Genomic DNA, 51,482 nt, shown 5'->3' with positions numbered 1-51,482 from the left:
TAGCAGCAAAACGTTCTCCCCAGGCCTCCATCTTTTCGGCCCACTCCTTACCAAACTTTTCGCCAAACTCCTCTCCCCATTTTTCCATATCCTTGGCATATTCTTCACCAAACTTTTCGCCCCAAGCTTCCATTTCTTTGGCCCATTTACCCTCAAAACGCTTACCATACTCTTCTCCCCATTTTTCCATTTTTTCTTGGTAGCCAGACTCAGCAAATTTCCTTGCCCAGGCTTTCATACTTTCCCGTAATTCCTCACCTCCTTCTTTCTCATAACGTTTGCTCCACTCCGTAAGATACTTTTCACCGTCTTTTTGATATCTGTCGTAATCAAAATTTATGGTCCTGATACCATCTGGTAATTCTGGTAACTCAGGAAATTCCGGCATTTCTGGCATCTCAGGCATTACTGGCATTTCTGGAAATTCTGCCATCTCTGGCATTTCTGGCATCTCAGGCATTTCTGGCATCTCTGGCAAGCCTGCTAATTCAAATTCCAAATCTCGTAATAATGAAGCATAATCGCCTTCGTTAAAGCTACTAATGGCTTTACCTCCTCTAGATGAAATGATAACACGATCATCAGAACCTTCAACTTTAAGATTCCACGCTTTAAGGGCTCGCTTCAATTCTTCTTCCGATAACTCATCACTCTCCAGGTACGCTTCAACCTCTACGATATCCTTATTCCAAGTACTGATTTCAATTTCCGCATAACTGGTATTTAAATCGACTACAACATCCGCATTAACCTTTATAGATTGTGACGTTTTACTTAACTTCTTTTGTGCATAACCAAAGGTAGTTAGGAGGCACAACACTAAAATTCTAATTGTGTTCATAATTTTTCTAATTTTAACTGTTCGTTTTTTGACTTTATTCGCCGTAGCCTAGGCAAAGGCGAATTGATTATTATAATTATTTTGTTTTATTTAAACATTCTCTGCTATAAAGGAATCGTCATTAAACTCCTCTAATTTATCCTTAAGATGTGTCACCAAATTCAATCGCAGCTTTAAATTATTGATTAATGCATCTAGGGTGATAGAGTTAGGTCCGTTTTCATTGAGCTCTATGGTCAGCTTTTCGTACTCGTCATTTAACTCCTTAAGTCTTTGGATATAGCCATCAACCAAATCCTTATTCTCTGGCGTTAACTGCACTTTGGACAATTCTAGGTTAATACTAGCTAGATAGTAATCTTCTACTTTTTTCAACTCTGGTGAAAATTCTCCCATAGATTTGATATTATTTTCCACAACCTTTTTCTCATCGGGAACAATTTCTCCTCCTGACCCTTTAAAAAACTGATAGGCTCCAAAGCTTAAGCCCAACAATACAACTACACTTGCCGCAATATTCAAGAAGTTAAAACCACTCGACTTTTTCTCTACCGGTAGTTCCTTTTCAAGCTTTTCTAAAAAGCGTGCTTCGTGACCTGCCGACATCTTTGCACTCTGTACTTCTGAATCCTTTTCGAATAAATTTCTAAGATCTTGTGCCATTTTTCTTTGTTTTTAATGCTGACTGCAGTTTTTGTTTCCCTCGAGACAACTGTGTCCTTGATGCGACTTCTGAGATATTCAATATTTCAGAAATCTCTTGGTGGTCGTAACCCTCAACCAAATAAAGCATCACAACATATTTATATTTTTCTGGCAATTCTTCAATTGCACTTTTAACTTCGTCTATCGTAATTTCATCATCAACAAGCCACTCACTCTCATAATCGGCATCGACCAAATTCAAATGATGTTCCTCTAATTCTATTAAACGTTGTCGTTTTGATTTTAAAACATCTATACATCTATTAACCACAATACGCTTTAACCATGCACCAAAACTCACTTCAGCTCTATATTGATCTAGTTTAGAAAATGCCTTTATAAAAGCTTCTTGGACAATATCCTCGGCTTCCATAGTATCTTTCACAAAACGAAGGGCAACTATAAGCATACCATTGCAATACTGATTGTACAATTGCATTTGCGCTTGCCGATCGTTCCTTTTGCATTTTTCAACAATATGGATTTGAAACGTGCTAATGATTAATTGGTTTTGGTTGATTTCACTCTAAAGACGACACAAAAATTTAAGTGTGGCAAAAAAGCTTAAATTTTATAAGATTTACATAAAATTAAACGTTCTGCTCTATAAATTTAATGAATTGAGTTATCTTTAAAATTTAAACTAAATTCGCTGATTAGAACTGTCTAAGATTGATAATTATGCTAAAACGCTTACTCATTCTATTATCTATAATAGCTATAGGATTACTAGTATATTGTGTATTTGTAGAAAATATATTTTCGCCTCGATTGAGTCCGAAGGATAAGGCTAAGATTACCTTAAATGATTTAAAGCTTGAAGTAGAATACAATAGGCCTTCTAAACGTGACCGTAATATTTTTGGTGCCCTCGTTCCTTACAACAAAGTATGGAGAACTGGCGCCAATGAGGCTACAACTTTTGAGACCAATAAGGACCTAATGATTGACGGTATGGTTTTAAAGAAAGGCAAGTATACACTATGGACCGTCCCTATGGAAGACACGTGGAAAGTAATGTTCAATACCAGACAGTACCAATGGGGAGTCAATGAAAAGATGGAACCCATGTGGGACCCAAATTTTGATGCTATCGAATTAGAAGTGCCTGTACAAGATATAGAGGAGATTGTAGAAAAGTTCACCATTGCTTTTGACAATAAAACCGGTAATCTAAAACTCACTCTAGCATGGGATCAGACGCTGATAGAAATCCCTTTGAACACCTATCCATCAAAACCTTAAATCTATTCTAGGTGCCGGAAAACAAAAAAACAAACAAATCCGCTTTGCATGAACATGAGGGTATTGAGCCACCAAAAACCCTTAGCAGCGATTCTGCAGAATCCATAAAAGCCAAGCGCAAAAAGCAACCTTCAGTTGATGATTTAGTAAATGGCATTACCTCTGGAAATATTACGGATTTAAGTAGAGCGATTACTTTAATAGAGAGTACCAATCAGGCACACACTGCAAAAGCACATGAAATCATTACAGCCTGCTTGCCGCATGCCAACAAATCCACAAGGATTGGCATTACAGGTGTTCCTGGTGTTGGCAAGAGTACATTTATTGAAGCCTTTGGAAGTTACCTTACCAGCATAGACAAAAAAGTTGCAGTCTTAGCCGTTGACCCAAGTAGTACATTGAGTAAAGGAAGTATTCTTGGTGACAAAACCCGAATGGAAGATTTAGTCAAAGACAAAAATGCATTTATAAGACCTTCCCCTTCTGGCGATTCGCTTGGCGGTGTAGCCAGGAAGACCAGAGAAACCATTATTCTATGTGAAGCGGCTGGGTTTGACACCATTATTATTGAAACCGTTGGAGTAGGACAAAGTGAAACTGCCGTACATAGTATGGTCGATTTCTTTTTGTTACTGAAACTCGCTGGAGCAGGCGATGAATTACAAGGTATTAAGCGCGGTATTATAGAAATGGCAGATGCTATAGTCATCAATAAAGCTGACGGAGATAATCTTAAGGCTGCAAAATCCGCAAAAGTTGAGTTTAATAGGGCGTTACATCTCTATCCTGAAAAAGACTCTGGCTGGTCTCCTAAAGTATCACTATGCAGTGCATTGAAACAAGAAGGTATTTCTGATATATGGGAATTAATACAAGACTACTTAAAAACGACATCTTCAAATAATTACTTTGAGCGAAATAGAAACAACCAGAATAAATTTTGGTTACTGCAAACCATTGAAGAACGCTTAAAGTCTGATTTCTACAAATCAGAAAAAATTAAGATCGAATTAAAAAAGCAAATCAAATTGGTTGAGGAGGGTAAAACGACACCCTTTGCTGCTGCGGAATATTTGTTGTCACTTTAACCTTACTTGTCTTCCTGTGAAGGCAGGAATCTATCTTACGATTATGAGATTCCGCATCATACTCCAAAAAGCTCAGCACTAGAGTGTGGAATGACAAACTTCAGGGTTTTACACACAATTTGCCTTAAACCATTCTACCTGAGAATGTACACTCTCTAAAAGTGTGGTTTGCGGATCGTAGTTCAACAAGCGTCTAGCTTTATCTATATTGGCTTTGGTACGCAACTGATCACCAGCGCGTTTTGGTTTTATCTCGATTTTGATTTCTTTTCCTAAAACTTTACCCACAGCATCGATACCATCTTGTGTTGTGTGCTCTACTTCGGTACCAAGATTAAAAATTTCACCATCAACGTTATCCTCATTACCTATTACACTTACAATTCCATCAACAATATCACCAACATAAGTAAAACTTCTTAAGTGCTTATCACTACCCTCGTAAAGTGGAAACGGTTCGTCCTTTAATCCTAAATCAATGAGTTTGGTATACATTTTTTCAGGACGCTCTCTTGGGCCAATCACAGAATATAAACGTAAGCTACAGGCTTGCATTTGAAATTCCCTACTCTTCTGAAGCACCAATTGTTCAGCGGCCAATTTAGTAACACCATAGTGCGATGCAGGTTTTGCCATAACATCTTCGGGATAAGTCGCTTCTAAACCATATATTGAGGATGTCCCAATATTAACGAATAACTTTAAGTCTTTACATTCCAAAGCAAAATCAATAAGATACTTTGTAGCAATAATATTATTGGTAAAATAATCCTCAAACGTAGAGGTCTGAGAAATACCTGGCTGAGCTGCAAAATGGAAAATATAATGAAAGTCTTTGGATAATAGGTTATATTCTTCAGGATGTCGCAAATCCATCTTAATGATTTCTGCGCCTTTTTCCTCAACAGCTTTGGCGTTCATTTCCTTGAGTTTTAAGCTGTAATAATCACAAAAGTTATCGACACCAACAACATTATGACCCAAGCTTAATAAACGTTCTGCGGTATGAGAACCAATAAAACCTGCTATTCCTGTGACTAAAATATTCATGGTTAAGTTTATAAACGATTTAAGGCAAAGTAAAGCGATTTTTAGGTTTAAAGCAATATGCATTCGCTGTAATACTAAAAAAGCATACTTTTGTGCCAGAAATTCCATTAACGACATGAAATACAAGTTAACCATCATTGTTCCTGTATATAATGAAGCGGATAACCTTGAACGTGTAGAGACTGAACTTTCTAATTATCTGAAAATTGCCTCGGTTCCAGCATCGGTTTTATTTGTTAATGATGGCTCTAAGGATAATAGTCAAGCTTTAATTAAAGGCATTTGCCAACGAAATGAAGCTTTTGAATATGTGCTTTTTAAAGACAATAGAGGGCTAAGCGCAGCAATAAAAGCTGGTTTTGATTATGCTGACACAGAGTTGGTTGGTTATATTGATTCTGATTTACAAACATCTCCAGAAGACTTCAATATGCTTTTAGAGCACATTGATTCACACGAATTAGTGACTGGCGTACGTGCAGACCGTAAAGATTCGTTCGTGAAAAATATGTCATCAAAAATAGCCAATGGTATCAGGCGTGCTTTTACCAAAGATGGCATGGATGATACTGGTTGCCCACTAAAAATTATAAAGACCGATTATGCGAAACGGATCCCTATGTTTAGAGGTTTACATCGTTTTTTACCTGCTATGATTATGCTGCAAAATGGTAGAGTTATTCAAGTTCCTGTGCGTCATTTCCCTAGAATTGCAGGTACGGCAAAATTTGGACTTTGGAACCGTCTTCTTGGCCCATTGATGGACTGCTTTGCGTATTTATGGATGAAGAAAAAATACATCAACTACGATGTGGCTAAAACCAGTAAATAATTGTCAGTTTGAGCGCAGTCGAAAACCTTAGTATCTTTATGTCTTTCTGCATTTCGACTGCGCTCAATGTGACAGAAAAACTATTAATCAAAATTTCAATTTGAAAGACTGGATTATATACAGCATTGGTTTTTTGGCGCAGATATTATTCTCGTCTCGACTCATTATCCAATGGATAACATCTGAAAAACAGCGCAAAGTCATTACGCCAACGACATTTTGGACGTTAAGCTTATTCGCTTCTTTTCTCTTGTTTATTTATGGTTATCTACGATTAGATTTCGCCATTATGCTTGGGCAAAGTTTAACCTATTTCGTTTACATAAGAAATTTACAACTACAAGGACAATGGCAGAAGTATCCTGTATTTATGCGATATTTTCTCTTTATAGTCCCTATTTTAATTGTTATTTTTTATTACAACAATAACAAAATCGATATCGATCTACTCTTTAAGAATGAGGCTATACCCTATTGGTTATTAATCCTTGGAATCATTGCCCAAGTTATTTTCACCTTACGCTTCGTATATCAATGGATACATGCCGAAAGACACAAAGAATCCACTTTGCCCATGGGATTTTGGGTTTTGAGCCTAACAGGAGCTGCCTTAATTTTAACCTACGCTATTATCAGAGAAGATCCCGTTTTATTTGTTGGTCATTTATTCGGAATGGTTATCTATGCACGTAATGCTTATTTAATACGACGTAATTAATGATTAAGCTTATTGAAAAATATCCTATTCCAAGTCTTGTACTTTTCGTCATAGTGATGTTGGGTTTCACTATTGATGCCATTCCCGTTACCATTATGGAAGCTCGCAATTTTATATCAGCCAGAGAAATGCTTACTGATGATAATTGGATTTTGACCACCATGAATGGTGAAGCGCGTTACCAAAAACCACCATTACCAACTTGGATTACAGCTTTTTTTGGAATGCTTTTCGGTATTAAATCGGTATTAGCCTTACGTTGGCCAGCACTACTTTTTTTAGCCAGTATTGGTATTTTTACCTATTTACTATCAAAGAAATTAGAACTCAACAAATCGCACAGTTTAGTCAATGGATTTGTCGTTTTAAGTTCATTTTATGTCATTGGTATCATCATAGAAGCTCCTTGGGATATTTACACGCATAGCTTTATGTTAATGGCATTGTATCAGCTTTACATAATGCTTAAAAATGAAAAAACAAGCATTGTACAAAGCTTGTTATTTGTGCTATTTATAGCAGGTTCTGTATTGTCCAAAGGTCCTGTGTCGCTTTACGTATTGTTCTTATCATTTGTTATTGCTTATGCTTTTGCTTATAAGTTAAGAGGTACCCTTTTACACTTTTTAAAGCTTATAAGTCTTTTGATTTTCGGCATTGTTTTGGGAGGTTGGTGGTATTTTCATGTTCGTGTGGCCGACCCAGAGACGTTTACGGCTATTGCTTCAAAGGAAACGTCTAATTGGAGCAGTTATAATGTAAGGCCATTTTACTATTATTGGAGTTTCTTTGTACAGAGTGGACTTTGGACGATTCTTGCATTTATAAGTTTGCTTTATCCTTATATGAAATCTAGGGTTTCAGATTTAAAGGCTTACAGATTTAGCTTTTTCTGGACGATTATTGCCGTTGTGCTTTTATCTATAATTCCTGAAAAGAAATCGCGATACTTAATGCCCGTTTTAATCCCTCTTGCCATCAATATTGGCTTTTATATTGATTATTTAATTAGGGAATTCAAAAATCTTAAAGACAAACGCGAAACGATTCCTGTTTACTTTCAGTTTGGGCTAATTGCAACCATAGCACTTCTATTTGGTATCATCGGATTTTATATAGCCCCTTTTAGCAACTCTCTAGTGTTAATCAATTTTATTGCTGCCCAAGTTGTTTTAGCAATCATAGGTTTTCTTATGCTGTGGCATTTGAAACAAAAGAGTATCAAGGTCGTTTTCTATCTGTGCCTTGGATTACTTATGAGTTTAGGTGCCTTAGGACTTCCGTTAGCAAAATTGAACATTCAAAAAGACTTTAAACCTGTTTCAGAATTGCGCAATACGTCTATACCCTTATATAGTTTAGGAGATGTTTCGCCTGAAGCGATTTACGATTATGGTGATAAAATTCCGAAATTAAACACTTCTGAAGGCTTGGTATTACCATCCGAAAAAGAGTTTAATTTATTAACAGGTAAGGAAAACCCAAAGGATATCCCAGAACTGTCCAAAGTATATCGTATTATATTCATTGATACTTACGACTTAAATACAGCCAAAAAAGGAACAAGAGGGCATCGGTCGCGCTTGGTGAATCAGATGTATCATTTATCTCGAAAACAGTAATTTCAGGTACTGGTAAATCGTTTCAGAGCATACGTATTCAATCTATAAAATCCAAAACCTGCTAAGGCTCCAAAAGTCATTCCACATAAAATATCAATAGGAAAATGAACACCTACATAAATACGGCTATAGGCGACTAAAAATGCCCAAAACAGCAATATGAAAATTAGATTTTTAAAATAAGGGCGTAATACCAAACCACCAAACACAGCAGCTGCCATAGAATTAGAGGCGTGACCAGAGAAAAAACTACGGTTGGTACTACATCGGTCTGCAATAAAACGAATGGTATCCTTAATTTCATCACATGCGCACGGTCTAAAACGCAATACCGAACGCTTTACCAAATTAGTGGTTTGATCCGTGAATAAAATCATCAATGTAATACTCACCATAATGAGCAACAAGGCTTTCCATCCCAATTTTCTATAGATAAGAAACAGCAATAAGGCATAAAGCGGTACAAAGGTCAATTTGTTGGTAATAGCCAACCACAACCCATCCCAAGATGAAGACCCAAGTCCATTGAGAAATACAAAAAGTTCGGTATCTAAGTCTAAAAGCTTATCGAGCATTAATCGTCGTAACGTGCTACTTCCCTATCATAGAACTCAGTAGCTTGTCTGATATAATTTTCGGTTTCGGTTTCCAGTTCCTGTTGGTCGTGCTGGTCAAATTCTTCAAACCATTCTACCTCATCATTTTCAAGGTTAATGATAAATCTCGGAAATTCGGTATGAACGATATAAATCGCATCGGGATAATCCGTGTTATCTCCTAGTATGAATTTGGGTAGTGTCATTTCTTTAGTTTGAAGTTTGAAGCACCTTGCTTGAAGCATGTTTGTTATAGCACAAAAATACAAATTTAGTTAGTAGTTAAAAGCACTATTAAAATCTAGATGTCAGTTCGAGTATCCCGACTGTGGTCACTGAGCGAAGTCGAAGTGTAAACGTCGGGATGTATCTAGAACCATTTGAGTTAAAAATACCTCTCGATAGTTCAGCTGAGCTTAGTCGGAGTACAATCACGCTACAGCGTAACCACTCGAAGTGACGACTCGGCACTTATTGCGCCTCTTGGGAAATTAACTTTTTAGTTAAATAGTTAAACCGAATATATAACAAAATTGCGGCAGTACTTAATCCAGCTATTAAGCCTAACCATATTCCTAGGCTGCCATAAGCATCTTCTTTACCTAGGAAATAACTTATTGGAAATCCGACGACCCAATACGAAATAAATGTAATTAGGGTTGGAATTTTAACATCCTGTAAGCCGCGTAAAGCTCCAAGCGCAATGACTTGTAAACTATCACTGATTTGAAATACTGCAGACGCCAACAATAAGGTCGCTGCAATTTTTACCACCTCAGCGGTATCCATGGCATTGGTAGGGTCATCTAAATCAACATATAAATCCGGTAAGGCTTTGTGAAACACAACAAAGATGATAGCAAATACTACAGCAAACATAAAACCGACTAAAAATATAGATTCCGCTATGCGTTTTAAATTCTTATAATCTTTAAGCCCTTTCTGATTACCGACACGAACCATAGCGGCCACACTTAATCCCATGGCCACCATAAAGGTCATTGAGGACAAGTTTAAAGCAATCTGATTGGCGGCTTGAGCATTTTTACCCAAAAGCCCACTGAGCCAAATCGCTGCCGTAAAAATGGCGACTTCAAAAAACATTTGCATGGAGCTAGGAAAACCCAAATTAATGATTTTGTTGAGCGATGTTTTACTGAGTTTAAAGAACTTAATATTGGTCACATAGGCTCTGGATTTGTTTCGTTTTGCCAATAACCACCATAGGAAAAATAACATTACAAAACGCGATACTAAGGTCCCTACCGCAGCACCTACAATACCCATTTGTGGAAACCCCAACTTTCCAAAAATCAACACATAATTGATAGCTACATTTAAAATATTGGCGACAATGGTGGCAAACATAGGATACTTAGTTAACGATAAGCCATCACTAAACTGCTTAAAGGCCTGAAACATAATAAGCGGCACCAATGAAAAGGCCACCAATTCTAAATAAGGAATGGCTAAAATGACCACTTCTTCGGGTTGGTCCATCACATACATCAAAGGCTTAGCGATCAGTTCCATTAGAAATAATAGAATGCCTAAAACGGTACAGAGAAAAAAACCATGTTTAAACACCGACTTCCCCTTGACAAAATTTTGCTCAGAATCAGCTTCTGCCACTAAAGGGGTAATAGCCGTAGAAAAACCAATTCCCAAAGACATGGCAATAAAAATAAAACTGTTCCCCAAAGAGACCGCTGCCAATTCTGCTGAGCCCAATTGCCCCACCATCACATTATCCACAAAGCTGACAAAGGTATGCCCCAGCATCCCCAACATTACGGGAGAAGCCAATCTAAGATTATAACGAAACTCTTTGGTGTAGAGACTTAAAACCATGCCGCGAAGGTAGCATTTAGGTTTTAGTTAAGCGAATTAAATTTAAAGGTGAATTTTGGTTATTGCGCTTAACGTTTTGCCATAGTTATTTTTCTAAATAATTCCAATCAACATGAAAATCAACTAGCAATGATTCGTCCTTTTTCAAATTGTACTTAGCCAAATGGTATACACCTTCAGATATTTTTTCAAGTCCTAAGAGTTTTGTTTTGCCCCCATCCAGTTCAAACTTGTATGCATCTGGTTCTTTTGTAAATAGCTTTTTTAAGCCGATTATCGAAGAAAAATCAACAATTATTCTGGCCTCTAGTGTATCCATTTCCATTTTCATACCTATATCCTCATTACCTTCTGTGAACCCATTATAATAAGTTGTCGCTGAGAAATAGCAATCACTATCATCAACATTTTGAGAAATAAATCCTTTGAGATTCTTACTTGGCAAGTCAGTAAAGGTCAATTTTTTCCAAGGATACAAAATATTTTGGTCAACTATTCCACTTGACCTATCGGTCAGTTTAATTGAGTTATTTTTTATGTTGTATTTGTTAAAGCGATAGTAATGGTATTCACTAAATACATCAATCTCTTCTTCAAGTCTATCATTATACCTAGAGTAAACAGGTCCATCTTTTGGATTTTTAATATGTAGATATTTAACGTAAACAGTTTTTGATTCTTGAATTAAAGGAACATTTTTCTTTTTATCCAATTCGAGCTCAAGATTTTCTTTTTCCTTTTCAATAGAACTTTCCCAATCTTTTTTGTCTTTTTCTTGCTCTGTTTTTAATTTAAATAATTCATCTCTATGCTCATTTTCTAACTTTAAGAGCTTTTGCTCGTTGTTACTTTTGTAATGACGAGCTATAACAATCCAACCAAATGCAAGCAAGGTTCCAATTGCAGATAATATTACCATTAAGGTTTCAATGTTATAGTATCCCTCCATATTATTCAATGTATATTTTATTAAACAATGACTTATCTTTCAAATAATCTTTTAAATAGGTATCAATGGTGTTTGCATTTGGTCTATAAATGAATGCTCTTCTAGGATATATTCTGTCATTTGCCCAAAACTGATTCCAATATTCTGTTGATTCTATAAACATTTTTGTAAAGCCTATCTCTTTAGCTTTATCAAATTTTGTTTCGATTTCTAAACATCCATTGATGCACATATCAACATAAGATTGAACAATAGGAAACTCTTTGTTAGGGAAGTTTTTTTTTAGCGCTTCAAAGTTGACAAATTCGTTCAAATATGTCCAAACCTTCATATTATTGTCTTTGATATCAAATAGAAAATCAATAGCTTCTGATTCTATCAGTTCTCTAGAATATCCTTTCTCTCGGCTATCCAAACCCTCTATTTCTTTCTCACTTACTTTATAAATTACTCCATTGACTGTTGATTTAGAGTCTCTTATACAACCTAAAAATGTAGTTGACAAACTATTTCCTCCTGTTCTTGCGAACCATCCTCGCTTTAATCCCTTAACTATAATAGGATAAACATTCTTCGCATTGGGTGTAGTTCGCAATCTAGATTCACTTTCAATAAGTGAACCATATCCAAATATGTAGTTTTGTTCAGTCATAATTATTGCCAACAATTAGATAAAGTCAGTTTTAATACTTCGGCTATGCTCAATACAGGTTGACTTTATCATCTGTTAAGCGAAGTTAGCTTTTCCATTCGAAGAAATCAATACTTAGAACTACGTAATTTTAATCAAAGTGAAGCTATATTTTTCTTAGCCTCCTCAAACTCAGCCACCATATCCTTTACGATCTCAGCTACCGGTTTTATATCGTGAATAAGTCCAGAAATTTGACCAATCTCCAATTCGCCATCATCCAAGTCGCCTTCAAACATACCACGTTTGGCTCTTGCTCTACCCAATAAGTTTTTCAATTCTTCTGCGCTTGGCCCTGTTTTATAGAGCTCTTGGACGTCGTTGAAAAATTTATTTTTAATAAGCCTTACTGGTGCCAATTCTTTTAAAGTCAATTGGGTAGCTCCTTCTTTAGCATCGACCACCACTTGTTTAAAATCTGGATGTCCTGAGGATTCTTCACTCGCTACAAATCGGCTACCCACTTGTACCCCATCAGCTCCCAACACCATACAAGCCAACATAGCGCTTCCAGTAGCAATACCTCCAGCCGCTATCAAGGGAATTTCTAGCTGCTCTTTTACCATGGGAATCAAAGTTAAGGTTGTGGTCTCATCACGTCCATTATGACCACCTGCTTCAAAGCCTTCAGCTACAACAGCATCCACACCTGCGGCTTGGGCTTTAAGGGCAAACTTTACGCTACTCACTACATGTACCACGATAATCCCCTTATCTTGCAACCAAGAGGTCCATGTTTTTGGATTTCCTGCAGAAGTGAACACAATTTTTACACCTTCGGCAACTATAATCTCCATAATCTCTTCAATATTTGGATAGAGCATTGGGACGTTTACACCAAAGGGTTGGTCGGTCGCGGCTTTACATTTCTGGATATGCTCGCGTAAGACATCGGGATACATTGAACCTGCACCTATTAGCCCTAGAATACCAGAGTTACTTGCTGCAGAGGCCAAGCGCCAGCCGCTATTCCAAATCATGCCTGCTTGGATGATTGGATATGTGATGTTAAACAATGAGGTGATTCTGTTTTTCATGATAGAATTGTTGTTTAGATGCTTCGACTGCGCTCAGCATGACACTAAAGATTGATAAAATTCGTCAATTCGATTGACTTTAGCGAATGTGAATGAGAGAAATTTGTATCGAGAATGAGAATTTCAATATTTGACTAGTTCTCGATACCTGTTTATCAAAAAGGTAGATAATTTTTTTGACTTCGACTACACTCAGTCTGACAAATACCATTAATTCTTAAGCTTAAAAAAGTACAGCGTTTATTGCTTAATAATCTTTAAGGTTCGCGATTGTGACACTGATAAAAGTTTCATAATATAAACACCAGAAGACAGTTGTTCAAAATTTATAGAATTTGATGTTACACTTACTTTAGTACTTAAAACTTCTTGACCTAGATAATTGAATAAAGAAACTTTAAATTCTGTATCAGAAGTCAAATCAAAATTTAGTTGATTCTCTACTGGATTCGGATAAAAATCGAAGCTTTCTATAGTTTCGTCTTCTGTCCCTAAGGTCCGTACCAAAGCTAAATCTGGTATACCGTAACCCAAAAAGTCGTCTGGCATGGTATATTGCGAAGCAGATTGCCTTACAAATTCCATCACTTCTACAGGTGATACATCAGGAATGGATTGCCATAACGACGCGATACCACCGCACAGAATTGGCGCGCTAAATGAGGTACCATTATTCTGGGTAATGTTGTTGTTTTCATCTATCACGTATGCTAGTCCTGCTCTTGCGACAACATCCGGTTTCTGATAACCTACCTGCGCTGCCCCACCTTGAGAACTAAATGCCACATAATTACCATTAGCATCAACACCACCAACAGAAAGCACATTAGGGGAATCTGCTGGTGCCCCAACAGTCTGCCATGAGCTAGCCCCAGAATTTCCAGCACTCACCACTACTAAAATTCCTTTTTCGGCTGCGATAGATGCTCCTTTGGTTATAAAGGCCGTTTGGCCATTCATTTCTGCTGGTGTATAATTGTAATTAGCATTGTCATACTCTGTATAGCCCAGTGAAGTATTAATCATATCCACACCCAAACTATCAGCCCGCTCTGCAGCCTCTACCCAATAACTTTCTTCTACAGGATTTTCACTTCCAACATCTTCCGTAAGAAATAAATAATAAGATGCGTCTGGTGCAGTACCTACATACTCATCTTGAATATAAGCCGCCATAGTACTTAAAACTCTTGTTCCATGAGAACTCGCAGCATTGGCATATACATCTGCATTGCGATTTACAAAATCGTAGCCATCCAACAAGTTACCATTATTTCGTAATCTTTGAAAAGCACTCATGGTATTAACATTAGGAAAGCCAGAATCCATCACCGCAATGGTGACTCCTTCTCCCGTAAAATCATTAAAGTGTAAATTGTCCGCATTAATCATTTCTACTTGGTTTTGCGTATCACCATATGTAAAAACAATACTCTCGTTTTCAACTTCCATTTTATCCTGAACAGTTTCTACACGAGAACCCAAATCCGACAAATTAGTATTTGCAAAATCAATACTATCTACATAAGCTAAGCTACTCAGGGCAGAAATATCTGCTTGAGTTCCTCTAATATGCACTGCATTAAACCATTTAGACTTAGCCATAACAGTAATTCCTGTCTGCATTTTTAAATCAGCGATATAAGGCTCATGTACAGGGACATCCCTACTGTCTAGAGCAATACCACGATGCAATTTTCTATCTAAGGCCTTTTGTGTGAGTATAGATATAGGATTACTTAGAGCGGCAGATTCATTCGGCTTATCCGTAAAATACACCCAAGCATCTTCTTGTGCATAGCTATTTATTGTGACAAGGAGCAATAAAAGCATGGTTAATTTTCTAATCATGACTTTTCTTTTATTGCAATTTAAGAAATAACTCCAGATCCCAATAATTCATTGTTGACGTACCAAGCCACAAATTGACCTTCAGTGATAGCAGATTGTTTATTTTCAAACTCTACATAAAGCCCAGCGTTAACTTTATGAAGTGTTGCTTTTTCCAAAGGTTGTCTATAACGTATCCTTGCCATAACGTCCATAGTCTCGTCTTCGTTTAAAGCTAAATCTTGGCGTACCCAATGCAACTCGTCATTAGAGACGAATAAGACACTGCGCAATAAACCTGGATGGTTTTTACCTTGTCCTGTATAAATAACGTTTTCTTCAACATCTGTTTCAATAACAAAAAGCGGTTCCTTTGTACCACCGACTGCCAAACCTTTACGCTGTCCTTTTGTAAAATAATGTGCTCCTTGATGCTGACCCACCACTTTTCCATCAGCAATTGAATATTTCGGCTTCTTTGCCAAATAGGCCAACTCACCTTCTTTGGTGCCAAACTCTGGTTGGCTTTGGTTATAAATATCTAGTGTATCATTAACCTCAACAATCACCCCTTCTTTGGGTTTGAGCTGTTGTTGTAAAAAATCTGGTAATCGTACTTTACCTATAAAACAAAGGCCTTGGGAGTCTTTCTTTTCTGCCGTGATTAAATCCTGTGCTTTAGCTATTTTCCGCACCTCTGGTTTGGTGAGTTCTCCTATAGGAAATAAGGCTTTAGCCAATTGTGCTTGCGATAGCTGACACAAAAAGTAAGATTGGTCCTTATTATTATCTACACCAGCCAATAACTGATGAATTTCCTTTCCGTCTTTTTCAATAGTCGCTTTACGACAATAATGCCCTGTTGCTACATAATCTGCACCAAGTTCTATAGCAATCTCCATAAAAACATCGAACTTAATTTCACGATTACATAAGACATCTGGATTCGGTGTACGTCCTTTTTCGTACTCGTTGAACATGTAATCCACAATACGTTCTTTGTACTGCACACTTAAATCTACGGTTTGAAACGGAATGCCTAACTTTTCTGCAACCAGCATGGCATCGTTACTATCCTCTAACCAAGGGCATTCATCTGAAATGGTCACCGAATCGTCATGCCAGTTTTTCATAAACAAGCCTATAACTTCGTAACCTTGTTCTTTTAAAAGATAGGCTGCGACGCTAGAATCTACTCCTCCCGAAAGTCCAACTATTACTCGTTGCATAGGTATATTTGTCTATAAAACCAGGGCAAAATTACAAAATAAAAAAAGCAATCCTATTGCGATTGCTATTTGTAAATCCTATAGATAAGATAGCTTTAATCTATTCGTATTTTTTGATGATTTTTTGATTCGTATGGTCTATTTCTTTCTTGATTTTACCACTCTCATAGTATTTCCAAATGCCACTTTTTTTATTGTTTTGATACTTACCTTCGGACGTTACAAGGCCTTTAGAATCGTAATACATGGTATTACCATTTAGTTTGCCTTCTTTATAGTCGGATTGACGTAACAACAAATTATCTTTGGAATACCATAGGTAAGAACCTTCTAGTTCTCCGTCTTTATATTGTGCTTTTTCAGCGATATTGCCATTTTTATAGAAAACGCTACGTTCGCCTTCGAGTTTACCATCATTATTATAATACTCCACAATCATTTTATCAGATGAGCCTTTATGGTAGTAAATCCATTCACCAACATAGCGCTTACCATTCATTTTACCTTTGCTAATGATTTTGTTTTTGGAGGTGTAAAATGTCACTTTAGTGATACTATCGGTTTCATTAAAAACTTTTATAGCACTCAACACACTTTTACTGTTAGATAAGGTGTAATACTTAAAGGTATCGATTTCCTTACCATGCCTAAAAGTCCCTTCATAACGCTTTTGATCGGTCTGATAATAATTTTTTGTCCATAAACCGTGACGTTTACCGTTTTTATCAAACTGATTAACCGCTTTTTGAGCATAAACGAGTGTTAAAATTATTGTAAAAATAAATGAGAGATAAACTTTTTGTTTAGCCATTTCGTACTTTTGATTAAACAAACTTAATTGTTTGTAGCAATGTTGAACAATTTTAAAAACTCAAAAAAATGAAATTTATTTCAAAAACTTTCAAATTACTGACAGTATTTCTATTGGTTTTAGGTGTTACTGGATGTAGTGACGACGACGATGGTAATCCGCAACCAACTGTATGTGCAGCTGACGCTGGTACACTTACTGCAAATGCAACGCCTGTTACATTAACTGATGGGGCAGCGGACATTAGTGCAACTCCAAATGGTGATATTGTAGTACCTACAGATTATGAAGTGACTTATGTATTAACTTCTGGAACTAACTTAACTATTGAAGCGGCTGGTGCTACACCAAACTTCACCGTATCAACTACTGGATCTTACACTATTCATACATTAGTTGCTGAGACATCAGATGATAATGATTCAAATTTCTTGGATCTTAGTGTTATTAATTTCGGCACGACTACTGGTGGAGACGTACTTGACATTGTTACCACTAACAATATCTGTGCTTCATTAGATGTTACTGGTGCACCAATCGAAGTGATTGCATCTATTTTGGATATTGCAGACGATGCGGGATTAACTATTTTGAGTGATGCTCTTGAGTTATCAGGTTTGGATGCAGCTATCGATGGATTCTTAAGAAATGGTGATGAATTTACTGTATTTGCACCAACGGATGACGCTTTTGTAGCATTGTTAAATGACGTACCAGAATGGAGTAGTCTGAATGATATTCCAGCTGCTACTTTAGAAGCGGTATTATTATATCATGTCTTAGGAGTGACCCAAGCAGCACAGGATTTTGTATCCGCAGGCGAGGGCTATGCCAATACGCTTTCAACAAATGGCCCAGATGATACTGCATTAAGTGTATACTTTAGATTTGACAGTGAGGTACAATTAAATGGCGGAAGTATGGCTGAAAAGGGTGCAAATGTTTCTAGCCCTGATACTAACGTTGGAAACGGTATTATACATGTCATTGACAAAGTATTGTTATTACCAACTATTGCAGACTTTGCAGCTGCTAATCCAGCATTGAGCAGCCTTGTGGCAGCCTTAGGTGCAGCTGATAATTCGAATTTACCTGGAGGTACAACATGGCTAGGTACTGTTTCTGGTGACGATAATACGACGCTAGCCCCATATACTGTTTTCGCACCAACTAATGATGCATTTGCTGATTTGCTAGATGAACTTGACCCTTCAGGTAATACAGGACTTGGTGATTTAGACCCAGCCTTAGTTGATGATGTCCTTACGTTTCATGTAGTTTCAGGAAATAATGTACAGTCTAGTGGATTAGGTGCTTTGAATGGTGTTATACCTACTCTTGGTGGGAACTTAGATTTAGATGGGACTGTTATTACTGATGCCAATGGAAGAGAAAGTAATATTTTGGCATCATTAGGTTTGGTAGATATTCAGGCAACTAACGGTGTTGTACATGCGATAGATACAGTTATTTTACCACCGCAATAAAAAGGAATTGAAAAAGAAAGATCGAGGCTGATTACCTCATTTTTATATTGATTGATTTAGTTAGTAAAAAAACCCAGACAGGTGTCTGGGTTTTTTTTAGTATTAAACCTATCTTTAACTCTTCATGGAGGATTTAACTAACTATAAAATAGATTTTCCCTTCTTCTTATGGTCACCTAAAAAGGCCAAAACTATTATCAATGAGCATAAAGATCAAATCCATTTTCTCAACGAAGAAGGAACCAAACTAATACAACAACTTCTTTTTACTTCGAAAATGATAGGAACAAATGATAATGAGGATTGGCACTTCTTTTATAAAAATTACTTCAAAGATGTTAAATCGATAAGCATCCTTGAGGGATTCTAATAAAGAGATTAAAAAGTGGTAACATAACTTAAATTACATTTGACAGCTATGTTATTGCTGATTTAGACCGAAGTGGTCACGCAATACTGATGACGTGGAAAATGGTTATAAAGTATTGGAAAGGGCTTTTCTTTGCCAACGATATGGTAATTTTCAATCAAAGCTTAAACTGGTGTTTGTACTATAATCATAACTAACAACTTTGTTTTGGAGAGCAAAAAATCTATAACAAAGAGATTGAATATCAAAAAGCACTTTTGGTCAATGACATATTAAAAAAGCTCTAGTTTTCACTAGAGCTTTAGATTATCATTCTTTTTACTATTATTTTTTCTTACGCTTTTGTTGCATTTGTTTTTGTTGCTCAGCCTGCTCCATCATCTCAGCCATTTTTCGCTGGAATTTGTTTTGTTTTTTAGGTTTGCTCTTACTCACTTCAATCTTCGCTAAAACTTTATCCTCATCAATAATGTAGTTTTTAATGACTATCATAATACCAATACTAATCAAGTTTGAAATAAAATAGTACAAACTCAATCCTGAAGCATAGTTATTAAAGAACACTAACATCAACAATGGTGAGAAGTAAATCATGTACTTCATCATTTTGCCCATGTCTGGCATGCCTTCTTGTGGAGGTCCTTGCATGGCCGTTTGTTGTCCTGTAGTCATTTTCATGTAAAAGAAAATAGCTATAGCTGCCAGTATTGGGAATAAGGCCACATGGTCGCCATAAAATGGAATACTAAATGGTAGTTCTGCAATAGAATCATAAGAACTCAAATCGTCAACCCAAAGGAAGCTTTTCTGTCTTAAATCGAAAGCCGTAGGGAAAAACATAAATAAGGCATAAAATACTGGTATCTGCATCAATCCTGGTAAACAACCACTCAATGGACTCGCGCCTGCTTTGTTTTGTAATGCCATGGTTTCTTGCTGCGCCTTTAACTTATTGTCCTTGTACTTGGCTCTAATGGCATCGAGTTCTGGCTTCAATATTTTCATTTTTGCTTGGGACAAGAATTGCTTGTATTGTACAAAGGATAGCATAATTTTAACCAAAACAGTCATTACTATAATAGCAATACCATATGGTAAGAAGCCACTCAAAAATGCAAATAGCGGTATGAATAAAGCTTTATTAATCCAACCAAAAATTCCCCAACCGAATGGTATACTTTCCTCAAGGTCTTTATCATAAGTTTTTAAAATCTTAGCATCTGTTGGGCCATAGTATAATCCCAGATTTTTATTCACTTCTCCTCCACTAAAAGCCAATGGAATTTTAGAGGTATATAACTTTGTAAACAACGAATCTACTTCCTCATCTTCAACTAGATTTTTGGAGGTCATATCTACTTTGCTAAACGGGCTATCATTAGCTACCAAAATAGAACTGAAAAAATGCTGTCTATACGACAACCACTCGATATCTTGAACCGTTTCCTCATCATCACCCATCTGAGATAGTTTCTCAACACGGTCTTTATCGTGCATGTAGGTCAATCGTGTGTAACGATTCTCGTAACTTATACTTTTAGCATGGCGCATCCCTTTTTGCCTCCAGTCCAAATTGATTGGTTGGGACGTATTAAAAACTCCACTTAAACCTTGAGATCTGATTGAAAAATCAATCATGTAATCATTGGGTTTTAGCTCGTATCTATACTCAAGAAAATCGGAATCTGATACTTTAAGTTTCATGGATACAACCGTATTCTCACCGCTTTTACTTACCGTAGGCTGAAACGGAAAGTCTTGTGTGTTTAAGGTTCGATTATCTGAAGTACCAAACGTTATGTTGAAATTACTATTCTTATCCTTTACCATATAAATTGGTAGTGAATCGTAATCCACAAATTTCTTCAACTTAACTTGAGCTAGTTGACCTCCTTTTCTGTCAAACTTAAGTTCAAAAACGTCTGTTTCTACTGTAGTTTGGTCCTCCCCCTGCAGTTCTAAGGCATATGCAAAAGAGCCTACTTTACTTTGAAGGGCCACACGCTCAGTTGAGTCTAAGACTTTGGTATTACTATAATCTTCCTCTGTAGTAACAACTGCTTCGTTCTGTTTGCTAGATTTTTGCTCGGCTTCTACTTGCTCCTGCTCAGCTTTCTTTTGCGCTTCAACCTCTTCAGGTGTTGGTGTATTTTGGTACATCATATACACCAAGATTCCAAATATTAAAATGAAACCTATGATTGAATTGATATCGAGTTTTTTTTCTTCCATAATATGTTCCGAAAATACGGATATATAATTAATGATTTAGAAGACTCAAAAAGTCGTCCAAATTTCATTTAACGCCAAAGTGGCATATTATTTCTTTTTCTTGTATTTTAAGGCTGCTGCCACAAATGCCACAAATAATGGATGTGGACTTGCTACAGTACTCTTATACTCGGGATGGTATTGCACACCTATAAACCAATTATGACTGGGTATTTCAATAATTTCAACAAGCCCTGTTTCTGGATTCAACCCTGTAGCCTTCATGCCTGCTGCTTCAATCTGAGCTTTATAATTGTTATTAAATTCAAAACGATGTCTATGGCGCTCTTCAATATTACTTTCATCGTAAACTTTAAAAGCAATACTATCCTCTACAATATCACAAGCCCAAGCACCTAAACGCATAGTTCCTCCTTTATTCACTATATTTTTTTGGGACTCCATTAAATCTATAACAGGATGTGATGTGTTCTCATCCATTTCTGTAGAATTTGCATCACTGAGATTTAGAACATTTCTAGCATATTCTATAACCGCCATTTGCATACCCAGGCAAATGCCTAAAAATGGAATATTGTTTTCCCTAACAAATCTTACCGCGTCAATTTTCCCTTCCACTCCACGCTCTCCAAAGCCAGGCGCTACCAAAATACCGTCTAAATGTCCTAATTTAAAGTCGATATTGTCTTCATTTAAATATTCTGAATGGATGGCTTCCACTTTAACCTTGACTTCATTTTCTGCACCTGCATGGATAAAAGCTTCTAAAATGGATTTATAGGAATCCTGAAGCTCAACATACTTACCTATTAAACCTATAGTGACTTCACTTTTAGGGTTTTTGTGACGCTTCAAAAATTCATTCCAACGCTCTAAATCAGGTTGGCCACTTTTAAGATTGAGCTTTTCCAAAACCACCTTATCCAAACCTTCCTCAAGCATAAAATTTGGTACATCATAAATAGTTGAAGCGTCAATAGACTGGATAACCGCCTCTTTTTTTACATTACAAAAGCGTGCGAGTTTTTCTTTTAGGCTATTAGTTAATTGATGTTCTGTTCTACATACCAGTACGTCAGCGTGTACTCCACTTTCCATCAATGTTTTCACACTATGTTGCGTCGGTTTGGTTTTTAGCTCTCCTGCAGCGGATAAGTATGGAATTAAAGTTAAGTGAATCACCAAGGCATTATTATCACCCAACTCCCATTGTAATTGCCGTACCGCTTCAATATATGGTAAGGATTCAATATCACCTACGGTGCCACCTATCTCTGTAATTATGATATCATACTCGCCAGAATTACCCAGAATCTGTATTCTATGCTTTATTTCATCAGTAATATGAGGAATCACTTGAACCGTTTTCCCTAAGAATTCACCACGTCGTTCCTTATCAATAACACTCTGATAGATTCTACCTGTAGTAACATTATTGGCTTGAGAGGTAGGTACATTTAAGAAACGTTCATAATGGCCTAAGTCTAAATCGGTCTCTGCGCCATCATCAGTAACATAACATTCTCCGTGTTCATAAGGATTTAAGGTACCTGGATCTATATTGATATAAGGGTCTAATTTTTGAATGGTCGTTCTGTAACCTTGTGCTTGTAAAAGTTTAGCTAAAGATGCGGCTATAATGCCTTTTCCGAGAGAAGAGGACACACCTCCAGTTACAAAAATATACTTAGGGTTTGTGGTCATGTTGCGTTTTGGTTACTGAGCACTTCGACTCGGCTCAGTGTAGCACTTTGTCAAAGTATTAAACGCAGGCAAATTTACAAAATTAAACGAGTAATTTAAGAATTGTTTAGGTTTATTGGTATGTTAAACAGTTTAATCTGCTTGTTTCCCAAAATCACGTTTAATGGTTTGGATTATATCCTCCAGGCCATTGATTTTAATATCGTGCATTTGTGTCATCATTCTGCCCAACTTTCCTTCAGGAAAACCTTTCTGTTTAAACCAAGTGTAGTAATATTCTGGAATATCGACAAGATATTCACCTTTGTATTTCCCAAAAGGCATTTTATAATAGGCTAGTTCTATAAGTGTTGCTTTACTACCTTCCAATTTACTGTGACTTATACTTTTCGAGTTTTTTTAGCTCTTCTTTTATGTAGGTATCCCAATACTTTTGCGCTTCGACATTTATGGAATGCTTGGTTTGGTCGTCATAAGTTTTTTGGGTTTTAGTCAACGCTTCATTTATGGCTTCATGAATCTGATTCATCTGTGTTTTAATGTTCTGGTTAACTACTAAACGCTCCAAATGCTGCCTAAATTTACGTGCGTAAAGTTCCGTAATATCAAAGTGCAATTGTTCATGGCTTAAGATATAGTCATCTGCTTTTTTGACTAAATACCACGATTTATTAGGGTAAAAATGCGCTTCTACAGAAGTGGTAAATCCAATAATTTTACGACCAGATGTTTTTACCGAATAGCCGAAGGTTATGCCTGAAGCGGTTAATGCTACGGCATCAGAATTAGGGTTCGGTTTACCTCTAAAGTCTTTCCATGTGAGTTTGCGTTCCTCATTCCATGACATAGTTTCTTCATTGGAATTGATTCCAACAAAAAGAAACACTAGAGCTAGTAATACATATTTTAATTGCATTTATTGCCAGTTGAACGTAATATCCTTTTCGATATCTGGATGTAAACTGTAATGCACAGGACAGGTATTAGCCGTACGTTCTAGAATAGTCTTGGTTTTTTTATCAGTCTCGAATGGAAAGTTAAGCACCACTTTAATCTTTGAAATTCGCCTTGGATCACTTGCCATGGTTTTTGTAACCTCGGCCGTGGTTCCAGACATATCAATAGCCATATCCCTTGCTTTAATCCCCATCACCGTCAACATGCAACTTGCCAATCCTGTAGCAACAGTATCTGTAGGTGAAAACGCTTCACCCTTGCCATTATTGTCCGTAGGTGCATCGGTAATAAAGGTATTCCCTGATTTTAGATGTACACTCTCCGTTCTGAGGTTGCCTAGATAGGTTACTTTAGAGGTCATATTAATTGGCTTCTACAATTCTTAAATTATCGTACTTCACAATATATACAGCTTCATTGATATAACCACCAAACAGCGATTTGTTATATCTAAATTTATTCTCTACATATTCTGTCTCAATAATATCGGCAGAAGCTTCATACAAATTGTCTTCTGTGGCTAATCGCAGTAAAGTATCTAAAGTAATGTCAAAACCACGAGCCACATATTTACTTGGCGATATGCCATATTTTTTTCTGTAGGACCTAACAAAACTTCTATGCTTAGCTTCATCAAAATCCTTGTTGACTGAAGGATAGTGAAACTTAAGGTTAGATAAATTATTATTATCTATATTCTTGCCTTCAAAAGCCCTGTTTTTATCCAAGGTGACCAAAACAATTTCAATATCATCTTCATCAGAAATATGACCATTAAGTAAACTTACAACACTAGAGGCAAATGCATTACTATTGGTCTCAAGAAAAACTATGGTTTTTCCGGGTTGAAAAACATTTTCTAATTCTGTATGATAAATGAAATGTGCATCCTTTCCTGTTTTCTTATCTGGTTGTGAAAATATGAGTTTTGCACTCGGAAACTCGGACTTTAGCTTTTCGGCGGTTGAACGGTTTGCCCGATCTGAAATGACCACCACCTTTGATTTTAGACTATCTTTTTTCACAAAATCAATCATAGCCCTTTCAAATAGCTTGTCTTCAGGAATCGTCTGAAACACATTACCATAAACCTCCTTAGGCTTATTTAACGCTGCAATAACAGGCACTCTACTACGACGTAATGCCATGGCCACCCTATCAAAGCTCTTTTCTTCCATTGGCCCTATAACAGCGTCATAACCTGAAAAATCATTTTTCTCTAATAGCTCTCGTGTTCGAGATGCTTGGTAACGTGTATCCAAGACCTTTAAATCGGTAGAAATCCCTAATTGCCTGGCCGAATCCAATGCCATTCTTACACCAACATGAAAATCTAGAACAATCGACAACAATTTATTGTTTCGTATCATAGCCTTTGTCTCTTCAATTGAATCGGTATCGATTCTATCTAAGTGGTAAGGCATCATTAAAGCCAATTTTTTAGTTTTAAAATTCTTCAGATTTGAGGTTAATTTGGTTGTTTCAAGATCTGAAAGATTTGATACCGTATCTATTGAAGCCGGTATTTTCAAGACCATACCTGCTTTTAATCCACCATCTTTTAATTCCGGATTTAAATCTTCTAATTCTTCTTGAGTTAAGCCCGTTTTTAGTTTTAATCTATAATAGCCTTCTTTTGGCAATACTTCATAATAGTTATAAAGGGAATCAATTGGTTTTTCTGCCTTGTCTTCAATATTAGGGACATTAAGTTCGTCACCTGGCTGAATAATAGGCTTCATGTTCGGATTAAGGGCTTCCAATTCAGCTACAGTAATTCCAAATTTATAAGCAATACGCCATTTCCCTTCTTTGGGTTGAACGGTATATTTCTTAACGGTATTCTTATAACTTTGCTTGGAAATAAAAGTCTTAAACCTTGGTATTCTAATCTTGTCCCCTTTTTTTAGATTTTCGGAATACAAAAAACGATTGGCTTTTTTTATCTCTTCTTCAGATACACCATATTTTTGAGATAATCCATAAAGGGTTTCTTTGCGTTTTACCTTATGTTTTTTATAGCCTATTAACTCTCTGGACTCTTCTTCAATAGGTTCATTTTTAACCTTTGAATTCGGAATGATTAAAATTGTATTTGGTCTTAGGCTAGATTTAGCATCGGGATTTAATGCTAAAATATCGAATGGTGTTACCAAGTACTTTTTGGCTATACTCTCAATCGTTTCGCCAGCCTTAACGGAATGCTCCGTATAGTTTTGAGCACCAAGATTCAGTGCTAAGCCTATTAGTATAATGATTAAAAGCTTCTTCATTTGTTTTGTTTTAGCTAATCCAAGTTTGGAAACAAAATCAACTTATAAGTCACTTTTTATTCCCACTCTATTGTTGCAGGTGGTTTAGAACTGATATCATAAACAACCCTGTTAACACCTTTTACCTTATTTATAATTTCATTTGAGGTCTTTTGCAAAAACTCATAGGGTAAATTTACCCAATCTGCCGTCATACCGTCAGTACTTTCAACAGCTCTTAAAGCCACACATTTTTCATAAGTACGTTCATCACCCATCACACCTACACTATTTACCGGCAACAACATAGCTCCTGCTTGCCATACTTTATCATATAGGTTCCAAGAACGTAAATTATTAATAAAAATGGCATCTACTTCTTGTAATATACGTACTTTCTCGCGAGTTAGATCTCCTAAAATCCGAATGGCCAATCCAGGACCAGGAAACGGATGGCGACCTAACAAATGTGAATCCATATTCATAGAAGCACCAACACGTCTTACCTCATCTTTGAACAAGGCTTTAAGCGGCTCTACAACTTTTAGTTTCATAAAATCTGGTAAACCACCAACATTATGGTGACTCTTAATCGTAGCACTTGGACCTCCTGTTGCCGATACACTCTCAATCACATCGGGATAGATAGTGCCTTGTGCCAACCACTTCACATCTTGTATACGATGTGCTTCATCATCAAAAACCTCAATGAACACACGACCTATCGTCTTTCGTTTCTTCTCTGGGTCGCTCTCACCAGCTAAGGCATCCAAAAAGCGTGCCGAAGCGTCTACACCTTTAACGTTTAATCCCATACCTTCGTATTGATGCAGTACATCTTCGAACTCATTTTTTCTCAGCAAGCCATTATTAACGAAGATGCAGTAGAGGTTTTTTCCAATCGCTTTGTGTAACAACATAGCAGCTACAGAAGAATCTACTCCACCCGATAATCCTAAGACGACTCTATCGTTTCCGAGCTTTTCCTTTAATTCTTCAACGGTTTCCTCTACAAAGGCATTTGGTGTCCAATCTTGTTCAATCTCACCAATTTTAACCAAAAAATTATGTAACAACTGATGACCATCCGTAGTGTGATAGACTTCTGGATGGAACTGAATGCCATAAGTATCTTCACCTTCAATCTTATATGCTGCATTTTCAACGTCTTCCGTGCTGGCTAATAAAATACCGCCTTCTGGCAATCGCTTTATGGTATCACTATGGCTCATCCAAACCTGACTGCTTTCATGAATATTTTCAAAAAAATCCTCATCGGTCTTGATAAAACCTAAATGGGCACGACCATATTCGCGCGTGCTGGATTCTGCCACTTCACCACCAGAAAAATGTGCTAAATATTGGGCACCATAGCAGACGGCTAGCATAGGTTTTTTTCCTCTAAAGCCTGAAAGGTCTGGATGCAGCACATCCTCTCCTCTTACTGAATTTGGGCTGCCAGATAAAATAACGGCTCTGAAGCTGTCTGAATCTGATGGAATCTTATTAAATGGATGAATTTCGCAATAGATATTTAATTCTCTTACACGTCTTGCTATAAGCTGTGTATACTGCGATCCGAAATCTAAAATTAGGACTTTGTTATGTTGCATGTGCAAAAATAGAAATTGATTTTAGATTAATGATGAACCTTAGTCGGTTTTTAGAGGACAATTATTAAGACATTGTCAACATTACAAAATCGCCAATTAAAGGTTGAAGTGATTTCATTAACTCCGTAATTAAATCATCTCCATACTGTAAATAGAGTTCAGAAAAGTTGGTATTTCGCTCTTGCAAACTTTGATTGGGAAACAATTGTTCTTGCAAATCAGTACAGCGTTCTATTTGATCTTTTAGCTTTCGTTTTTGCGCATTTAGCAATCGCTTTTCAAGATGCTTAAGCCCTTTTATTTGTTTTACCTCCTGAGCTTTTACAGCACCCAAGAATGATTTGTCAGTGAATTTGGCTAATTGATGGAGATCTTCAAACTGTTCCTCCAGATGCTTTATTTGATCCGAAAAATCAATATCTATATTTGAGATTTTCCTAACCTTTTTGTTAATAAAAGTATTTCTATCCAAGAATAAATCCTGATCAGATATCTCTAATTTTTTTAGTTTTTCAGCTTGCTTTTTTGTCTTTATCAAAGCAGAATTTCTGAGCAACAATACAGGAAAAGTAACACCTTGTGCTTCAAAATTAGACTTTAACTGCAGCCAATAGATGATTTCACCTCCTCCACCAATATAACAGAGATTGGGCAGTATCACTTCTTGATACAATGGGCGCATGATGACATTTGGTGAAAAGCGTTCCGGGAATTCTTGAAGATGCTTTAGTAGTTCTTCCTTATTCCAAGATATGTCAGTTTCTAAAACGCTAAACTTATCATCATTAAAAACTATGCGTTCCCTTAAACCATCACCAATATAAAACAGATTGATGTCTCTTGGATTCACTTGAATCTTAAGCCCTAATTCTTCTAGTGTTTTATTTGTCTTTGACACATGCTCAAATGCAGTTTGACCCAAAAGCTCTTTTTCCATATGGGGAATAAACAAACGCTTTAAGTCACTATCATCTGCATCTAAAATGACCAAACCATACTTTCCGAATAACTCATTAGCTAAATAACGTGTAGCATCAGCCAAATTATTATGATTAAGATATGCTTCTTTGAACCATGCTTTTAATTGATCAGCAAATTGACCTGAGCCAAATTCTGCAGAAACGACCTGATAAACCTCTTCTAGACCATTGGTTTTAAAATGACCAACCGCGCCTTTTTGTTGAGAATTCCACTGGATCTTTTTTCCTTTAAAATTGAAATAATTGATTTCTTCAAAGTCATGATCTTCCGAAGCCATCCAATATACAGGTACAAAATTATAATCTGGATACGCTTGTTTTAACTCCTTCGTCAAATTAATAGTAGAGATAATCTTAAATAGAAAATACAAAGGTCCTGTAAATAGGTTAAGCTGGTGCCCTGTAGTAATGGTAAACGTATTTTTAGAAGCTAAGCTATGTATATTATCTTGAGTCAGTTCTGAAGTTTCAATATTAGAATATTGTTTTCTTAAAACATCTACCAACACTTCTCTTTGTAATTCTGAAGCAAGTTCAGAGCTTTGCTTTTCTTCAATCTGAGCTTTGAAATTTTTTATCGTTGGAAAACGGTTGTAAAGCTCTTTTAATTCTGGCTTTTCATCTAAATAATCGCAAATAAAATTAGAAAAATAATTGGTCGCTCTAAAAGGAATACAGTCAGTTGGCATATCATAATTTAACGAATGTGTAAATATACATTATGTGATTATTCTAACTGCTAATATTTAGTTAATTCAAAACTGTAAGTATCATATTCTAAAAATCACTCTTTATATTTACGAGTTTTCAAAAAAAACCAACAACACTCATGCGCAACTTATTCTTAATTCTTTTCATCGCATTACATACTTTATCAACGGTTTCCTCTCAAAATATTCAAGCACCAAGTGAGTTTTTAGGTTACGATATTGGCACACAATTTAGTCGTCATCATCAAGTGGTTGATTATTTTAAATCTGTTGCCGAAGCCTTACCAAATCAAGTTAAATTAGAACAATATGGAACTACGTACGAACGACGACCTTTATATTTAGCCTATATATCTAGTGAAGCTAATATCAAAAATCTTGAAACCATAAGACAAAATAACCTTAAGAATACGGGATTATTGCCAGGCTCACCAAGTGCTTCAGACGTCGCTATAGTTTGGCTTAGCTATAACGTGCATGGCAATGAAGCCTCATGCACTGAGGCCGCAATGCTTACACTTTACAGGCTTTTGACAGAACGAAAAGACCTATTAGAGAATACCGTAGTAATAATAGACCCTTCCGTAAACCCAGACGGAAGAGACCGCTATGTCAATTGGTATAACGAGACCGCAAGTCAACCCTATGATATTGATCGACAGGCTAGTGAACATAGGGAGCCTTGGCCAGGTGGACGACCAAATCACTACCTCTTTGACCTAAACAGAGATTGGGCTTGGGCCACCCAAGTAGAAAGTGAGTCAAGACTAAAGGTTTACAACAAATGGATGCCTCATATTCATGTCGATTTTCATGAGCAAGGCATGAATGAACCTTATTATTTTGCACCTGCCGCTGAGCCCTTTCATGAAATTATTACTGATTGGCAACGCGATTTTCAAACACAAATTGGTAAAAACCATGCTAACTATTTTGATGCTGAAGGATGGCTATTTTTTACTAGAGAACGGTTTGATTTATTTTATCCGAGTTATGGAGATACCTATCCTACATATATGGGAGCGATTGGTATGACCTATGAGCAAGGTGGTCATGGTATGGCTGGACTAGGCATCTTAAATGACGAAGGTCATGTGCTTACCTTAGTCGAGCGACTAACGCATCACACCGTTACAGGTCTTTCTACTGTTGAAGTGGCTTCTAAAAATGCTAAACAACTCAATGCCGAGTTCGCAAAGTTCTTTGATAATTCTAGCTTAAAATACAAGAGTTATGTAGTAAAAGGAAATACGGATCATTTAAATGGTCTTAAGACACTTTTAAATAAGCACGATATTAAATTCGAGAGTGCAAGTGGTACTAAAGTTTCAGGTTATAATTATAGCAGCGGCCAACAAGGAAGCATGACTATTGATGATAAGGCTTTAGTCGTACACACCAACCAACCAAAAGGTAAAATGGTAAAAGTACTATTTGAACCCAATGCCAAGCTATCCGACTCTCTTACCTACGATATAACAGCGTGGTCAGTACCTTATGCATATGGTTTAGACGCTATTGCAAGTACTACAAAAGTAAATAGTAGTACATTTTTAAAAGAAAACACAAAACAAGTTTTACAGAATGCCTATGGTTATGTAAGTAAATGGAATTCTTTAGAAGATGCTCAATTTTTAGGAGATCTATTACAACACAACTTCAAGGTTAGGTTTACTGAAAAACCCTTTAGTTCCAACGGTTCAAATTTTGAACGTGGTTCCTTAATTATCACTAAAGGCGACAATAAGTATATTAAAGATTTTATTGGTAAATTAAACAGCTTAACACAAAAACACAATCAGCCTTTAACACAAATAAATTCTGGTTTTTCGCAAAGCACACCAGATATTGGTTCGCCAGACATTAAATTAATCAACAAACAAAAAGTTGCTGTATTATCTGGAAAAGGTACTTCGTCATTGAGCTATGGAGCTATTTGGCACTTTTTTGAACAACAATTACACTATCCTTTAACGTCAATAAACACTGCTAATTTAAGTCGTACCAATCTAGATAAATATAACGTTTTAATCATCCCAAGTGGTTATTATGGTAGTGTTTTAAACGAAAGTAATATGACAAAACTCAAAGATTGGGTGCGTTCTGGAGGTAAAGTCATTGCAATAGATGGAGCTTTACGAAGTTTTGCGGATAAAGACGGTTTTAGCTTAAAGTTTAAATCATCCGAAAGTGAAAATGATGATGATAATCTTACACCTTATGCAGAACGCGAGCGCGAGTATACCAATAACCTCATTACTGGTGCTATTTTTAAAACCAAAGTAGACAATACACATCCTATGGCATTTGGTTATGATAATCATTATTTTACCCTAAAATTAGGGAGTTCGGCCTACAGCCTTTTAGATAGCGGTTACAACGTTGCCCATTTAGACAATACCAAAGTTTACTCTGGTTTTGCGGGGAAAGATGCACTAAACAATCTCAATAACACGTTAGTATTTGGTGAAGAGCGTATGGGTAGCGGTAGCTTTATCTATTTTGTGGACAATACCTTATTTAGAAGTTTTTGGGAAAACGGAAAGCTCTTTCTAGCCAATGCTGTTTTCTTTGTTAATAACAATGCTTACGAACTATAAAACCACCAATCAAAAATAAATCATGAAACGTATTAAATCAATTGCCTTTAGTTTTTCAGTCCTTCTTACAATCGTTGCATGTCAGCAAAATGAAACTGAAGAAACAACTGCAGAATTTAAAGTGGATTTTGAAAAATTCACATTAGACAATGGATTACAAGTCATTCTCCACATCGACAGATCAGATCCTGTGGTGGCTGTAGCACTAACAGCACATGTTGGCTCTGCTAGGGAAAAAGAAGGTCGTACAGGATTTGCCCACTTATTTGAACATCTCTTATTCCTAGAATCCGAAAATTTGGGTAAAGGTGGTTTAGACCAAATGAGTGCTCGCATTGGAGGTTCTGGTGCTAATGGCTCTACAAGCCGAGATAGAACCAATTATTTTCAAACCGTGCCAAAAGACGCCTTAGAAAAAATGATTTGGGCAGAAGCCGATAAACTAGGTTTCTTCATCAATACGGTGACCGAGCCTGTTTTGGCCAAAGAAAAACAAGTGGTTAAAAACGAAAAACGCCAACGTGTGGACAATCAACCTTACGGACACAACTCATATGTCATCAACAGCAATTTATATCCACAAGACCATCCTTATAGTTGGGAAGTCATCGGTTCTCTAGAAGATGTACAAAATGCGACCTTAGATGATGTAAAAGAGTTTTTTAGACGTTGGTATGTGCCAAATAATGTGACTTTAACCATAGCTGGTGATATTGATATTGAGCAAACCAAAACTTGGGTAAAAAAATATTTTGATGAAATCCCTCGAGGTAAGGACATTCCAAAAATGGAAAAGCAGCCTGTCACCTTAAAATCGTCCAAGAGTTTGTTTTACGAGGACAACTTTGCTCGGGCACCAAGGTTAACACTAACTTGGCCTACAGTGTATCAATACCATCCCGACTCTTATCCGTTGCGTGTATTGTCCCAATACCTTACTCAGGGGAAAAAAGCTCCATTGTATAAAATACTAGTTGAAGACCAACAACTTACCAGTAACGTAATCATGTTTCAACAATCCTCTGAAATTGCAGGCCAACTAGCATTGCGTGTAACGGCATTTGATCAAACAGATTTAAATACTGTCGAATCTGCAATAAGGGATGGGCTTAAGGATTTTGAGTTGAACGGTATTTCCGAAGAAGACCTCAACCGAATAAAAGCTGGGCAAGAAACCGATTTTTACCAAGGCCTATCAAGTGTTTTGGGCAAAGGATTTCAATTGGCACAGTATGAGATTTTTGCAGGTGACCCAGGCTTTATCAATCAGGATGTAAAGAATATTTTAGCAGTAACATCAGACGATGTTATGCGTGTCTACAAAACCTACATTAAAGATAAAAATCATATAGCAACAAGTTTTGTTCCTAAAGGTCAAAAAAGCTTAGTCTTGGACAACTCGCAATTAGCTGAAGTGGTTGAGGAAAAAATTATCGATGGTGCCGAAGAAGCTTTTGACCCTAGTATTACAGCCACCTATGAAAGAACACCGAGTAGTTTTGACAGAAGTATAGAGCCACCATATAGTACGAGCCCAGAATTAAACATACCTAAGGTTTGGAAAAAAGAATTAGACTCAGGTATTAAACTATTCGGTATTGAAAACGACGAAGTACCACTGGTTGAGTTCGAAATGCAAATTGCTGGTGGACTATTACTCGAAAATAAAGTTAAAGTTGGTGTTTCAAATCTTATGGCTAACCTTATGACTAAAGGCACAAAAAATAAAACACCCGAAGAGCTAGAAAATGCCATTGAAAGTATAGGTGCTAGTATCTATGCCTATGCTACAGATGAGAATATCACGATAGCAGGGACAACACTTTCTAAACATTTCGACACAACTATGGATTTGGTTACTGAAATCTTGCTAGAGCCACGTTGGGATGAAAAAGAATTTGAGCTTATAAAGCAAAGTACCATTAGTAGTATACAACGTAGTAAAGCCAATCCAAACCGAATTGCAGAAAACGAGTTTGCCAAATTACTCTATGGCGAAAATAATATCTTGGCCTATAACAATAGTGGTACCGAAGCATCTGTAAATCGCATCGGCCTGTTAGATTTAAAAGACTATTACAATAAGAATCTTTCTTCAAATCTAACAAGTATGCATATCGTTGGTGCTATATCACAGGAACAAGTCATCAAAGCACTTGAAAAAATCAATACCGAATGGAAGACCAATGAGGTTAACATACCTGAATTACCTTTGCCAATACTTCCCGAAAAATCAGTTATCTATTTTTATGATGTGCCTGGTGCTAAGCAATCGGTAATACGTTTTGGATATCCAGCACCAAAAGTTACAGATAAGGACTATTATCCAGCCACAGTGATGAATTACCGTTTAGGAGGTGGAGGTTTTGCTTCGCAATTAACTCAAGAATTGCGAGAAAGTAAGGGTTATACTTATGGTATAAGATCAAGATTTAATGGCTCAGCCCATGAAGGTTCTTTTAGAATTAGTAGTAGCATACGCACTAACGTTACTTATGAAGCTACAAGTTTGGTAAAGCAAATCTTGGAAGACTATGGTGAAAATTATAATGAAAAGGATTTAGAGGTCACTAAAGGCTTTACTATTAAAAGTACAGCCAGAGCCTTTGAAACGCTTGGTGCTAAATTGAATATGCTTAGCAATATTAGTAATTATGGTTTGGCAGATGATTATGCAAAACAACGTGAAGACATTGTAAAAAATATGACCCTTGAGGATATTAAAGCCTTAATTGAAAAATACATTAAGCCTAACCAAATGATTTACTTAATTGTTGGTGATGCGAAAACGCAATTAGAGAAACTTGAAGGTTTAGGATTTGGCAAGCCTATATTATTAAATAAAAATGAAAATTCACTATAAGAAAAAAATCAACAAGCAGAATCTTATTTTTGGAATTGTTTGGCTATTAATCGCGGTAATTCAAGTAAGCATAAATGAACAACCTAAATGGTTTCATTACATGTGGTTTGTGTTGGCTATACTTTATTTTGTCCTGTATTATCAACAAACAAAACCCAAATATCTGCTCATTGAAAACGAAACCCTAAAGGAAAACTGGCTTTTGGGAAAAGCCATTAAACTCGGAGAAATCAATTCCATTAAACATTTTGCTGGAGAGTATATTTTGAAAGCTGAAAACATGGAATTCAGAATTAGTATCGATCGTATCGAAAACGATTCATTATTAAAACTTGATGAGAAACTGAAATCCTTAAATGTAGATTGGTCTTGATTATTTGTTTGATTTCTAAATAGTTTCATTAATTTTAAGCACTAACTAAAATCATATCATTATGAAACTAGGTGCCTTTTCCATTAGCCTTGCTGTGAAAGATATTAAGGCTTCCAAAGCATTTTATGAACATTTAGGGTTCTCCGTTTTTGCTGGTGCTCTTGAACAGAATTATCTCATTATGAAAAATGAATCATCATTAGTAGGACTGTTTCAGGGCATGTTTGAAAACAATATTTTGACCTTTAATCCCGGTTGGGACCAAGATGCCAATACCTTAAAACAATTTGACGATGTACGTGATATTCAAAAACATTTAAAATCAAAAGGTATTACTCTGGCCAGTGAAATTGATGCTCCCGATTCCGGACCTGCAAGTTTTGTAGTCTTGGATCCTGATGGTAACGCCATATTAATAGATCAACACATCTAAATTATGACTTGGGACGATGCGTTAAAAATCTATGATGATATCGTTGAAGCCTGTGGCAGTTTTGAACGTAAAGGCAAAAAAATGATTTACACTTCATCTAATGGCTATATGTTTACTTTGCTCAATAAAGCTGCCGAAATAGGCATACGTTTGCCAAAAGATGAAGCTGCCAAGTTCATGAAAACTTATAATACAGGCCATTATTATTCTTATGGCGCTAAAATGAAAGATTATGTGTTAGTACCAGAATCACTTTGGTCAGATAAAGACTTGATGGTTAGCTATTTTGAGCAAAGCTTTGCCTATGTTAATACCTTACCACCTAAATAACTAATTGAGCCTTGAAACGAGTAGCAGTACAATGGATTGTTAAAGATGTAAAAAAATCGATTGATTTCTATTCAAAACAATTGGGTTTTACCATTGATTTCGTTGGTGATGGTCCTAAGTTTTCAATCTTAAGTCGAGGTAATTTCTCAGTGATGTTAAGACAACTAGATGAAGACAGCTATGCAAGACCCAATAGAATTCCATTTATAAAAGCAGGTTGGCACACTAATGGAAAAGAAGCTTGGGATGCTTACCTTTGGGTCGAAGATGCAGACCAACTGTTTAATGAATTCAAATCCAGAGAAGTGTCTATAATAAAGCCTATTGGAAACACTGAATATGGTAATAGAGATTTTGAAATTGAAGACATTGACGGTTACATCTTATGTTTTGGTCATAATATTAGTTAAAATATAAGACCGTTTCGTCTTTCAAGACTTACAGATATTATCTTTACAAAAACTCTTGTCGCAAGCTAAATGCCTCAAACTGTCATTATTTCAATCTTTAAATATCAAGGCGCTCGCAAAAAATGGAAAGCCTTGGGTCGTATGGGTCGATCACCACTGATTAAGGCCTCAATTCCTGGTTTAACGTTTTGGAAAGCCCTAGGTAGTGGTAGTGGTAACGGGTTTTCTATTTGGCCCGATTTTTCCACTTTTGGATTATTAACCGTTTTTAATTCCGAAATTGAAGCCAAAGATTTTTTAGCATCAGATAGTATTGGTTTATATACAGAAGAATGTAGTAAACATACTCATGTTTTAATGCATACCGTTAAAGCACATGGGAAATGGAGCCAACAAGAACCCTTCGTTGCAACTAAAGCATATGAAAAATCAAAACCACTAGCAGTAATAACCAGAGCGACTATAAAACCAAAATTAGCTTATAAGTTTTGGAAATATGTCCCATCAGTTTCTAAATCTATGGAAGGACATGAAGGTCTGATTTACTCAAAGGGTATTGGTGAATGGCCCCTTTTAATGCAAGCTACTTTTTCGCTTTGGAAAACAGGTGATGATATGATGCAATATGCCTACCAAAACAAAAAGCATGCTGATATGGTAAAGAAAACAAGAGCATTAGAATGGTATTCCGAAGAGTTATTTGCACGTTTCCACCCCTTTGAGATTTTGGGAGATTTAATTGATTAAACTTTATAATACTACCTCGGCATATAAATCAAAGTCCTCAGCATCAATAATCTTAACTGTAGTGAATTCCCCTGTTTTTAGATATGTATTTGCGGCATTAATTAAGACTTCATTATCCACATCAGGTGAGTCAAACTCTGTTCGTCCCACAAAGTAATTCCCTTCCTTACGGTCAATAACCACTTTAAATTCTTGGCCTATTTTAGCTTGATTTAATTCCCAAGAAATCTGCGATTGTATTTCCATGATTTCATTAGCGCGCTGCATCTTTACGTTTTCAGGTACATCATCTACTAAGTTATAGGCATGTGTATTTTCTTCGTGGGAATAGGTAAAGCACCCTAAACGCTCAAATCGCATATCCTTGATCCATTCCTTAAGTATTTCAAAATCTTCCTCGGTTTCGCCAGGGTATCCAACAATCAGAGTCGTTCTTATAGTTATTCCAGGTACTTTAGCTCTAAATTCTTTGAGCAACTTTGTAGTCTTTTCTTTTGTTGTACCACGACGCATACTCTTTAGAATAGCATCGGATACATGCTGCAAAGGAATATCTAAATAGTTACAAATCTTTGGCTCTCGTTTCATAACATCTAACACATCCATTGGAAAGCCTGTTGGGAATGCATAATGCAAACGAATCCAGTCAATGCCATCAATTCTCACTAAATGTTCAAGAAGCTCTGCAAGGTTGCGCTTCTTATATAAATCCAGTCCATAATAAGTTAAATCTTGAGCTATTAAGATTAACTCTTTTACACCATTAGCAGCAAGCTTTTCAGCTTCAATCACTAAATCCTCTATGGGTGTACTTTTATGCTTACCACGCATTAAAGGAATGGCACAAAAGCTGCAAGGTCTATCACAGCCTTCAGCTATTTTTAAATAGGCATAGTTTTTAGGCGTGGTTGTTAAGCGCTCACCTATCAATTCGTGTTTATAATCAGCTCCAAGTGCTTTTAATAAACTTGGCAACTCTGTGGTTCCGAAGTACTGATCTACATTTGGAATTTCCTTTTCCAAATCTGGTTTATAACGTTCACTCAAACATCCTGTTACAAATACCTTATCCACATCACCTTCTTCTTTTTTCTGCATGTAATGTAAAATGGTATTAACGCTCTCCTCTTTGGCATTGTTAATAAAACCGCATGTATTAATAACCACAACATTACCTTCTTGCTCGTGCACAACATCCTTACCACTAGCTTTAAGTTGACCCATTAACACCTCGCTATCGTAAACGTTTTTACTACAGCCAAGGGTGACTACATTAATTCTATTCTTCTTAAGTGTCTTCGTTCTCATGCGCTTATGAATCAGTTTGCAAAGATAAAGAATGATTTACGATTTACGATTTACGATTTTGGATTTTGGATTTTGGATTTTAACTAATTATAGTCTTTTGGTGCAACTCTGGCTTTAGAAGTCTGTTCGTAGACATAAGCCCATTCTAATAACTGTTTTTCTTGCAGTCGCTTTGCAATAAAGGTCAATCCCTTAGGAACACCTTTATCCGTGTAACCCATTGGTACTGTAAGCGCTGGATATTCAGCCACTGCTGCAAAACCAGCATGGTAATTATTAATGGACAAGAAGCCATCTAAACGCTGTGCTTCCATAGGTACATCAAAATATTGTTTACCATTTGTGCTTAAGGTATCTTTAATAGCTTCTAAAAAGGCTAAGTCACCTTTATCATCTACAATACCTTGAAATAATCTTTGTCCGTAAGGCATAATCTTTAAAGAATCTTTTAAATTAAAAGCCATCACATCGGAAACTGTTCTTAAGGAAATGGATGTATTAGCATAGTTGGCCATGTAAGCTGGCAAATCTTTTTTCATGTCAAGGTTGAGCAAATTCAGAAAATTAGGTAAGCCCAATTGTTCTTCTTCAATCTCTACAATCTCTGCACCTTGTTGTTTTAAAACCGCAATAGCCTTTGTGAATAAGGTATCTTCCAGAAGTCGCTTAGGAGCGCCAAAGCGTTTACCCTGAAGACTTGAATTCTTGAGGTTTTCGGTATAAAATCCAGATTCCCACATAATCATAAATGATTTGGAATCGGTTTTGTCTTCACCAAAAATAACATCTAAAACTATGGCATTATCCATAACTGTCCGAGTGATTGGTCCTGCCGTATCCAAGGTCGAAGAAATGGGTACAATACCACTGCGACTTACCAAACCTATGGTAGGTTTTAGACCTACTACAGAATTCTGACTTGAAGGCGATAAAATAGATCCAGAAGTTTCACTACCAATGGTTGCTGCTGCAAAATTTGCCGAAGCCGCTACTCCACTTCCCGAACTTGAGCCACCTGTATCGATAGTACGTCTGCCATATGGATTCAATGTTTGCCCACCAATGGCTGAATAACCACTTGGGCAATCACCGCAAAAGAAGTAAGCCCACTCACTTAAGTTTGCTTTACCCAAAATGATAGCTCCTTTAGATTTGAGTTGTTTAACTATAAAAGCATCATCAGTCACATTATCCTTTAGAGCTACTGCACCAGCTGTAGTGGCCATACCCGAAGCATTGATGTTATCCTTTAGAAGGATTGGCATACCATATATTAAATGACCAGAATCTGTCTCAGCCTCATCTAACATTTTAGCTTCCTTAATCACATTTGGATTGATCGAAATGACCGAATTGAGTGATAAATCGTTTTCTCTATCGAACTTTCGGATGCGATATAAATAGAATTTTGTTAACTCTTCAATAGTATATTTTCCATTACTGATCCAGCCCTGAAGAGATGGAATATCTTCTTCAAGCACCCAAACTTTCATAGCATTGTAATCAGACTCAGTGAAGTCCTCCATTTGTGGATTAATTTCAGCCCAAATGTCTGCTTCGGTTAAATTCTTTGAATCCAAAACTTTAAACTCCCTGAAATCCTTAGTTGAAATGGCGCTTAAATCGTCTTTAGGTTTTACAGTTTCAACAGATTCAGATTCTGAAATGGGTTCTCGGGCTTCTCGAGAGTCAGTATCTTTACAGGAAAAAATAAACAAGAAGATAAATAGAAATAAAGGATAGCGCATAGTTAGTATTTTTTTATAAAAATACGAAACGGTTAGGTCAAAGTATAATTTAAAAAATTGCTATTACGCAAATGGGTAAACTTTCAGTTTCGTTTTACAGGTAGCAGCAATTGTATTATGCTTATTTTTAGTGTAGTAACATACTTCAATAAAAGGAAAAAAGCGATTTGAGTTTTTACCCAAACCGCTATAGGCATATACACCTCTTGGCCGTAGTTTTACTTCATATACTTATCGAAGAAGCCTACCATTCTTTCAGGATGAATTCCAAAGTAATTGTAGGCATCAAATCGTCGTGTCGTACCTTCTATCCAAAACAATTCTTTATCCTCAGACGCTATGGTATCAAACAAACGCTGTCCAGAAGTAGGATTATCTGTCCAGCTATCATCTTTTACTTGGGAAACAAAATATGGCATCTTTACTGATGAACTAAATGGAATTGGTGTCATCTCATCGCTGGTATATCCGCCTAATTTCACTTGCTCGTACGTCATAAGGTCATAGTATTGACCTACGTCCATTAAATTGGCAAAGGTTTGCATACATGGTCTCATTTCTATGGTCATTGGGCCAAAAAAGCACACAACGTTTTCAAACAATTCAGGTCGTCTATAAATGGCTTCAATCTGTGCGTTACCACCAGTACAACGGCTATAAAGTGCCACTTTCATTTTGCTATACTTAGGATGATTATCGACATATTGTTTTACACCTACACAGTCTCGCCACTCGTAACGGCCAATACCACAAATATTGTTATTGGCTGTTCCGCTGTTGCCATGATTTCTTAAATCATAAGCTATAATATTGTAGCCTGCACGAGATAAGTGTCCCATATGTGCAATAAAATCTACTTCCAAATCATCTACGTTTGAGAAAGGCTCACCGAAGTGTCCTACCAATCCTGAACGGCTAAATGGAAATGGGTGGTTGATGATAATCAACTTATCACTTTCGCCAGTAACCGCAGGAATGTACCAACCCTCTAATGGCACGCCATCAGCAGATGGGAAAAAGATGTCTTTCCACTGGTTCATACCGTGCTCAGATGGTAATTTGTGCACTGGTGTACGGAATGGCGGACGTACTGAAAACTCTGCCAATCCTTTGATTTTGGCATAATCTTCTTCTGATATACTTTTTTGTTGCTCCAAAGCATTTTTATAAGCTTCTGCACCCATTCTACTTTTTAGAGTATGGTCTATGGTATCGGGAAATCGTATGTGTTCCATTTTTTGATTTTAGTTATTGGTTGAACAATACATCAAAGTTAGAATATGTACTACATTCTAGACTTTAAGGTTTTACGGAATTAATGCCATTATTTACTGTTGACGAAATACCGAAGGTGTAATCCCCGTTTCCTTTTTAAAAAATCGGGTAAAATAAGACGGTGATTCAAAACCTAAGGCGTAGGCAATTTCACTTATGGAATGGTTTGTTTTTCGCAATCTGTCTTTAGCGATATGAATTAAGAATGTATTGATGTGCTTCTGAGGAGATTTATCCGTAAAATGCCTAATCAAATCGCCAAAATAATTGGTCGTAAGATTTGCTTTGTTGGCAAAATACTGAACAGATGGCAGTTTTATCTCGCTTTCAATTTCATAGTAGTTTTGTAAATTCTTGTAAAAATCAGCAACTACTTTATTGTAAATGTTTTTGCGCGTTTCAAATTGTCTTTTGTAAAACGAGTTGGTGTAGGACAAAATCAACGAAGCATAGGATAGTAATACGTCTTGCGAAAAATTGCTTTTTGAATACAAATTATATGCTTTTTGAAACAGACCCAACAGTTCTGTTTCTTCTTCTTTTGTAAGAAAAAGTGCTTCATGATTTTTGTAATGCAGAAAAGAATACTCTTGGGCAAAACGCCTAAAAATTTTTGAATCCAATAAAATATGATAGCCCGAAAGCGGTTGAGTAATGTGCCATTCTAGCGTTTTTTGCGGTTGGCAGAAGTAAATGTAGGAATCCGCTATATCGTATTCTGTCTGCCCTATATCTAGGTTTTTATCATAGCCACATTTTATGGCCAACAGATAAAAATCTATACAGATAGCTGGAGATTGCTGGCGCATATTTTGACAATCATCATACTTGGTGAAATGTATATGATGGTTTTTGGGTTCTTCTCCATTTAGGTACGAAAGAAACCTTGGTATGTCATACGTTTTTTCCATTTAGGTAAAAATAAGGTTTTCCCTTTAGCTGAGATTTCTTTTTTTACGGATAGAATAGGATTTTTTACTTTTTTCTTATGGTTACAATAACGTTATCGTATAACTCTGCTTAAAGTTAATTTAAGTGTACAGATTAGCGAGTGACGTATAGCAATTCCGAGTGGAATCGAATATGGTTATGCATTACTATAAGACGTTTTTTCATCTATTTCAGTCAGTAGTACAGTTTTCTTTTTTAACATGTAATATAAAGGGTGTAAAATAACTATTGCCAATGCAATGAAATAGTGTTTTAACTCAAGATTTAAAGTGTCCTTTGTGATAAGATAAAGTGCTTGAAGCCCGAAAACGATTAGTAAAATCAAAATCCCATATTTGTATAGCGTCAGTTTTAGAATTTTTGTTTCGCTTTCAAGAATATTGAGTTCAATTTTTTTGCTCCGCTCCCAACCTAACTTTGCATATACTTCGTGTTTTCCGTATTCCACATCATATTCTTGGGTTTCGCCATAATTTATAGTTCCGATTTTTTTACCGTCAATATAAATTTCAATGCCCACTAATTGACCTATCCATCCAGTATGTCTTTCTATTCTAATTTTACCCATCAATCTTGATTCAAAAAGATTTCTTATAAAGATAATAAAAGACCTCACAGGTTTTATGCTTTGACTATTGCTAAACAACCAACCTTTTGAGGTCTCAATATTTACAATTTATTGATGAGATGCTGAAACAAGTTCAGCATAACAAAACCTAGTTATATCACTTAAAAAACGAATCGACAAACTCGTATTTATTAAAGACTTGCAAATCTTCAATACCTTCCCCTACACCAATATATTTTACAGGAATTTTAAACTGATCGCTAATTCCAATCACCACACCACCTTTGGCTGTACCATCTAATTTAGTAACCGCTAAAGAGGTTACTTCTGTTGCTGCCGTGAATTGTTTAGCTTGTTCAAAAGCATTCTGCCCTGTAGATCCATCTAAAACCAAGAGCACATCATGTGGTGCATCACCTATCACTTTTTGCATCACACGTTTTACTTTAGATAACTCATTCATTAAGTTTACCTTATTATGTAAACGACCTGCTGTATCAATAATAATAACATCTGCATCTTGATTGACACCAGATTGCAAAGTATCAAAGGCAACGGAAGCCGGATCCGATCCCATGTCTTGTTTTACCATGGGTACATCTACACGATCTGCCCAAACTTGTAATTGATCAATGGCAGCGGCTCTAAAGGTATCTGCCGCGCCCAATACAACATTTAAACCTTTCTTTTTAAACTGATAGGCTAACTTGCCAATGGTTGTTGTTTTACCGACACCATTAACACCTACAACCATGACGACATAAGGTGTTTTTTTACCATCTTCTTGGTTAGGTAATTCTGGAATGGTATAATCTATATCTTCCCCAACATTAGTTTCGGATAACAAGCCTGCAATTTCTTCTCTTAGAATTTGATTGAGCTCTGAGGTGCCTAAATATTTATCCCTAGCCACGCGTTCTTCTATGCGCTCAATGACTTTTAATGTTGTGTTTACACCAACATCGCTAGTTACCAGCACTTCTTCAAGATTATCTAAAACATCATCATCTACTTTAGACTTACCCGCAACCGCTTTATTTAACTTGGTAAAAAACGAAGATTTAGATTTTTCTAACCCTTTATCTAAGGTCTCTTTCTTTTCAGAAGAGAATATTTTTTTAAAAAAACTCATATTGTGTATTTGCTTGGCTAAGTACAATAACCTTGCCTAATTGGTTAGCTGCTAAGTTGTCATATTAGCGTTCAAATATAGACATAAAAAAACTGCTTTCAAATGAAAGCAGTTGTACATCGTATTTATCTAAAATAGATTATTTCTTGTTCAAAAAGTCATTGACAAGTTCTGGTGCCATCACTGATTCTACAAACATGTAAGCTCCGGTTTTAGGAGATTTTACCATTTTAATAGCTTTTGTCAAACGCTTTGATCCTGTCTGTAAAGACGCTACTGATTTCTTTGCCATGATTTCTTATTTTATCTCTTTATGAACTGTCATACGCTTAAGGATAGGATTAAATTTCTTAATCTCCATACGGTCTGGCGTATTCTTCTTATTCTTTGTTGTGATATATCTTGAAGTTCCTGGCATACCAGAAGCCTTGTGCTCTGTGCACTCTAAGATAACTTGTATTCTATTTCCTTTCTTTGCCATTGTAAATTGACTTTAGCTTGTAAGCTCTTATTTGTAAAATCCTTTTGCTCTAGCTTCTTTCAAAGCCGCAGAAATACCAATTTTATTTATGGTCTTTAATGCAGATGTTGAAACCTTTAACGTTACCCACTTATCTTCTTCAGGGATGTAAAAACGCTTTTTGATTAAGTTAGCATTAAACTTGCGCTTAGTTTTATTCATGGCGTGGGAAACATTGTTTCCAACCATTGCTTTTTTCCCAGTAAGTTCACAAACTCTTGACATTGTATTCTCTCTTTAGGTATGTTATTTCAAAACAGGGTGCAAATTTAGTAAATAATTAAAGTTTGACAAAACTAAAACCTCACTTTTTCAAAATTTCTTTTTGAAGCATTTCAAAAGCCTTATTGGTGGCTTTCATAACTACCTTATCGCGGTGATTACCAAAATTATAAACCTCAGAATACACAGCATCTTCTTTTGCTATGGCAATCCATACAGTACCAACCTCAGCGTCGGAATCACCTTTTGTAGGACCAGCATTTCCGGTAGTACTAATTCCATAGTCCGAACCAAACAAATTACGTACATTAATGGCCATCGCTTCTGCTACTTCTTTACTAACCACGGAATGGGATGCAATGTCATTTTCAGAAACTCCCAAAACAGCAACCTTAGATTTTGTAGCGTAAGTCACAACACTACCTTTAAAATATCCTGAAGCACCTGCATTAGTCGTAATGGCTTTTGCTATTTGCCCACCAGTACAACTTTCGGCAACTGCAATTGTTTTATTAAACGTTGTTAATTGTTTACCAATAATGGCCTCTAAAGATGACGCTTCTTCAAAGCCAACAAATATATCTTCTATCTGAGGCAACAGTAACTGTATTTGTTTTTCAAGTTCTGTACTAAGTAAGTTTTTGTCCATAGATTTACCAGACAAGCGTAACCTAACTTTACCCAAATTCGGTAAATACGCTAATTTAATAAAGCTAGGCAATGCGTCTTCCCAAGCTTCGATTCTATTAGCTATAGCGCTTTCACCAAGACCATAGGTAAGAAGTGTTTTATGTCTAATATATGGAAAATGGTATTTGTCCCTTAGAGCAGGAATGACTCTGTCTTTGATTAAAGCTTTCATCTCATAAGGTACTCCTGGCAGTGACACAAAGGTTTTACCGTTATTCTCTAACCACATGCCTGGTGCCGTACCATATTCATTCATAAGTACTCTTGATTTGGAAGGTACCATGGCTTGATGTCTATTGATGTCAGAAATTGGTGTGCTGATGTATTTTTCGAATAACCACTCTATATGCGCTAAAACCTTTTTGTCTTCAACTAAATAATCATCAAAATACTCACAGAGTGTTAATTTAGTAATATCATCTTTTGTTGGGCCTAAACCTCCTGTTATTATGATAATATCTGCGTTTCCTTCGGCTTCTTCAAGTGCTTTAAGAATATGTTCTTTATCGTCTTGTACCGACGTTATTTGATAGACAGAAATACCTATCTTATTGAATTTTTTTGCTATAAATGCGGAGTTGGTATCTACAATTTGCCCAATGAGAATTTCATCACCAATTGTTATTATTTCTGCTTGCATTTATAATCCAAAATCAGCTTTTATCTCGTTCGTAGCATTCTCAACGGCAATAAGAACTTTTTCAAGTTGCGCTTCAATATTTTTATCCTCTTGCTCAAATTTTCCCCAATCTTGTACTTCTATAAGCTCATCATAAACCCCCAAATCGAATAACTCAATCGTGGGCTTCATCTTATGTGCCGCTTGATAGGTCTCATAAAAATCCATTTCTGGTACAGCTTTTCTCAAGCGTTCTGCATCTTCAGGAACTTCCTCTATAAAAGCTGCCGCCAATGCCATAACGAAATCTTCGTCATTATCAGCCATCTCGCGTACACGTTCTAATCTATAATGTTTTGCCATTTATTTAATTTTAATTGAAAACAGTTCTTGGCCCTCAATATATCCTTTTAATTCGTCGTTTGCAAAAACCTTACCAACACCTGAAGGAGTGCCAGTAAAAATAATGTCCCCTATTTTTAAAGTGAAATACTTAGAGACATATTCGATAAGCTCATCAATCTTCCAAAGCATTAATTCTGTATTACCAGACTGCACAACTTCATTATTTTTCTTTAAGCTGAAGTTTATATTATTTACATCTTCAAATTGCGATTTGGGTAACCACTTACCTATAACTGCTGCACCATCAAAAGCTTTTGCTTTTTCCCAAGGTAAGCCTTTAGCTTTTAATTGGGCTTGAAGATCTCGTGCTGTAAAATCAATGCCTAGCCCAATGTCATCGTAATACTTATGTGCAAATTTTTTATCGATGTACTTCCCTACTTTTTTAATTTTCACTAAAACCTCTACTTCATGATGTACCTCTTCCGAAAACTCTGGAATAAAAAAAGGCATCTTTTTTAATAATATGGAAGTATCTGGCTTTAAAAAAACAACAGGGTCTGTAGGCTTTTCATTTTCAAGCTCTTTAATATGGTCTGTGTAATTACGACCTATACAGATAAGTTTCATATAAAAAGACTGTTAGGGATATACTTTAGATATTTAGCCCAATTTATTATTAAACTGACGTAACTTAATGGCAGTTAACACTTTTTTAGTATACAAAGGAAAATCGGCATTGAGCAACCAACCAAAATAACCTGGCTCCTGTTCTAACACATCCACCACACGTTTACCCTTATGTTTACCAAAAGCAAAACACTCTTCGCCATCTTTATTGTAAGATAGAAAGCCGGCAAAGTCGGCAAACTTTCTTCGTGAGCTGAACTCCGCTAAGAACTTGGTGTCATTTTCCAATTCATCATACTTGGATAGTTGTGCTTTCAACACCTCATAAGTGGCTATGGTATCTGCTTCAGCACTATGGGCACCATCAAGGTTTTTATCGCAATAAAACTTGTAAGCGGCACTTAGCGTACGTTGTTCCATTTTATGATAAATAGTTTGTACATCTACAGCGACACGGTTTTTCATGTCAAAATCAACCTCAGCACGCAACATTTCTTCTGCCAGTAAGGGAATATCGAAACGGTTGGAATTAAAACCACCCAAATCCGAATCTTTAATTAGATGATGTACTTCTTTTGAAATTTCCTTAAATGTCGGAGCATTTGCAACATCAGCATCCGAAATGCCATGTACCTTGGTCACTTCTGCTGGGATAGGAATAGTTGGGTTAACACGTTTAGTATAGGTTTCTTCTTTACCGTTGGGATGAACTTTTAGAATGGATATCTCTACAATTCTATCTTTGGAGATATTGATACCTGTTGTTTCTAAGTCGAAAAAACAGATAGGTTTGTTAAGATTGAGTTGCATGTGCTATTAATTTTCGCAAAGGTAGTTAGAATAAAAAAAACACCTTCTATTTCATTACAATAAGATTTGATATTATTAAAAAATGGACGAAATTAGTTGTCAACTTTTCAATCAATATCAGTATTATGAAACTATTGGGTCGATTCCCTTCTATACTCTTGAAAACAAGTATTTCCATATTTATTGTCAGTCTAATTTTGATGCTTAGTGTAAGTTGTAAAAGTGATAAAAAGATAACTCAAATCACTATTGAGGATGGAGAGTTTGTTCCACATTGGGCAAAAACCATAGTGTGGTATCAGGTATTCCCTGAACGTTTTAGAAATGGAGATCCAAGTAACGACCCAACTATGGCAGATATTGCTGGAGCCGACCCTCAAGAACCACCTAAACAATGGCAAGTTCACCCTTGGGGAAGTGACTGGTATAAACTACTTGACTATGAGAAAGCTAACGGAGAGCCTGAGATGTGGAAACATATCTTAAGACGACGTTATGGTGGCGACCTTCAAGGCGTTATCGATAAGCTCGATTATTTAAAGGATTTGGGAATTAATGCCATTTACTTGAACCCTGTTTTCCAATCTCCGTCATTACATAAATACGATGGTGAAAGCTACCACCATATAGACCCCAACTTCGGCCCAGATCCTGAAGGCGATAGAAAGTTAATAGCTTCTGAAAATCCATTGGATCCTTCGACTTGGGTATGGACGAGTGCAGATGAATTGGCCTTAAAGCTCATTGAAGAGGCACACCATAGAGATATGAGAATCATCTTTGACGGTGTTTTCAATCATTTGGGTTATAACAGTTTTGCCTTTCAGGACGTATTAAAAAATCAGCAAAACTCACCTTACAAAGACTGGTTCATTATTAAATCATGGAAAGATGAAGAAAAGGGCACCGAATTTGATTATGAAGGCTGGTTTGGTGTAAAATCACTTCCAGAGTTGAAAGAAGACAGCACAGGCATCGTCGATGGTCCTAAGCAATATATCTTTAATGCCACAAAGCGATGGATGAACCCTAAAGGAAAAGGAACCGCATTTGGAATTGATGGTTGGAGATTGGATGTAGCCTTTTGTATTGGCCATCCATTTTGGAAGCAATGGCGAAAACATGTAAGATCTATTAATCCTGAAGCCTATATGACCGCAGAAATCGCTGATACGCCAGAAAAAGTTAAACCTTATATGCAAGGTGATGAATTTGATGGTGAGATGAATTACAATTTTGCATTTTCCTGTGCTGAGTTTTTTTTCAATACAGACTCGACAAAAACGACAGCAAGTCAATTTAATGAGCGACTGAAAAATCTCAGGGAGCTTTACCCTAAAGGCGTAGCCTATGTGTCTCAAAACCTCTTTGGAAGTCATGACTCCAACAGAATTGGCTCGCATATTGTGAATCGCAATAATGGGATAGGAAATTTTAGAAATTGGGGTGATTATTTTAATGCCTCTAACGCACTAAATAACTCAAGTTATTCCACCAGAAAGCCGCAAGATGAAGATATCGTCCTTCAAAAATTATTTGTCATTATGCAAATGACCTATGTCGGCGCCCCTATGCTCTACTATGGAGATGAAGTTGGGATGTGGGGAGGAAATGATCCTGATTGCAGAAAACCCATGATTTGGGATGACATCACCTATGAAGATGAAATATACAATGCAGACGGCTCAACGCACACTCCTGATAAAGTGGAAACAAACACCGCATTACTTGAACACTATAAGACTTTAATTGATATCAGAACATCCCATAAAGCGTTGCAATTAGGGGACTATAAGACACTCTTAACTGATGACAATAAGAACATTTTGGTTTTTGAACGTGCTTATAAAGACGAATCGATAATTGTGGTTATAAACAATGGTAAGGATGAGCAGGTCATTGATATTCCTGAATTGAAGAATACTTGTTTCGAAGACCAGATTAGCACCAGAACTTTCAATAGCGATGCCCAAATTACTGTAAAAGGAAAATGGGGATTAATTCTAAAAGCATGTCAATAGGAATAAATCCAAATTCTTCATTAGAATTTAACTGTGGGCTCAAAATGAAAAACCGATTCATGCTGGCACCACTGACCAATCAGCAAAGTCATGAGAATGGGAGTTTATCTGAAAATGAATTTCGTTGGCTGACCATGCGAGCCAAGGGCGGTTTTGGACTGGTCATGACTTGCGCTTCTCATGTTCAGGAAATTGGTAAAGGTTTCTCTGGTCAGCTAGGTATTCTTTCTGATAGCTTAATGGAAGGTCATAAACGATTAGCTCAAGAAATTAAATCTCATGGAAGTTTAGCTGTTGCGCAATTACATCATGCAGGTATGCGATCGCCTTTTGACGTCATTAAGCAAAAAGCCGTATGTCCGTCAAATAGCGAAAAACACAATGCAAGAGCACTGACTTTAGATGAAATACATCAACTAAGAGACGATTTTATTGCATCAGCAATACGCGCTAAAAAAAGCGGTTATGATGGTGTTGAAGTTCATGGAGCTCACGGTTATATCTTAACGCAATTCCTCAGTTCAAAAATCAATCAAAGAACAGATGATTATGGAGGTACACTCCAGAATCGTTCGCGATTACTTTTTGAAATTGTTGAAGGTATAAGACATGCATGTGGTAATGAATTTCTATTGGGAGTTAGATTGTCTCCTGAACGCTTTGGTATGAAACTAACTGAGATTAAGACCTTAGGCCAACAATTGATTGATGGTAGCAAGATTGATTTTTTAGATTTTTCACTTTGGGATTGCTTTAAAAAAGCTGAGGAGTTTCCAGATAGTAATTTGAGCTTGCTTGAACATATATTTCAACTTGATCGTAAAAATGTAAAATTTACAGTGGCGGGAAACATTAGAAATGGAAATGATGTGAAAAGGGTTTTATATACTGGTATCGATTTTGTGACTATTGGTCGTTCGGGTATTCTTCATCATGATTTTCCTTTAAAAGTTATGGAAAACCCTAACTTTCAACCTATTGAAAATCCGGTAACTGAAGCTTACTTAAAATCCGAAGGTCTTGGAAACAAGTTTATAGATTATATGCGTCGTTGGGAAGGGTTTGTGAAATCGTAAAACAAAAAGCACAGCTTTTTCGACTATGTTTTTGTTTTTTATTATGAGATTCCTGCCTATAAAGAATAACAATTAAATCTCTCTGTCGGTATCCCAAGCTTCCAAATAATCTTTTACGGCTTTGACAAATTGTCCACCAAGTGCACCATTAACAACACGATGATCGTAAGAATGTGACATAAACATCTTATAGCGAATACCTATAAAATCCCCTTGAGGAGTTTCAATGACTGCAGGTACTTTTCTAATGGCGCCCAAGGCTAAAATACCAACTTGCGGTTGGTTAATAATTGGCGTTCCCATAATACTGCCAAATGTACCGACATTGGTTACCGTATAGGTGCCATCTTGTATATCGTCTGGATTTAATTTGTTTTCTCTCGCTCTATTGGCCAAATCATTGACTTT

50 protein-coding genes and 1 pseudogene are annotated in these 51,482 nt (G+C 36.4%); 16 read left to right on the top strand and 35 right to left on the bottom strand.

Annotation, left to right across the window (positions count from 1 at the left end):
* The 3 genes and pseudogenes from Q0992_RS13260 to Q0992_RS13250 all read right to left on the bottom strand — a co-directional run.
* Positions 1-841, bottom strand: a pseudogene (locus Q0992_RS13260) (hypothetical protein); the annotation flags it as partial.
* Between the two features lie 90 nt (positions 842-931).
* Positions 932-1,504, bottom strand: coding sequence for a hypothetical protein (locus Q0992_RS13255; RefSeq protein ID WP_299525227.1), 573 nt, complete (start codon positions 1,502-1,504; stop codon positions 932-934).
* A complete protein-coding gene (locus tag Q0992_RS13250) occupies positions 1,488-2,045 on the bottom strand; it encodes an RNA polymerase sigma factor (protein ID WP_299525230.1) in 558 nt (185 codons plus the stop codon). The genes Q0992_RS13255 and Q0992_RS13250 overlap by 17 nt, the downstream gene beginning before the upstream one ends.
* A 182-nt stretch (positions 2,046-2,227) precedes the next feature.
* Here Q0992_RS13250 and Q0992_RS13245 point away from each other — a divergent pair, with 182 nt between their 5' ends.
* Both Q0992_RS13245 and meaB read left to right on the top strand, forming a co-directional pair.
* Complete coding sequence (locus Q0992_RS13245; protein ID WP_299525224.1) at positions 2,228-2,791, top strand: DUF2911 domain-containing protein; 564 nt, start codon at positions 2,228-2,230, stop codon at positions 2,789-2,791.
* A gap of 11 nt (positions 2,792-2,802) precedes the next feature.
* Positions 2,803-3,882: a methylmalonyl Co-A mutase-associated GTPase MeaB gene (gene meaB, locus Q0992_RS13240; RefSeq protein WP_299525221.1), complete on the top strand. Its 1,080-nt coding sequence runs from the start codon at positions 2,803-2,805 to the stop codon at positions 3,880-3,882.
* A 108-nt stretch (positions 3,883-3,990) separates the two neighbouring features.
* Here meaB and Q0992_RS13235 read toward each other — a convergent pair whose 3' ends face one another.
* Positions 3,991-4,932: an NAD(P)-dependent oxidoreductase gene (locus Q0992_RS13235; RefSeq protein WP_299525218.1), complete on the bottom strand. Its 942-nt coding sequence runs from the start codon at positions 4,930-4,932 to the stop codon at positions 3,991-3,993.
* A gap of 115 nt (positions 4,933-5,047) precedes the next feature.
* Between Q0992_RS13235 and Q0992_RS13230 the strand changes: the two genes are divergently transcribed.
* The 3 genes from Q0992_RS13230 (at position 5,048) to Q0992_RS13220 (ending at position 8,104) form a co-directional block, all read left to right on the top strand.
* Entirely contained in the window at positions 5,048-5,764 is a 717-nt protein-coding gene (locus tag Q0992_RS13230; protein WP_299525215.1) for a glycosyltransferase, read from the top strand.
* A gap of 100 nt (positions 5,765-5,864) precedes the next feature.
* The gene (locus tag Q0992_RS13225; RefSeq protein WP_299525212.1) at positions 5,865-6,482 is read left to right on the top strand and encodes a lipid-A-disaccharide synthase N-terminal domain-containing protein; all 618 of its coding nucleotides are present in this window, start codon (positions 5,865-5,867) and stop codon (positions 6,480-6,482) included.
* On the top strand, positions 6,482-8,104 hold the full coding sequence (locus tag Q0992_RS13220; protein ID WP_299525209.1) for a glycosyltransferase: 1,623 nt from the start codon (positions 6,482-6,484) through the stop codon (positions 8,102-8,104). The genes Q0992_RS13225 and Q0992_RS13220 overlap by 1 nt, the downstream gene beginning before the upstream one ends.
* A 2-nt stretch (positions 8,105-8,106) precedes the next feature.
* Here the strand turns inward: Q0992_RS13220 and Q0992_RS13215 are convergent, their stop codons facing one another.
* From Q0992_RS13215 to Q0992_RS13175, 9 genes are all read right to left on the bottom strand, one after another.
* On the bottom strand, positions 8,107-8,679 hold the full coding sequence (locus Q0992_RS13215) for a phosphatase PAP2 family protein (protein ID WP_299525206.1): 573 nt from the start codon (positions 8,677-8,679) through the stop codon (positions 8,107-8,109).
* The gene (locus tag Q0992_RS13210; protein ID WP_299525203.1) at positions 8,679-8,906 is read right to left on the bottom strand and encodes a hypothetical protein; all 228 of its coding nucleotides are present in this window, start codon (positions 8,904-8,906) and stop codon (positions 8,679-8,681) included. Before Q0992_RS13210 ends, Q0992_RS13215 begins: the two co-directional genes overlap by 1 nt.
* Before the next feature lie 265 nt (positions 8,907-9,171).
* Complete coding sequence (locus tag Q0992_RS13205; protein ID WP_299525200.1) at positions 9,172-10,551, bottom strand: MATE family efflux transporter; 1,380 nt, start codon at positions 10,549-10,551, stop codon at positions 9,172-9,174.
* Positions 10,552-10,636: 85 nt separating this feature from the next.
* Entirely contained in the window at positions 10,637-11,500 is an 864-nt protein-coding gene (locus tag Q0992_RS13200; RefSeq protein WP_299525197.1) for a hypothetical protein, read from the bottom strand.
* A gap of 1 nt (position 11,501) precedes the next feature.
* Positions 11,502-12,152 carry a gamma-glutamylcyclotransferase family protein gene (locus tag Q0992_RS13195; protein ID WP_299525195.1) on the bottom strand — a complete coding sequence of 217 codons (651 nt, stop codon included), beginning with the start codon at positions 12,150-12,152 and terminating at the stop codon, positions 11,502-11,504.
* Positions 12,153-12,286: 134 nt separating this feature from the next.
* Complete coding sequence (locus Q0992_RS13190; RefSeq protein WP_367277961.1) at positions 12,287-13,228, bottom strand: NAD(P)H-dependent flavin oxidoreductase; 942 nt, start codon at positions 13,226-13,228, stop codon at positions 12,287-12,289.
* 240 nt (positions 13,229-13,468) lie between these two features.
* Positions 13,469-15,079: a S8 family serine peptidase gene (locus Q0992_RS13185; protein ID WP_299525192.1), complete on the bottom strand. Its 1,611-nt coding sequence runs from the start codon at positions 15,077-15,079 to the stop codon at positions 13,469-13,471.
* Positions 15,080-15,099: 20 nt separating this feature from the next.
* Complete coding sequence (gene mnmA / locus Q0992_RS13180) at positions 15,100-16,287, bottom strand: tRNA 2-thiouridine(34) synthase MnmA (protein ID WP_299525189.1); 1,188 nt, start codon at positions 16,285-16,287, stop codon at positions 15,100-15,102.
* 100 nt (positions 16,288-16,387) lie between these two features.
* On the bottom strand, positions 16,388-17,098 hold the full coding sequence (locus Q0992_RS13175; protein ID WP_299525186.1) for a toxin-antitoxin system YwqK family antitoxin: 711 nt from the start codon (positions 17,096-17,098) through the stop codon (positions 16,388-16,390).
* Between the two features lie 68 nt (positions 17,099-17,166).
* Between Q0992_RS13175 and Q0992_RS13170 the strand changes: the two genes are divergently transcribed.
* A complete protein-coding gene (locus Q0992_RS13170; protein ID WP_299525183.1) occupies positions 17,167-18,585 on the top strand; it encodes a fasciclin domain-containing protein in 1,419 nt (472 codons plus the stop codon).
* A gap of 124 nt (positions 18,586-18,709) precedes the next feature.
* Positions 18,710-18,955 carry a hypothetical protein gene (locus Q0992_RS13165; protein WP_299525181.1) on the top strand — a complete coding sequence of 82 codons (246 nt, stop codon included), beginning with the start codon at positions 18,710-18,712 and terminating at the stop codon, positions 18,953-18,955.
* Positions 18,956-19,279: 324 nt separating this feature from the next.
* Here Q0992_RS13165 and yidC read toward each other — a convergent pair whose 3' ends face one another.
* The 8 genes from yidC to bshC all read right to left on the bottom strand — a co-directional run bounded on the left by yidC (position 19,280) and on the right by bshC (position 29,382).
* Complete coding sequence (gene yidC / locus Q0992_RS13160; protein WP_299525178.1) at positions 19,280-21,187, bottom strand: membrane protein insertase YidC; 1,908 nt, start codon at positions 21,185-21,187, stop codon at positions 19,280-19,282.
* Positions 21,188-21,274: 87 nt separating this feature from the next.
* Positions 21,275-22,891 (bottom strand): CTP synthase, encoded by a 1,617-nt coding sequence (locus Q0992_RS13155; RefSeq protein WP_299525175.1) that lies wholly within the window; start codon positions 22,889-22,891, stop codon positions 21,275-21,277.
* A 132-nt stretch (positions 22,892-23,023) separates the two neighbouring features.
* A complete protein-coding gene (locus Q0992_RS13150; RefSeq protein WP_299525172.1) occupies positions 23,024-23,260 on the bottom strand; it encodes a DUF3820 family protein in 237 nt (78 codons plus the stop codon).
* A gap of 1 nt (position 23,261) precedes the next feature.
* The gene (locus Q0992_RS13145; protein WP_299525168.1) at positions 23,262-23,807 is read right to left on the bottom strand and encodes a DUF922 domain-containing protein; all 546 of its coding nucleotides are present in this window, start codon (positions 23,805-23,807) and stop codon (positions 23,262-23,264) included.
* Positions 23,808-24,209 carry an OsmC family protein gene (locus tag Q0992_RS13140; RefSeq protein ID WP_299525165.1) on the bottom strand — a complete coding sequence of 134 codons (402 nt, stop codon included), beginning with the start codon at positions 24,207-24,209 and terminating at the stop codon, positions 23,808-23,810.
* A 1-nt stretch (position 24,210) separates the two neighbouring features.
* Positions 24,211-26,121, bottom strand: coding sequence for a LysM peptidoglycan-binding domain-containing protein (locus Q0992_RS13135; protein WP_299525162.1), 1,911 nt, complete (start codon positions 26,119-26,121; stop codon positions 24,211-24,213).
* A 56-nt stretch (positions 26,122-26,177) separates the two neighbouring features.
* Entirely contained in the window at positions 26,178-27,713 is a 1,536-nt protein-coding gene (gene guaA, locus Q0992_RS13130) for a glutamine-hydrolyzing GMP synthase (RefSeq protein ID WP_299525159.1), read from the bottom strand.
* Positions 27,714-27,777: 64 nt separating this feature from the next.
* Positions 27,778-29,382 (bottom strand): bacillithiol biosynthesis cysteine-adding enzyme BshC, encoded by a 1,605-nt coding sequence (gene bshC, locus Q0992_RS13125; RefSeq protein WP_299525156.1) that lies wholly within the window; start codon positions 29,380-29,382, stop codon positions 27,778-27,780.
* 140 nt (positions 29,383-29,522) lie between these two features.
* Between bshC and Q0992_RS13120 the strand changes: the two genes are divergently transcribed.
* The 7 genes from Q0992_RS13120 to Q0992_RS13090 all read left to right on the top strand — a co-directional run bounded on the left by Q0992_RS13120 (position 29,523) and on the right by Q0992_RS13090 (position 37,159).
* Entirely contained in the window at positions 29,523-32,003 is a 2,481-nt protein-coding gene (locus tag Q0992_RS13120; protein ID WP_299525153.1) for a M14 metallopeptidase family protein, read from the top strand.
* Positions 32,004-32,025: 22 nt separating this feature from the next.
* Positions 32,026-34,866, top strand: coding sequence for a pitrilysin family protein (locus Q0992_RS13115; protein ID WP_299525150.1), 2,841 nt, complete (start codon positions 32,026-32,028; stop codon positions 34,864-34,866).
* The gene (locus Q0992_RS13110) at positions 34,850-35,239 is read left to right on the top strand and encodes a hypothetical protein (RefSeq protein ID WP_299525147.1); all 390 of its coding nucleotides are present in this window, start codon (positions 34,850-34,852) and stop codon (positions 35,237-35,239) included. Before Q0992_RS13115 ends, Q0992_RS13110 begins: the two co-directional genes overlap by 17 nt.
* 61 nt (positions 35,240-35,300) lie before the next feature.
* Entirely contained in the window at positions 35,301-35,672 is a 372-nt protein-coding gene (locus Q0992_RS13105; protein WP_299525144.1) for a VOC family protein, read from the top strand.
* Between the two features lie 3 nt (positions 35,673-35,675).
* On the top strand, positions 35,676-36,002 hold the full coding sequence (locus tag Q0992_RS13100) for a hypothetical protein (RefSeq protein WP_299525141.1): 327 nt from the start codon (positions 35,676-35,678) through the stop codon (positions 36,000-36,002).
* A gap of 11 nt (positions 36,003-36,013) precedes the next feature.
* Positions 36,014-36,412: a VOC family protein gene (locus tag Q0992_RS13095; protein ID WP_299525138.1), complete on the top strand. Its 399-nt coding sequence runs from the start codon at positions 36,014-36,016 to the stop codon at positions 36,410-36,412.
* Positions 36,413-36,481: 69 nt separating this feature from the next.
* A complete protein-coding gene (locus Q0992_RS13090; RefSeq protein WP_299525135.1) occupies positions 36,482-37,159 on the top strand; it encodes a hypothetical protein in 678 nt (225 codons plus the stop codon).
* 3 nt (positions 37,160-37,162) lie between these two features.
* Here the strand turns inward: Q0992_RS13090 and rimO are convergent, their stop codons facing one another.
* The 13 genes from rimO to Q0992_RS13025 form a co-directional block, all read right to left on the bottom strand.
* Positions 37,163-38,467, bottom strand: coding sequence for a 30S ribosomal protein S12 methylthiotransferase RimO (gene rimO / locus Q0992_RS13085; protein ID WP_299525132.1), 1,305 nt, complete (start codon positions 38,465-38,467; stop codon positions 37,163-37,165).
* Positions 38,468-38,550: 83 nt separating this feature from the next.
* Positions 38,551-40,215: an amidase family protein gene (locus tag Q0992_RS13080; protein WP_299525129.1), complete on the bottom strand. Its 1,665-nt coding sequence runs from the start codon at positions 40,213-40,215 to the stop codon at positions 38,551-38,553.
* A gap of 218 nt (positions 40,216-40,433) precedes the next feature.
* On the bottom strand, positions 40,434-41,450 hold the full coding sequence (locus tag Q0992_RS13075) for an alpha/beta hydrolase (protein ID WP_299525126.1): 1,017 nt from the start codon (positions 41,448-41,450) through the stop codon (positions 40,434-40,436).
* Positions 41,451-41,543: 93 nt separating this feature from the next.
* Positions 41,544-42,401: an AraC family transcriptional regulator gene (locus Q0992_RS13070; RefSeq protein ID WP_299525123.1), complete on the bottom strand. Its 858-nt coding sequence runs from the start codon at positions 42,399-42,401 to the stop codon at positions 41,544-41,546.
* 176 nt (positions 42,402-42,577) lie between these two features.
* Positions 42,578-43,009, bottom strand: a complete 432-nt coding sequence (locus Q0992_RS13065; protein WP_299525120.1) for a hypothetical protein — start codon at positions 43,007-43,009, stop codon at positions 42,578-42,580.
* A gap of 157 nt (positions 43,010-43,166) precedes the next feature.
* Entirely contained in the window at positions 43,167-44,141 is a 975-nt protein-coding gene (gene ftsY / locus Q0992_RS13060; protein WP_299525117.1) for a signal recognition particle-docking protein FtsY, read from the bottom strand.
* 139 nt (positions 44,142-44,280) lie between these two features.
* Complete coding sequence (locus Q0992_RS13055) at positions 44,281-44,433, bottom strand: DUF4295 domain-containing protein (protein WP_299525114.1); 153 nt, start codon at positions 44,431-44,433, stop codon at positions 44,281-44,283.
* A 6-nt stretch (positions 44,434-44,439) separates the two neighbouring features.
* The gene (rpmG, locus tag Q0992_RS13050) at positions 44,440-44,622 is read right to left on the bottom strand and encodes a 50S ribosomal protein L33 (protein WP_076616981.1); all 183 of its coding nucleotides are present in this window, start codon (positions 44,620-44,622) and stop codon (positions 44,440-44,442) included.
* A gap of 27 nt (positions 44,623-44,649) precedes the next feature.
* Entirely contained in the window at positions 44,650-44,886 is a 237-nt protein-coding gene (gene rpmB, locus Q0992_RS13045; RefSeq protein ID WP_114301300.1) for a 50S ribosomal protein L28, read from the bottom strand.
* Between the two features lie 79 nt (positions 44,887-44,965).
* Positions 44,966-46,213, bottom strand: coding sequence for a competence/damage-inducible protein A (locus Q0992_RS13040; RefSeq protein WP_299525110.1), 1,248 nt, complete (start codon positions 46,211-46,213; stop codon positions 44,966-44,968).
* Positions 46,214-46,555: an Hpt domain-containing protein gene (locus Q0992_RS13035; protein WP_299525107.1), complete on the bottom strand. Its 342-nt coding sequence runs from the start codon at positions 46,553-46,555 to the stop codon at positions 46,214-46,216.
* Positions 46,556-47,167, bottom strand: coding sequence for a fumarylacetoacetate hydrolase family protein (locus tag Q0992_RS13030; RefSeq protein ID WP_299525104.1), 612 nt, complete (start codon positions 47,165-47,167; stop codon positions 46,556-46,558).
* Positions 47,168-47,200: 33 nt separating this feature from the next.
* Complete coding sequence (locus Q0992_RS13025) at positions 47,201-47,977, bottom strand: 3'-5' exonuclease (RefSeq protein WP_299525101.1); 777 nt, start codon at positions 47,975-47,977, stop codon at positions 47,201-47,203.
* Between the two features lie 125 nt (positions 47,978-48,102).
* Here Q0992_RS13025 and Q0992_RS13020 point away from each other — a divergent pair, with 125 nt between their 5' ends.
* Positions 48,103-49,998 (top strand): glycoside hydrolase family 13 protein, encoded by a 1,896-nt coding sequence (locus Q0992_RS13020; protein ID WP_299525098.1) that lies wholly within the window; start codon positions 48,103-48,105, stop codon positions 49,996-49,998.
* Entirely contained in the window at positions 49,989-51,074 is a 1,086-nt protein-coding gene (locus Q0992_RS13015; RefSeq protein WP_299525095.1) for an NADH:flavin oxidoreductase, read from the top strand. The genes Q0992_RS13020 and Q0992_RS13015 overlap by 10 nt, the downstream gene beginning before the upstream one ends.
* A gap of 72 nt (positions 51,075-51,146) precedes the next feature.
* On the opposite strand, the gene Q0992_RS13010 is transcribed toward Q0992_RS13015, so the two are convergent.
* The coding region (locus Q0992_RS13010) for a 2-oxo acid dehydrogenase subunit E2 (RefSeq protein WP_299525092.1) at positions 51,147-51,482 on the bottom strand (336 nt) is incomplete at its 5' end.

Source organism: Winogradskyella sp., from assembly GCF_028289625.1.
Classification (GTDB): domain Bacteria; phylum Bacteroidota; class Bacteroidia; order Flavobacteriales; family Flavobacteriaceae; genus Winogradskyella.
This window is presented reverse-complemented; position numbering and strand designations above follow the sequence as displayed.

Coding starts and splice junctions, on each gene's coding strand:
- Q0992_RS13255 (WP_299525227.1), bottom strand. CDS start 1,504: ATGGCACAAGATCTTAGAAATTTATTCGAAAAGGATTCAGAAGTACAG.
- Q0992_RS13245 (WP_299525224.1), top strand. CDS start 2,228: ATGCTAAAACGCTTACTCATTCTATTATCTATAATAGCTATAGGATTA.
- Q0992_RS13235 (WP_299525218.1), bottom strand. CDS start 4,932: ATGAATATTTTAGTCACAGGAATAGCAGGTTTTATTGGTTCTCATACC.
- Q0992_RS13230 (WP_299525215.1), top strand. CDS start 5,048: ATGAAATACAAGTTAACCATCATTGTTCCTGTATATAATGAAGCGGAT.
- Q0992_RS13220 (WP_299525209.1), top strand. CDS start 6,482: ATGATTAAGCTTATTGAAAAATATCCTATTCCAAGTCTTGTACTTTTC.
- Q0992_RS13215 (WP_299525206.1), bottom strand. CDS start 8,679: ATGCTCGATAAGCTTTTAGACTTAGATACCGAACTTTTTGTATTTCTC.
- Q0992_RS13210 (WP_299525203.1), bottom strand. CDS start 8,906: ATGACACTACCCAAATTCATACTAGGAGATAACACGGATTATCCCGAT.
- Q0992_RS13205 (WP_299525200.1), bottom strand. CDS start 10,551: ATGGTTTTAAGTCTCTACACCAAAGAGTTTCGTTATAATCTTAGATTG.
- Q0992_RS13200 (WP_299525197.1), bottom strand. CDS start 11,500: ATGGAGGGATACTATAACATTGAAACCTTAATGGTAATATTATCTGCA.
- Q0992_RS13195 (WP_299525195.1), bottom strand. CDS start 12,152: ATGACTGAACAAAACTACATATTTGGATATGGTTCACTTATTGAAAGT.
- Q0992_RS13190 (WP_367277961.1), bottom strand. CDS start 13,228: ATGAAAAACAGAATCACCTCATTGTTTAACATCACATATCCAATCATC.
- Q0992_RS13185 (WP_299525192.1), bottom strand. CDS start 15,079: ATGATTAGAAAATTAACCATGCTTTTATTGCTCCTTGTCACAATAAAT.
- mnmA (WP_299525189.1), bottom strand. CDS start 16,287: ATGCAACGAGTAATAGTTGGACTTTCGGGAGGAGTAGATTCTAGCGTC.
- Q0992_RS13175 (WP_299525186.1), bottom strand. CDS start 17,098: ATGGCTAAACAAAAAGTTTATCTCTCATTTATTTTTACAATAATTTTA.
- Q0992_RS13170 (WP_299525183.1), top strand. CDS start 17,167: ATGAAATTTATTTCAAAAACTTTCAAATTACTGACAGTATTTCTATTG.
- Q0992_RS13165 (WP_299525181.1), top strand. CDS start 18,710: ATGGAGGATTTAACTAACTATAAAATAGATTTTCCCTTCTTCTTATGG.
- yidC (WP_299525178.1), bottom strand. CDS start 21,187: ATGGAAGAAAAAAAACTCGATATCAATTCAATCATAGGTTTCATTTTA.
- Q0992_RS13155 (WP_299525175.1), bottom strand. CDS start 22,891: ATGACCACAAACCCTAAGTATATTTTTGTAACTGGAGGTGTGTCCTCT.
- Q0992_RS13145 (WP_299525168.1), bottom strand. CDS start 23,807: ATGCAATTAAAATATGTATTACTAGCTCTAGTGTTTCTTTTTGTTGGA.
- Q0992_RS13140 (WP_299525165.1), bottom strand. CDS start 24,209: ATGACCTCTAAAGTAACCTATCTAGGCAACCTCAGAACGGAGAGTGTA.
- Q0992_RS13135 (WP_299525162.1), bottom strand. CDS start 26,121: ATGAAGAAGCTTTTAATCATTATACTAATAGGCTTAGCACTGAATCTT.
- guaA (WP_299525159.1), bottom strand. CDS start 27,713: ATGCAACATAACAAAGTCCTAATTTTAGATTTCGGATCGCAGTATACA.
- bshC (WP_299525156.1), bottom strand. CDS start 29,382: ATGCCAACTGACTGTATTCCTTTTAGAGCGACCAATTATTTTTCTAAT.
- Q0992_RS13120 (WP_299525153.1), top strand. CDS start 29,523: ATGCGCAACTTATTCTTAATTCTTTTCATCGCATTACATACTTTATCA.
- Q0992_RS13115 (WP_299525150.1), top strand. CDS start 32,026: ATGAAACGTATTAAATCAATTGCCTTTAGTTTTTCAGTCCTTCTTACA.
- Q0992_RS13110 (WP_299525147.1), top strand. CDS start 34,850: ATGAAAATTCACTATAAGAAAAAAATCAACAAGCAGAATCTTATTTTT.
- Q0992_RS13105 (WP_299525144.1), top strand. CDS start 35,301: ATGAAACTAGGTGCCTTTTCCATTAGCCTTGCTGTGAAAGATATTAAG.
- Q0992_RS13100 (WP_299525141.1), top strand. CDS start 35,676: ATGACTTGGGACGATGCGTTAAAAATCTATGATGATATCGTTGAAGCC.
- Q0992_RS13090 (WP_299525135.1), top strand. CDS start 36,482: ATGCCTCAAACTGTCATTATTTCAATCTTTAAATATCAAGGCGCTCGC.
- rimO (WP_299525132.1), bottom strand. CDS start 38,467: ATGAGAACGAAGACACTTAAGAAGAATAGAATTAATGTAGTCACCCTT.
- Q0992_RS13080 (WP_299525129.1), bottom strand. CDS start 40,215: ATGCGCTATCCTTTATTTCTATTTATCTTCTTGTTTATTTTTTCCTGT.
- Q0992_RS13075 (WP_299525126.1), bottom strand. CDS start 41,450: ATGGAACACATACGATTTCCCGATACCATAGACCATACTCTAAAAAGT.
- Q0992_RS13070 (WP_299525123.1), bottom strand. CDS start 42,401: ATGGAAAAAACGTATGACATACCAAGGTTTCTTTCGTACCTAAATGGA.
- Q0992_RS13065 (WP_299525120.1), bottom strand. CDS start 43,009: ATGGGTAAAATTAGAATAGAAAGACATACTGGATGGATAGGTCAATTA.
- ftsY (WP_299525117.1), bottom strand. CDS start 44,141: ATGAGTTTTTTTAAAAAAATATTCTCTTCTGAAAAGAAAGAGACCTTA.
- Q0992_RS13055 (WP_299525114.1), bottom strand. CDS start 44,433: ATGGCAAAGAAATCAGTAGCGTCTTTACAGACAGGATCAAAGCGTTTG.
- rpmG (WP_076616981.1), bottom strand. CDS start 44,622: ATGGCAAAGAAAGGAAATAGAATACAAGTTATCTTAGAGTGCACAGAG.
- rpmB (WP_114301300.1), bottom strand. CDS start 44,886: ATGTCAAGAGTTTGTGAACTTACTGGGAAAAAAGCAATGGTTGGAAAC.
- Q0992_RS13040 (WP_299525110.1), bottom strand. CDS start 46,213: ATGCAAGCAGAAATAATAACAATTGGTGATGAAATTCTCATTGGGCAA.
- Q0992_RS13035 (WP_299525107.1), bottom strand. CDS start 46,555: ATGGCAAAACATTATAGATTAGAACGTGTACGCGAGATGGCTGATAAT.
- Q0992_RS13030 (WP_299525104.1), bottom strand. CDS start 47,167: ATGAAACTTATCTGTATAGGTCGTAATTACACAGACCATATTAAAGAG.
- Q0992_RS13025 (WP_299525101.1), bottom strand. CDS start 47,977: ATGCAACTCAATCTTAACAAACCTATCTGTTTTTTCGACTTAGAAACA.
- Q0992_RS13020 (WP_299525098.1), top strand. CDS start 48,103: ATGAAACTATTGGGTCGATTCCCTTCTATACTCTTGAAAACAAGTATT.
- Q0992_RS13015 (WP_299525095.1), top strand. CDS start 49,989: ATGTCAATAGGAATAAATCCAAATTCTTCATTAGAATTTAACTGTGGG.